The following is a 57671-nucleotide window of genomic DNA, read 5'->3' as shown; positions in this document are numbered from 1 at the left end:
GCAGTACGATCTGCGGCTCCACCGCGAGCGCCCGCGCGATCCCCACCCGCTGCCGCTGCCCGCCGGACATCTGGTGCGGGTACCGCTCGGCGAAGACGTCGCTCAGCCCCACCATGTCGAGCAGCTCCCGCACCCGCTGCCGCCGGTTGCGCGGCGTGCCGATGCGGTGCACCTCGAGCACCTCGGTGAGCGTCTGCCCCACCGTGCGCCGCGGGTTGAGCGAGGCGTTCGGGTCCTGGAAGACCATCTGGACCCGCCGCCGCTGCTCCCGGAGCGCCTTGCCGCGCAGCGCGGTGAGGTCGGTGCCGTCGAGCCGCACCTGCCCGGACGTCGGGTCCTCGAGGCGGACGAGCACCTTGGCGAGCGTCGACTTCCCGCACCCGGACTCGCCGACGATCCCCAGCGTGCGCCCCGGTCGCAGAGTGAGGGAGACGCCGTCGAGCGCGTGCACAACGGCGTCCGGGTCGCGGGAGCCGCGGACCGGGTAGTGCTTGACGAGGTCGACCGCTTCGAGCATCAGGTCCACTCCTCCGGGGGCACCCAGCACCGGGTGAGGCTCTCGCCGCGCCGGATGAGCGGCGGCTCCTCGAGGCAGACATCGCGCGCCTGCGGGCAGCGGGGCCGGAACGGGCAGCCCTCGATCTCATCGGTGGGCAGCGCCGGCCGGCCGGGGATCTGCGCGAGCGCGGGCCGCTCGTCGTCGACCGGGTTGGGCAGGGAGGCGAGGAGCCGCTCGGTGTAGGGGTGCTGCGGGGCGGCGAACAGCCGCTCCACCGGCGCGTCCTCCACCACCCGACCCGCGTACATGACGACGACGCGCTGGACGAGCCGCGCGACAACCCCGAGGTCGTGGGTCACCCAGATCGTCATCATCCCGAGCTCCGCCTGGAGCTCGGCGACGAGCGCGAGGATCTGCTGCTGGATGGTGACGTCCAGCGCCGTCGTCGGCTCGTCGGCGATGAGCAGGGTGGGCCGCAGCGCGAGCGCCATGGCGATGATGACCCGCTGGCGCATCCCGCCGGAGAACTCGTGCGGGTAGGCGCGCACCGTGCGCTCCGGGTCGGGGATGCCGACGCGGGCGAAGAGCTCGAGGCACCGCTCGCGCGCCTCGGCCTTGGGGACGCCGTGCGCGCGGAGCGCCTCGACCACCTGGTCCCCCACCCGCATGAGCGGGTTGAGGGAGGTCATCGGGTCCTGGTAGACCATGGCGATCTCGCGCCCGCGCAGGTCGCGGATCTCCTCCTCGCGCAGGCCGGCGAGGTCGCGGCCCTGGAAGGTCACGCTGCCGCCACTGATCTCCAGCGGCCGGGAGAGCAGCCGCATGAGCGCCAGCATGGTGAGCGACTTGCCCGAGCCGCTCTCCCCCACGACGCCGACGATCTCCCCCCGCCGCAGCTGGAGGTCGACACCGTGGACGATCTCGACGTCGTCCTTGCCGCGGGCGCTCACCCGCAGGTCGCGGACGTCGAGGAGCACGTCAGCGGTCACGGTCACCTCCCGCCCCGGCACCTCTCCCACCCGCGCCGACAGCTGGATCACGCCCGCCGTCAGTGTTCGCAATCCAGCTCTCGGCGATGGGGGTGGTGGCGACGGGTGCCGCCGGGCGGAGCCTGAGGGTGCGCGGCGCCGTCGTCGCCGGCTGAGGGAGCCGCAGCGGGGCGGCGCCGGGGGTGAGGGCGCCGAGGATCCGCGGGCCGCGGGCCCCGGTCGCGGAGGCGACCGTCGCGGGCAGGCCGTGGACGGTGCACCAGCCGAACAGGGCGAAGGCGATGGCCTCCTTCGCGTCCGCGGGCACGCCGAGCGCGTCCGTGGTGAGCACCTCGGTGCCCGGCACCTCCTCGGCGAGCATCCGCAGCATCGTCGGGTTCGCCGCACCGCCGCCCGAGGCGTACAGGCGGGTGACGCCGTGGACGCGCAGTTGGTCCGCCACGGTCCGCGCGGTCAGCGCGGTGAGGGTGGCGAGCAGGTCCGGCGTGCTCAGCTCCCGCCCGTGCTCCGCCAGTGCCGAACGCAGGTAGGCGGCGTGGAAGAGCTCCTTGCCGGTGCTCTTCGGCGCGGGCGCGGCGTAGTACTCCTCGCGCAGCATGAGCGCGAGCAGGTCCGGGTCCACGGTGCCGGTCGCGGCGATCGCGCCGCCGTCGTCGTAGCCGGCGGGGTGGGCGTCACGCTCGTGGACGACGACGTCGAGCAATGCGTTGGCGGGTCCGGTGTCGTAGGCGAGCACCCCGTCCGGGCCGACGACGGTGATGTTGGCGATCCCGCCCAGGTTGAGCAGCGCCGCGGTGCCCGCGCCGTCGCCCACCACGAGCGCGTCGAGGAAGGACACGAGCGGGGCGCCGTGCCCGCCGGCGGCGACATCGCGGGCGCGCACGTCCGCGACCACCGGCACGCCGGTGGCCTCGGCGATCCACGCCGGCTGCCCGAGCTGCAGCGTCCCGAGCGCCCGCCCGTCCTCCACCCAGTGGTAGACGGTCTGCCCGTGGGAGCAGATGAGGTCGACGGGGCCGGCCGCCTCGATCGCCGCGACAGCAGCGGAGGCGAACGCCTGCCCGATGAGCGTGTCGAGCTCGCACACCTCCGCGAGCGTCGTCCGTGCCGGCGGCAGCGCCGCGAGCAGCCGGGCGCGCAGCGCCGGGTCGTAGGGCGAGCTCCCCGTGTGGTGCACGGTGCCGGCCAGCGCCGTCGCGTCGTCGTCGTCCACGGCGTAGTCGACCACCGCCACGTCGATGCCGTCGTGCGAGGTGCCGGAGATCATGCCGAGGACTCTCATCGGTTTCCTTCATTCTTCGGGTCGAGGGCGTCGCGCAGACCGTCGCCGAGGAGGTTGAGCCCGACGACGAGGAGCACGATGACAGCGCCCGGCGCGGCCATCGTCCACCAGGCCGTCGTCACGAGGGACCGCGCCTCGAGCACCATCGAGCCGAGCGACGGCGTGGGTGGCGGGGTGCCGAGGCCGAGGAAGCTGAGCGAGGCCTCGGTGAGCACCGCCCAGGACAGGGACAGCGTCACCTGGACGATGACGATCGCGGTGACGCTCGGCAGCACGTGCCGCAGCAGGATCCGCCACGTGGGGAAGCCGAGCACGGTGCCGGCCTTGACGAACTCCGCCTCCCGCAGCGAGAGCACCGGCCCGCGGGTGACGCGGACGAAGATCGGGGTGTAGACGATGGCGATCGCCACCGCGATGGTAAGCCAGCTGCGCGAGACGGCGGCCGCCAGCGCGAGCGCGAGGAGCAGCGGCGGGAAGGCGAACAGGACGTTGGTCATCCCGAGGATCCCGCGGCCGGACCAGCCGCCGAAGTACCCGGCCACGAGCCCCGCCGTCGTGCCCACGAGGGTGGCGATCGCGACGGCGACGACGGCGATGCGCAGCGAGTTGGCGGCACCGGCGGCGGAGCGGGCGAAGACGTCCCGCCCGAACTGGTCGGTGCCGAACCAGTGCGCCGCGGACGGCCCCTGCATCCGCACGGCCGGGTCCTGCGCCACCGGGTCGCCGAGCAGGCCGAGGGTCGCGGCGAGCGCGATCCCGACGACGAGCACGGTGAGGAACGCCCCGACCAGCCCGTTGCGGCTGGCCAGCACGCGGCGGACCGCGCCGCCGAGGCGGCGGGTGCGGACGGGGACGTCGGCGGTGATCTCGGCGGTCATGTCTGCCTCACCCGGGGGTCGACCACGCGGTAGAGCACGTCGGTGAGCAGGTTGACGAGCACGAAGGACAGCGCGATGACCAGCACGGTGCTCTGGACGACGGCGAACTCCTGCTGGTGCATCCCGGTGAGCACCTGGCGCCCGATCCCCGGCACCGAGAACACCTCCTCGACGACGACGGCCCCGCCGAGCAGGTAGCCGAACTGGATCCCGGTCATCGTGAGGATCGGGACCGTGGCGTTGCGCAGCACGTGGCGGAGCTGGACCACGCGCGGGCGCACGCCCTTGCCACGCGCGGTGCGGACGAAGTCCTGGGTCTGGACCTCGAGGATCGCTGAGCGGGCGGTGCGCATGATCGGCGCCGCCAGCCCGAAGCCGAGCACGAGCGCCGGCATGAGCATCTGCTGGAGATTGAGCCACGGGTCGCTCGCCAGGGTGGCGAAGCGCTCGGCGTTCGGGTTGTACCCGAGGAAGCGCGCCGCCGTCGCGAGCAGCACCGAGGCGAGCAGGAACGCCGGGATCGACAACCCGGCGAGGCCGACCAGCTGGCCGCTCGCGTCCCGCACGGAGTTCGGCTTGGACGCGGACCAGATGGCCAGCGGCACGCCGATCGCGATCCCGAGGATCGTGGAGAGCACCGCGAGCTCGAGGGTGACCGGCAGGGACGCCGCGGTCATCTCGAGCACGCTCTGCCCGGTGCGGGTGGAGACGCCGAGGTTCCCGGTGAGCACGTTGCCGAGCCAGCTGAAGAACTGGACCACCATCGGCTGGTCGAGCCCGTAGTACGCCTCGAGGTCCGCGCGCTGCGCCGGGGTGAGCGCCGCGGCCTCGGTGCCCAGGGTCGCGGTGATCTGGTCCCCGGGCAGTGCCCGCATCATGATGAAGACGAGGACGGCGACGCCCAGCAGCGTGCCCAGGGCCTCGAGGACCCTGCGCACGAGCGGGTGACGGACGACGACGCGCACTGCTCTCCCGGGTCGCTGCTCAGCCGAGGGTGGTCTCGCGCAGGCCCTGCAGCGAGCCGTTGGCCATCGGGGTGAAGCCCTCGACGTCGGCCTGGGTGGCGGTGAAGCTGTAGGAGCTGAAGAGCCAGATCCACACGGCGTTGTCCTCGAGCTCGCGGGAGACCTCGTCGTAGATCGCGCGCCGCTCGTCCGGGTCGGCGGTCTGCCGGCCCTGGGCGAAGAGCTCGTCGAGGGTGTCGGAGCTGTACCCGGCCACCTGGTTGAGGTTGCCGGTCGAGGGGAAGTACCGGCCGTACATGCCCTCGGGGTCGGGGCGACCGCCGTTGAGGGCGACGGCGGCGGTGAAGTCGGCGGCGATCCACCGGTCCACGTAGGCGCCGATCTCCATGACCTCGAGGTTGACGGTGATGCCGGCCTCGGCGAGCTGGGCCTGGATGTTCTGCGCCTCGTTGACCGAGGTGGCGTACTCGCCCTGGGAGACGATGACGTCGAGCTCGAAGCCGTCCTCGAGGCCCGCCTCGGCGAGGTACTCGCGGGCCCGGTCGTAGTCCCGCTCCGGGCAGGGCCGGGCGCTCGGGTCGGACAGGTAGGCCGGGGAGGTGATCGGGCCGACGACCTCACCGGCGCCCTGCGCGGCGGTGTCGAGGACCTCCTGCCGGTCGATGGCGCACTGGATGGCGAGGCGGACGTTGACGTCGTCGAGCGGGGCCTGCCGGGCGTTGAGCTGCAGGGCGTGGTAGGCGAGCTGCGGTGTCTCGGTGATCTCGACGTCGGGGCTCTCGGCGCTCTGGGCGACGAGCGGGTCGTCGAAGACGGCGAGGTGGACGTTGCCGGACTGGAGCGCCGAGACGATGGACGTCTCGTCGGGGATGACGCGGAACTCCACGGCGTCCAGCTCCGGCGCCCCGCCCCAGTAGTCCGCGAAGGAGGTGACGGTGAGGGACTGGCTGGGGACGCGCTCGTCGAGCTCGAAGGGTCCGGTGCCGTTGGCCTCGGTGGTGAGGTCCTGCTCGGTGTCCTCCGAGGAGAGGATGGCGAGGTTGATGCTGGCGAGGCCGGCGAGGATCGAGGAGTCCGGGGCGGAGAGGTTGAGGACCACGGTGGACGCGTCGGGCGCCTCGACGGACTCGACCGAGCCGAGGGTGGCGGCGGCGACGGCGGCGGTCGCCTCGTCCATGATCGCCTCGAGGGAGTGGACGACGTCCTCGGAGTCGAGCTCCGATCCGTCGTGGAAGGTCACGCCCTCATGGAGGGTGAAGGTCATCGTCAGGCCGTCCTCGGAGACCTCCCAGTCCTCGGCGAGGCCGGGGACCACCTCGAGGTCGGCGTCGAGCTCGGTGAGGGTGCTGTAGAGGTTCGTGACGACGTCGATGGCCTGGAACTGGGTGGCCTTCCACGGGAAGAGCGTGTCCGGGTCGGAGGTGACGCCGACGACGAGGGTGCCGCCTCCGCCGTCGCCGTCCGTGGCACCGTCGTCGGCCCCGTCGTCGCTGCCGCCGCCGGAGCAGGCGGCGAGGACGAGGCTGGTGGCGGCGAGGGCCACCGTTGCCGCCCGGACGCGGGACCGTGTACTGCGAGACTCCCTCATGGCTGACCTCCCCGTCAGGCGGCACCGGCGCCGCATCGTCCACCCCGGCGCACGCCGGGAACAGGTGCCACTGTGCCGCCGTCGGACTAGCCGCGTCAAGCACTTCCATCAACGGCGTGCCGCTCGTAAATGTGTTGCCGCCGGCGGGGCGACGGCGATGACGCCTCGACATGGCGGGCGACTTCGCACACCCGCGCCGCGGCCCACGGGGCGTCGAGGTGACGCGAAGGTTCGGCGGCCGCCCGAGTCAGCCGCCGAACATCCCTCCTGCGCGTGGCCCCCGATGACCACGACCGTGAACGGCCGGTCCGTCGAGACCGGGAACGCGCAGCGGTCAGCGCAACTCGGAGGCGGTGGGTGGGTCGGCACCGGGGCGTGAGACCGTGATCGCCGCAGCGCGCGCCGCACGGCGAAGCGCCGACTCGAGAGCGTCGGTGTCGAGCTCGTCGAGCCGCGCCCGGGCGATGGCGCCGGTGCAGCCGAGGCCGACGAGGCCGTCGATCAGGCAGCCCTGGAACGTGTCGCCGGCGCCGATCGTGTCGACTACGCGCACCCGCGGTGCCGCGGCCAGCAGCCGCTCGCCACGCGCCGTGGCGGCGTGAGCGCCCTCGGCCCCATCGGTGAGGACGACGAGGCCCGGCCCCGTCTCCGCCCACCTGTCGAGGACCTCGCGGGGCGTCATGGCCGGGTAGAGCCAGGCCGCGTCCTCAGTACTGAGCTTCACGACATCGCTCGCGGCCACGAAGTGCTCGATGCTGCGGCGTGCCGCCTCCCGGTCGGGCGTGAGCTGCGGGCGGACGTTCGGGTCGAAGGCGACCAGCGCGCGACCGCGGTACCGGTCGACCGCCTCCCGGACGGCGCCGGCGCCCGGTTCCAGCAGGGCCCCCAACGAGCCGAACTGGAGCACGCCGGCCGACGGCACCACCTGAGACGGTGCCCAGTCGATCGAGAAGTCGTAGGTGGCGCCTCCCGACTCGTCGAGCGTTGCCTGAGCGACCGCCGTCCGGGGCACGGGGGTAATGCTCACTCGCACGCCGGACATTGCGAGCCACTCCGTGATCGCGACTCCGTCGGTATCGTCCCCGAGACAGGTGTGGAGCGTGACGGAGCGGCCCAACCGGGCGAGAGCGACCGCGACGTTCGCGGCGCTCCCGCCCGGCAGGCGCGACTCGGAGCCGTCCTGCGTCCGGATGACGTCCATGAGCGTCTCGCCCATGACCAGGACGTCGGTCATCCGATCGCCCTGTGCCGCGACAGCGACCTCATCCCCGGTCACCCGACGGCGCGGTACGAGCCCTGGCTGCCAGCACCGGCCCAGCGGTCACCAGCAGCATGGCCGCGATAACGAGCGCCGCGATGCCGGCCGTCCCGGTTGCGGGCAGTTCCTCAGAGGCGTCGTTCGACGTCTCGCCGTCGGCAGGCCCGGACGCCGGTCCGTCGGTCCCGTCAACCGGCCCGGCCGGGGTCTCCGGCTCGGGCTCGGGCGTCGGCACAGGCTCCGGCGCCGGCTCGGGCTCGGGCGTCGGCTCAGGCTCCGGCGTCGGCTCGGGCTCGGGCGTCGGCTCAGGCTCCGGCGTCGGCTCGGGTCCCGGCTCGGCCGGCGGCGCGATGAGCCGGACGTCGTCGACGAGCAGGGTGCCCTCCGGTGTGCCTCCCAGGTAGAGGGAGAACTCGCTGACAGCCGAGAGGTCCAGACGGCCCTCCCCTGCCCAGGCCGGCGGGGCGAAGTCCGCGAACGGGACCTCGACGCCGTTCCAGCCCGCGTCGTCGAGCACGACCGCCGTCTCCCAGAAGCTCCCTTCGGCGACGAACTGGAGCGTCAGCTCCGTCCCCTCGGGTGCCTCCGCCTCGAGGGCGACCCCCTCGTAGCCCCACCAGTTCTGAGTCTCGCCAAGGTCGCGCGTGACACCCGCGTACCCGGGTGAGCCGAGGTCGTAGGTGAACGCTCCGGCCTGGGAACCGGTCGCCGGGTTCGCGGCGAGAGCCGAGATGACCACGCCACCCCCCGGGTTCGGGGTGTACGCCGCGGTGAGAGCGGCGTCGTCGGTGTAGGACTCGAAGTCCTCGACGACGAGGTCCTGCTCGGGTAGTGCCGCGGTGGTGAAGCGATGCACGGCGGAGGCGGTCACGCCCATGCCGTTGACGGCCTCGACCTGCCAGTAGTAGGTCGAGGCCGGCTCGAGCTCGATGGTGGGCTGCACGGCCGCACTGGTGATCCCGGTATCCACGCGCACGGGCTCGGCCAGGTCCTCCGTCGTCGCCAGCGTGAATCGGTAGTACGCCGCGTTGGCGCTGGACTCCCACGAGAACTGCGGGGTGCCCTGCACGTCCCTCTGCCCGTCGGCCGGGGTCGCCAGGGCGAACGGCCCGGGTGCCTCCAGCTGGTCGGTGAGCGCGGAGTAGAGCCGCACCTCACCGATCTGCGGGGTCCAGGCGGCGTCCTCGCTCGTGATACCGGCCCAGCTCACGCGGAGCTGGTCCACGTCCGTGAGCTCGCGGACGCGGTAGTCGTAGCGACGCCAATTGCCGGTCCCACCGGTGATCTGCGGGGTGACAGCCTGCCAGTCGCTGCCTCCGGCCGAGACCTCCAGGGTCAGCGGGATGTCCTCGGGCGCGTCGGGCCAGTACCAGGCGACGAGGTCGACCCCGGTCAGCTCCGGCTGCTCCCAGGTCACCGACTCCACGCCGTTGTCCCAGTTGCGCTTCAGCCGAGAGGTGTCTCCTCCGAATGAGGCGGCGTTCTCGGTGTCGAACGCGAGGTCCCCGGCGCTGTCGAGCCACCTGGAGCGGTCCTCCATGGGGTCGACGACGGCAGGCACCTCCTCCGCCGCGGTGAGCGTGGCGCGCTCAAGGACGGTGCCCGAGGGCCACGTCACGCGCACGGCTTCCGCGGCCGCGAGCTCCGCGGTGAGGTGGGCGTCGTCGACGGCAACGTCGGCGTCCTGCCACGTGCCGCCGTACCGTCCCTCGACCCGGGCCCCGGCGGTGTCGGACAGTGCAAAGGTGGCCGAGACCACGCCCTCCAGCTCCCACGTCGCATTCGCCGTCGTCTCCTGTGCGAGTGCACCGGTGGGCGGGACCACCCGGGCACCGTCGAGCGCTGCCATCGAGTCATCCGCGAGCGGGTCGACGAGCACACGTCCGAGCGGTGCCGAGGCCACCGGGTCGGACGCGACGGTGTCGCCGTCAGCCGTGACCGCGAGGACCCGGTACTGCGCTCCCGACGGCGACTCGAGGTCGGTGACCGGCGACGCGGCGGCCGAGACGCCGTCGGCGAAGGTGGTCCAGGTGTCACCGTCCGTGCTGCGCTGCACCTGGTAGCCGGTCGCCCCGGCCGAGCCGCGCCATGCGACCTTGTTGATCCCGTACTCCTGCTCGATACCGACGACGAGCGGCGCGGCCACCTCGACGTCGCCGACCGGGAGGCCGAGCGCCCGGCTGTAGTTCTCGATCGCGGTGACGTTCTGGCGCATCCGGTCCGTCTCACCCGGGTAGTGCAGGGTGAAGCCGTCGTCGTGCGGGACGAGCCCGCCGCGGTCGTTGTTGCCGAACAGCGACCAGAAGAACATCCCCGAGACGTTCGGGTCGGCCGCGAGCGGTGCGAGGAGGGCCTCCGATGCCGCGGTCGACGCGTACTCGCCGGCGATGTAGACCTTGCCCGCGGACGTCACCGCTGCGGCGTCCTGCGCCACCTGCGCGGCCGTCGGCGGGTAGTAGTGGACGTCGACGATGTCGATCTCGGGTGAGCTCAAGGTCGCGTCGTTGAGCCCGAAGCGCCGTCCGGCCGAGACGAGATGCTCCGGCGCGAGCTCCTTGATGAAGGCCGCCTGCTCGTCGATCCACTCCGCCGTCATGCCCTCGAGCTCGTTGCCGAGCTGCCAGGCGAGGACGGTCGGGTCATCACCGAGGCGCCGTCCGGTGTACGGGTTCACGTGGTCGACGACGTTGCGCACGTAGTCCTGGAAGGCGGCGATCGCATCCGGATCGGTGTAGAACTCCGCGGACTCGAGGCCGAGGGGCTCGGTGAAGTCCCGGTGACCTCCGTGGTAGTAGCTCCACTCGTCGGTCAGCGGCAGGATGAGGCGGATGCCCAGGCGGCCGGCCTCGGCAATCGCGAAGTCGATGGTGTCGAACGCTGCGTCGTTGTACTCCCCCAGCGCCGGCATGAGGGCGAGGGGGTTCGCCCCGTCCTGGCCGGTGGAGGTCATCATGTGGGAGCGCACGACGTTGACGCCGAGCTGCTTGGCCGTCGTCAGGGCGTCGGTGATGCGGAAGTAGGTGGGGTAGTCGACTCCGCCGACGTTCTCGTCGAGGCCGAGCCAGTAGATGTTCGCTCCGCTGGCTCGGAAGCGTTCCCCGTCCAGGCGCAGCTCGCTGCCCTCGCGGGCGACGAACTCGGTGTTCATCGAGGTTCCTTCCGGGTCGGCAGCCGCGAACGGCGCGGCGATCACGCCGGTGCCGAGCAGGCCGACGGCCATGGCGGCTGCGCCGAGGCGCCGCCGCGAGCGGTTGGCGGGTCTGGGGGTCATGGACCAATCTCCTTCGGTTGGTGGGAGGGTTTCGGGACTCACGCCGGCGCGCGCCGTGCTCTGGGACGGCCGGTGGTGCCCCGGGGGATGAGTGACGGGACGGAGTCGAGCTCGTGGCGTGGAGGCTGCTCGTCGAGCACGCCGAACAGCAGCCGTGCCGCATGCGCGCCATAGCCCACGACGTCGTGCGACAGGGCCGAGAGCGCGGGGTACGTCGCCTGGCACAGGGGCGAGTCGTCCCAGGCGATGAGGGAGACGTCAGCCGGGACCTGCAGGCCCAGCTCGGCTGCGACCCCGAGGCCGGCCAGGCCCATCACGTCGTTGTCGTAGATGATGGCCGACGGCCGGTCGGCGTCGGTGAGCAGCCGACGAGTCGCCGATGCCCCCGCCTCGGGCAGGTAGTCGGCCCTGACGATGACGCCCTCGAGGCCGAGCGCACGGGTCTCCGCCAGGAACGCCCGGTCCCGGATGCCCGTGTGCCCCAGATCCTCCAGGCCCGCGACCCGCGCCACGCGGTGGTGGCCGAGTGCGCGCAGGTAGCGCAGGGACTCCGCGATGGCCGCGGCGTCATCGGTCCACACGTTCGTCAGTCCCCCGGCGAGCGAGGTGTCCCCGACGACGACCGCGGGCAGGGTGTCGGGCTGGCTCAGCCAGGCGACGCGGGGATCGTCGGGTCGGGGGTCGGTGACGATGACGCCGTCGACACGGCGCGCCGCGCGCCACCGCCGCAGCGCGGTCAGCTCCGCGGCGGGGTCGGGCACGACCTGCAGCAGGAGCGCGTAGCCACGCGGTGACAGGACAGACTCGATACCCGCCACGAACTGCATGTAGAAGGACTCGATGCCAAGCGTGCTGGGGTCTCGCGCCAAGGTGAGCCCGACGGTCTCGGTACGCGCTCCGGAGAGGGACCGTGCAGCGGAGCTCGGCTCCCACCCGAGGTCCGTCGCAACCGCCCGGATGCGCTCACGCGTGGCCGCGGACACACCGGGCCGGTCGTTGAGGGCATAGGACACGGCTCCCGTTGAGACGCCCGCGTGGCGGGCGATGTCCGCGATGGTTATCCGTCTCATGGCCGGCTCCCTTCTTCGTGAGCGACGTCCACCGTGCTCACACCCGCTCGACGTCGGCGGTACGCGGCTCGACGCCGGCGAGCACGGCACCGAGATGCGTCAGCACCCACGGAGAGTGCACCTCCGAGGCCCGGACGGGCTCCGGGCAGCGCACCCTGATCGTGGCCCGCTCGCCCGGCAGGAGCGTGAGGAAACCGCGATCGGCGGATGCATCGGGGTGGAGCCGGTCGGCCTGCAGCAGGACGTCACGGACGAGGACATCGGAGGAGAGGTGGACGTCCAGCCCGCCGTCGACCTCCTCGACATCGACCTGCAGCCGGGCCTCCGGAAAAGGGGTCTCCTTCGGCTCGAGGGGCAGGTGCACAGCCCGCGCACCGGCGGACTCCCGGACGACGAGCATCTCGTCCGCACCGAGAGCGGCCAGGGCCGCGGGGACGGTGAACCCCGCCACCGCCCGCGGAGCGACGGTCAACCGCTCCGACGACCAGTCGCGCACCTGACCCTCCAGCGTCATACGGGTGAGCTCGAGCTGCGCCTCCCAGGGCGCATCGGTGTCGTTGAGCACCGAGACACGCGGCGCCTCTCGCCCGGTGACGACCACCGATCGCGGCGCGAACATCTCCTGCAGGGCGAAGTAGAGCGGCTTGAGCCGCTCGTCGCCGTCGATGGCCGCCCACGACGTGACCGGCCACAGGTCGTTGAGCTGCCACACGATGACGCCAGCGGTGCGCGGCCAGTGGGAGAGCCAGTGGTGGACACCGGTCTCGACCGCCCGCACCTGGATCAGCTGCGTGAGGTAGTGCCACGCCTCCGTACTCGCCGGCTCACCCACGTGGGGGGCCATGCCGCGATCGAGCTTGCCGTTGCCGTCCTCGGCTTTCTGGTGGTGGAGCACACCCGGTGAGTCAGGCAGCAGCGGGTCGTCGCTGACCGAGCGTCGCAGGGTCGCCCACGCCGGAGGGGCCTGCCACCCGAACTCGGAGACGAACCTCGGCACGGAGTCGGTGTAGTGCGTGTAGTCCTGCCGGTTCCACACCTCCCACGAGTGGAACGTCTGGTGGTTCGGGTCGTTCGGGACGTGGTCCCACGAACCGGACCATGGGCTGCCTGCCGTGTAGGGGCGCGACGGGTCCAGCTCAGCGACGATCCGCGGCAGCAGCTCGAGGTAGTACCCCTCGCCCCAGCTGAGCTCGCCGGTGTTGGGGTTGTCCGGGTCGGCGGGGTCCCACAGCCACAGGTTCTCGTTGTTGCCGTTCCAGACCACGAGGCTGGGGTGCGGCGCGAGCCGCACGACGTTGTCCCGCGCCTCCGCGGCGATCTCCGAGACGAAGGGCTCGTCCTCGGGGTAGCCGGCGCAGGCGAAGAGGAAGTCCTGCCACACCAGCAGGCCGAGCTCGTCGCACAGCTCGTAGAAGTCGCGGCTCTCGTAGATGCCGCCGCCCCACACCCGCACGAGGTTGACACCCGCGGCGGCCGCCCGGCGCAGGGGACGCTCGTAGCGCTCACGGGTGAGGGTGCCGGGCATGACGTCCTGCGGGATCCAGTTGACGCCCTTGACCAGCACTTGGCGGTCGTTGACCTGGAGCACGAACCGGGTGCCGTACTCGTCCGGGCTCGTGTCGACGGCAGCCGTGCGGAAACCCGTCCGCCGCTGCCACACGTCGAGCACCTGGCCGGTGTCGCGGCGCACGAGCTCGAGCGTGAGGTCGTACAGCGGCTGGTCCCCGTAGCCTCGCGGCCACCACGGCCTGACACCTGGCACGGTGAGGTCGCCCGAGAGCTCGACGCCCGACGGCGGAGAGCTGAGGGTGCCGACGTGCTCTCCCTGCACCGAGACGCGGACGTCCAGAGGCACACCCGCGCCCGAGCCCGCCCGTTCGAGGTCGACCCTCAGACGCAGGCGGCCCGAGTCCGCCACCATCTCGGCCATCGGCATGACGCTCCGGAGCCGCGCCGTGCTCCACCCTTCGAGGCGGACGTCGCGCCACAGTCCGGCGCCCACGATGCTCGGCCCCCAGTCCCAGCCGAAGGAGCACGCCATCTTCCGGATGAACTGGAACGGGTCGGGGTAGGCGTTGGGGCGGTCACCGAGGGCGGCCTTCCAGTGCTCGCCCTCGGTGAAGGCTGAGGTGAAGTCGACCTCCAGCCGCGTGGGGGTGCCGGCGGAGAGGAGCTGGGTGACGTCGTAGCGGTAGCTGCGGTGCATGTTGCGGCTGCGGCCGACCTCGGTCCCACCGACGCGGATCGTCGCGACGGTGTCGACGCCGTCGAGCACGAGGTCGACACGCTCGGGCAGGTTTCCCTCCCAGGCGATGTCTCGGGACAGGCTCCAGTCCGTGCGACCGACCCACGCCACCTCGAGCTCGTTCCGGTCGATGAAGGGGTCGAGGATCAGGCCCGCTGCCCGAAGATCCGCGTGGACGGCGCCCGGAACGCGCGCGGCGATTCCGTCGGCGGGCACGACGGCCGCCGCGGCGGGCACCGACGTCGGACCGTCGTCCCAGCGGCGCAGCGTCCAGGTACCGCCGAGGTTACGGGAGTCGAGCAACGTGAGGTCCTTTCGGGAGAGTGGGGTCGCTTCAGGGGCGGTGACCGGGCGTGCGGGCCCGGTCACTTCGTCGCTCCTGCGGTGAGCCCGTTGTAGATCTGCCGCTGAAGCAGCAGGAAGGCGATGAGGGTGGGGACGATGACCAGCAGTGCGCCCGCGGCGATGACCTCCCAGGCCGAGCCGAACGGACCGGTGAAGCGGAACAGCGACGTGGAGATGACTCCGAGGTCGGCTGCCGGCATGTAGAGGAACGGGAGGTAGAACTCGTTGTATATCGCGATGCCCTTGATGATGATCACCGTGGCAATAGCCGGCTTGAGCAGCGGGAAAATCACGCGCGCATAGATGGTGAAGCGGTTCGCACCGTCAAGCATTGCTGCCTCGTCCAGCGAAACGGGAATGGAGCGCATGAACTGCATGAAAATGTAGATCGCAATGATGTCCGTGCCCATGAAGAGCAGGATCATCGCGAGCCTCGTGTTGAACAGTCCGAGGCCCACGACCACCTGATAGGTGGCGACCTGCGTCGTGACGGCCGGGACGAGCGTCGCGACGAGGAAGGCCCCGAGCAGCAGCGAACGGCCCCGGAAGGAGAACCGGTCGACGGCGTAGGCGGTCATCGTCCCGATGAGGATCGTGCCGACGAGGGCGACGCCGAGGATGATGGCCGTGTTGAGGAACCCGCGGAGCATGCCGCCCTGGGTGAACGCCGTGACGAAGTTGCCGAAGTTGGCCCAGTCCGTGGGCGGCTGGAGCGGCCCGGTAGCGCGGTACTCCGCGTTGGACTTGAAGGCGGCGAACACGATCGTGATGAGCGGGGTGAGCGCGGCGAGACTCGCGATCACGAGGCTGACGTACTTGCCCGTGGACGCCAGCGGCCCGAGCACGGGGGCAGCCGTCCTGAGTGCGCGGGCCGTGTGCAGCCGGACCCGGTCACCGAGGGTGAGTACGGTGTCGCGCTGCTCCAGCTGTTGCCCGGTCGAGGTGGTCATGTGAGCTCACTCCTGCTCTCGGGGAAGACCCGCCGCTGCACCCACGAGACGATGAGGACGATCACCAGCAGCACCACGGCCATCGCGGAGGCGAGACCCGTGTTCCGGAAGGTGAATGCGGTGTTGATCGTCTGGATGACGAAGGTCTCCGAGCCGTTGGCGCCACCGGTCATGACGAAGGGGATCTCGAAGGCAGAGAGCGCCCCCGACACGGACAGGATCGCGGTGAGGCCGATGATCTGCCGGATCCCCGGGAAGATGATGTAGCGGAACCGCTGCCAGGCGTTGGCCCCGTCGAGTTCGGCGGCCTCGTACTGCTCGTTGGGGATCGACGAGATCGCGCCCAGGAAGAGCACGAAGTTCAGGCCGAGGTAGCGCCAGACCGAGGTCCCGGCGAGAGACACGTTCACCCACTCGCGGTCACCGAGCCACATGGGCGTGTCCTCAACGCCGACGAGCCCGAGCAGGGCGTCGAGCGTGCCGTCGGGGCGGAAGAAGTAGAGGAAGATGAGGCCGATCGCGACACCGTTGATGAGGTAGGGGAAGAAGATGATCCCCTTGAACAGGTTCCGAGCCCTCGTCTTGAAGGACAGGATCGTGGCGAGGTACAGCGCGATTGCCATCTGCAGCAGTGCACCCACGAGGTAGAACGCACTCACGACGAAGACGCGGAAGTAGCGGGAGTCGGTGAGTATGCGTGTGTAGTTCTCGAGGCCGACCCACTCCTTGACCGGGTCGATCCCGTCCCAGGAGGTGAAGCTGTACCAGATCATCGACGCCACCGGGTAGTAGGTGAACGTCAGAAGCAGCACGACGGGCGCGATGAGGAAGAGCAGCGGGGTGACTCGCCATCCGCGGTTGACACCGCGGCGGCGCGCGCGCTGCGCGGGGCGCGCCGCCCCTGCCGCGGTCACGTCCTCGACCGGCGGCCGAGAGGTGATGGCCATACTCGTCTCCTTCGATGGAACGATCGACGATCGTCCGAGCTGGGCCCGGACCACACTCAGGCGTGTGGTCCGGGCCGCGGGCACTTAGCCCTCGTTCACCACGGTCCGGGCCTCTGCCCAGCGGCTGTTGAGGTCGGCGAAGACCGAGTCCATGTCACCGTCGACCGCACCGCGGGCAACGTCGATGAACTCGCGCCGGTACTGGTCACCATTGAGGTCGATCTCCGCCCGGTTGAAGATGTCCGAGAGGAGCGACTCCTCACCGGCGGGGACCGGTGCGAGCTCGACCAGCTCGACGCCGTACTCCTCGAAGTCGGCGAGGGTCGTCGGGAGCGGGCCGTCGATGATCGGGGACAGACCGCCCTGCGCCTCGGCGAAGTCGGTCTCGTTGACGAAGAAGTCGAGCCACGCGCGTGCGGTCGCCTTGTTCTCGGAGTGCCGGCTGACGCCGATGGAGTAGTCACGGTTGACGCTCGCCCTCAGCTGACCGTCGACCTCCCAGGGCATCGGCCAGAAGCCGATGACATCGCGGGAGTTGCCGTTCGCCTCGGCCGCGTCCTGCATCTGCGGCACGGCCCACGAGCCCAGCACCATCGCACCGATCTGCCCGGTGCCGATCAGATCCTTGGACTCCTCCCAGTTGGTCGTCGTCGGGTCCTGCTCGGAGAACCCGCGCTCGACGATCTGGTACAGCAGGGAGTCGATCTCGTACTGCTCGTTGCCCGGGGTCCAGGGTGCGTCCTGCTCGGTGCGCATGTTGACGGCCTCGGGACCGTCGATCGTGCCCTGGGTCGACTGCCACGAGGACAGGGGCCACCCGTCGGCGTAGTTCGTGTAGTAGGGCACCGCGTCCGTCTCGTCGGCAACGGCCTGGAGTGCGTCGAGGAACTCCTCGGACGTCCGCGGCGGCTCCGTCACCCCGGCCGCGGCGAAGACCTCGGTGTTGTAGACGTAGCCCATCGCACTGCCGAAGGTGGCGAGCCCGTAGACCTGGTCCTCGTAGACGCGGTCACTGAGGAAGCGGTACGTCTCCCCCATCTCGGCGACCGTCCCGAGAGGCTCGAAGAAGGTCGGCAGCTGGTCGGGGGTCACCGTGTTCGGCACGAGCAGGACGTCGCCGTAGTTCTGCGAGCTCAGTCGCGTCGTCACGTCGCCCTCGTAGTCGGTGAGGGCCTCGAACTGAACCTCGGTGCCGGGGTGCTGCGCCTCGAACTCGTCGGCGTAGTCCTGGAGCACGGTGTCCACGATGTCCGTGCGGTTCGTCAGCACGGTGATCGTCCCCGAGATCTCTCCGCCGTTCTCGTCGCCCGGGCTCGAGCCCGTGTCCGAGGATCCACACGCGGCCAGGAGGGCAGTCGCGGCGACCGTGGCACTGGCGACCCATACCTTGCGTCTCATCGAGTTCCTTCTCTCATCGTCATCGATACGCGGCCGGACCGGCCGTCAGATCTGCAGAACCGCTCCCCCGCGCCCTGCCTGCTCCTGCGACGTTAAACGCTTAAGTTTTTTAAGTCAACGAGGTCATTTCGGACTTTTGCGGGCCTCCCCGCGCGCTCCGGTAGCGTGCGGCGCGTGCCTGAATTCGATGCCGTTCCTTCCGATGTCCGTCACGCCCTTGCGACACCGCCCACCTGGCTCGGGTCACCGGCCCACTCCCGCTGGTTGGAGCAGCACGCGGACGACCTCCTGGCCTTCGCCTCCGGCGCCGCTGTGCCCGAGGGCTTCGGCTACCTCGACGACGCCGGCGCCGTCCTTCCCGCCAGAGGTACCGAGCTCTGGCTCACGTGCCGCATGACTTACGCGTTCGCGCTCGGGACGCTGCTCGGTCGCCCCGGGTGCGGGCCTCTCGTCGACCATGGCATCGAGGCCCTGCGCACGCGCTTCGAGGACGAGGAGTACGGAGGATGGTTCTCGGCCGTCGGCCCCGACGGGCCGACGAACACCGCCAAGGAGGCCTACGCGCACGCCTTCGTCATGCTCGCCGCCGCGACCGCCACACTCGCGGGCCGACCGGGCGCCAAGGATCTGCTCGACCGCGCGTTGGCCGTCAGCGAGGGCCGGTTCTGGTCCGAAACCGAAGGAATGGTCCTGGAGTCCTGGGACAGGGCGTTCACCACGCCCGAGCCCTACCGCGGCATCAACGCCAACATGCACACGGTGGAGGCCTACCTCACGGTTGCCGACGTCACCGGGGAGAGCATGTGGCGCGACCGCGCCCTGCGCATTCTCGAACGCACCCTGACGTTCGCGCGGGCGCACGAGTGGCGCCTGCCGGAGCACTTCACGCCCGAGTGGCACCCTCTTCTCGACTACAACAGCGAGGATCGTGCGCACCCGTTCCGTCCGTACGGAGCGACCGTGGGCCACTGGTTCGAGTGGGCGCGCCTGGCCCTGCACGCGCGGGCAGCGGTCCTGGCGCACGGCGGGCCGGCCGTTCGCCCCGTCTCAGGGCCACCCGGGCAGGTCCCGCCGGCCGAAGAGCAGACGGCCTGGCTCCTGGAGGGAGCCGTGGCACTGTTCGAGGCCGGCGTGCGTGAGGGCTGGGCCGTCGACGGTGCGGACGGTTTCGTCTACACGGTCGACTTCGCCGGCGAGCCGGTGGTGCGCGAGCGCATGCACTGGGTGGTCACCGAGGCCGTCGGCGCGGCCGCTACCCTCGCCACCACCACTGGTCAGGCGCACTACGCCGACTGGTACGCACGGTGGTGGGACTACGCGCACACCCACATGATCGATGGCACCGGGTCATGGATCCACGAGCTCGACGCACAGAACTCTCCGAGCGCCACGGTCTGGGCCGGCAAGCCGGACGTGTACCACGCCCTGCAAGCCACGCTGCTGCCCCGACTGCCGGTATGGCCCACCATCGGGACCGCACTGCGCGCGGGACAGCTCGACCAACCCGCACGCGAGAGGGCAGCGGAGTCCCGCAGACGGTAGCCGACGGCACCGGTCGCGGAGGTTGGTAGACACCCGGCCTCGACTGGACGATCGTCGCCCCCGGCGCCCTCACCCTCGACGACCCGAGCGGCCGCATCGACCTCGTGACGAAGGACGACGGTGGCGAGCACAAGACCTCCCGCGCGAACGTCGCGCGGGTGATCGCCGCGGCGCTCGCGGAGCCGGCGTCCGTCGGCCGCATGGTCGAGTTCGCCGACGGCGACACCCCGATCGCGGACGTGCTCGCGGCGCAGGGATGACGACCGGTGGACGACGACGGCGCCCCACGGGTGCGCCGTCGTCGTCCACCGCTGCCGGGCTGCTGGACACCCTGTCCGGAGTCACCTGTCGACGTGATACGTTCACGGCGCACGCACTCCCGGGAAGGACGAGGACCATGACGAACACCTGTTGTCGGTCCACGCGCTTCGTTCCCGGGGCCGCGCTGTGACGCACCGCTGACACGACCGGAACCGAACGAGGCACGAGCACCGTGCCTCGTTTTTTTGTGCCTCTAGCCCGAAAGACCCGCAATTGACGAACACCCGCACGGCGGTCGCGCAGTGATCACCCTCGACCGCATCTCAAAGCGCTACGTCACCAAGAGCGGCACGGTCGACGCCCTGGTCGACGCGTCGCTCCAGGTGGAGCAGGGCGACATCTACGGCATCATCGGCTTCTCCGGGGCCGGCAAGTCCACGCTCATCCGGATGGTCAACCAGCTCGAGTCGCCGGACAGCGGCACGGTGACCGTCAACGGCGTCGACCTCACCGGGCTGTCCTCCCGCCGGCTGCGCCGCACCCGGCGGGACATCGGCATGGTCTTCCAGCAGTTCAACCTGCTCGAGACGAAGACCGTCTACCGCAACGTCGCGATGCCGCTCCTCATCCAGGGCGTGCCCAAGGCCGAGATCGACGAACGCGTCACCGAGGTGCTGCGGTTCGTCGAGCTCGAGGACAAGCGCAACGCCAGCATCCGCCAGCTCTCCGGCGGGCAGAAGCAGCGCGTGGGCATCGCCCGCGCGCTTGCCACCCGGCCCTCGATCCTCCTGTGCGACGAGGCCACCAGCGCGCTCGACCCCACGACCACCGAGTCGATCCTCGCTCTGCTGAAGCGGATCAACCGCGAGATGGGTGTGACGATCCTGCTCATCACCCACCAGATGCACGTGATCCAGCGGATCTGCAACAAGGTCGCGGTCATGGAGGCGGGCCGGATCGTCGAGCGCGGCAGCGTGATCGACGTGTTCACCGAGCCGCAGCAGCAGATCACCCGGCAGTTCGTCCGCACGGTCGTCAACGACCAGATCCCCCAGCCCATGCTCGAGATGGTGCGCGCCGAGACGCGGCCGCAGGAGCTGCTCCGGCTGCAGTTCGTCGGGGACAGCGTGCGCCAGCCGCTGCTGTCCTCCCTCAGCCGGGTCGACGGCCTGGAGGTGAACATCCTCGGCGCGACCGTCGAGGAGCTCCAGGAGTCGGTCATCTGCCTGTTCCTCCTCCAGCTCATCGGCGCCGACGACGTCCTGCGCCGAGCGGAACGGCTCATCGACGACGCGGGAATCCTGCGGGAAAGGATCGAGGTCTGATGGACCAGGAGATCTTCGGCATCACCGTCGACCGGCTGGTGCTGGCCGGCGTCCAGACCGTCTACATGCTCGGCTGGGGAATGCTCATCGGCACGGTCATCGGCATCGGGCTGGCGCTGGCGCTGGTGCTCAGCCGCCGCGGCGGGCTCATGGAGAACCGCTTCACCTACGCCGCGGTCAACGTCTCGATCAACATCGTGCGCAGCATCCCGTTCATCATCCTGCTCGTCGCGATGATGCCGATCACCCGGGCCATCGTGGGCACGAGCGTGGGCAGCCGCGCCGCGCTCGTCCCGCTGATCGTCTACATCGCCCCGTTCATCGCGCGGATGGTCGAGCAGAGCCTGCTCGAGGTGTCCCCCGGCGTGCTCGAGGCCGCCAAGGCCATGGGGGCGAGCAACCCGCAGATCGTCCGGCGCTTCCTCCTGCCCGAGGCGTACGGCTCCATCGTCCTGGCGCTGACCACGAGCGTCGTCGGCCTCCTCGGCGCCACCGCCATGGCCGGCTACGGCGGGGGCGGCGGCGTCGGCGACCTCGCCCTCACCTACGGCCGGGAACGCTTCAACACCCCGCTCATGATCTTCACCGTCGTCATCCTCGTCATTTTCGTCCAGCTCATGCAGGCGGCGGGCAACTACCTGTCCCGCCGGCTGCGCGAACCCCGCTGACTCCTCGAAAGGGAAAACCCAGCATGAAGAACATCCGTACCCTCGCCGTCGCCGGTGCCGCCCTCGCCCTCACCCTGGCGGCCTGCGCCGAGCCGGGCGCCGTGGAGTCCGAGGACACCGACCCCGCCTCGGGCGACAAGACCACGCTGACCTACAGCAAGTCCCAGGGCCCGTACACCGAGCTGTTCGAGGACGCCGTCGCGCCCATCCTCGAGGAGCAGGGGTACACCCTGCAGGCGCAGGACGTGTCCGACCTCCTCACCGCCGACATCGCCCTCAACGACGGCGACGTCGACTTCAACGTCGAGCAGCACACCGCCTACCTCGAGGCGTTCAACGCCGAGAACGACGGCGACCTCGTCCCGATCACCCCGATCCCCACGGTCCCGGCGGGCATCTACTCCGACCACCACGACAGCCTCGAGGACGTGCCCGACGGCGCGACGGTCGCCGTCCCCAACGACGCCTCGAACATGGCCCGCGCCTACCTCCTGCTGGAGAAGATCGGGTGGATCGAGGTCGACGAGTCGGCCGACCCGGCGATGCTCACGCAGGCGGACATCGTGGAGAACCCGCACAACCTGCAGATCACCGAGATGCGGTCGCTGACCATCCCCCCGGCGAGCACCGACTTCGACTACATCGTCATCACCGGCTCGATCGTCTACAACGCCGGCATCGACCCGTCGACCGCGCTGGCCACCGAGGACATCCTCGACCACCTCGTCCTCCAGGTCGTCGTCAAGGAGGAGAACGCCGACGCCGAGTGGGCCCAGGCCATCATCGACGCCTACCACTCCGAGGAGTTCGCCACCTACATGGAGGAGAACAACGACGGCCTGTGGTGGATCCCGGAGGAGCTACAGTCCTGAGCTTGCTCTAGAACCACACGACGACGACGGCGCACCCACCCGGGCAGGGAGGGTGCGCCGTCATCGTCGACCCCCGCTGCTTACTCCCGCAGGCTCTTGGCCACCTCGGTGAGCACTGCCATCCGCGCGGCCTGGGCTCGCGAGTCCCGGCGGACGATGAGCGCCTCCACGAGCAGCTCCCCCACGAGCGCCATCGCGGCCCGCGAGGTCTGCAGGAGCTCGTCGCGGAAGGACTCGGCGGACGGCGGGACGACGAGCGTGTGCGTGGCACGCTCTACCAACGCGGAGCGGGAGAAGCGGGTGACCGCCAGCACCGTCGCGCCCGCCTCGCACCCCGCGTCGACGACGTCTAGCGTGGCCCGGCTCGCCCCCGAGCCGGAGACCGCCAGCAGCACGTCTCCCGGCCGCAGCTGCCGGGCCGCGATCGCCTGTGCCAAGCCGTCGGGCAGCCACGCCGCGGAGCGCCCCGCCGTCGCCAGCCGCAGCGCGATGTCGTAACCGAGCGGGGCCGAGAGCCCGTTCGCGGCGATCACCACCTGACCCGCCTCGTCCAGCGCGGCGACGAAGGTCTCGACCACCTCCTCGGTGAGCGCCCCGGCGATGTTCGGCAGGCCACTGCCGAACCGGGCGATGGCCGCCCGCATGACACCGAGGGCTCCGTCGTCGGACTCCCCCGTCGGCTGCTCCACCACCCGCTCCCGCGCCAGCGCCACGCGCAGCTGGGGGTAGCCGTCGTACCCGAGCGTCTGGGCGGTGCGGACCACGGAGGCGCGGCCGACGCCCACGGTGTCGGCGAGCTCCTGGGCGGTGCTGTCCACCGCCCGGTCCGGATCGGCGAGCACCGCCTCGGCCACGCGCCGCTCGCTGCGCTGCAGGGAGGGGAGCAGGGCCGCGATCCGTGCCGACGGGGAGGTATCGGCCGAGCCGTTCCACATCACGCGCCCCTCCCCTCGACGATCCGCCGCCGCACGGCACCGGACACGGCGTCGATCACCATCGTCACGACGACGACCACGATGATGAGCACACCCACCGTGTCCCACTGCCTGTCCTGCGTGTAGATCGTCAGCATGTCACCGATCCCGCCCACCCCGATGAGCCCGAGGATCGCGGAGGTGCGGACGTTGATCTCGAAGCGGTACAGCGCGAGGGACATGAGCTCCGGCGCGGCCACCGGCCACAGCCCCCAGCGCACCACCTCGGCGACGGACCCGCCGCTCGCCCGCACCGCCTCCGCCGTCCCCGGTGGCACAGCCTCGATGGTCTCGTAGGTCCACTTGGCGTGCGTGCCGATCCCGCCGATCGCCAGGGCGAGCGCTCCGGTGAACGGCGTCAGCCCGGTGACGGTGAGGATGACGATCGCGATGATCACCTCGGGCACCGCCCGGACGAGGGCGAAGACCCCGCGCAGCGGCAGCCGCAGCCACGCCGGCCCCACGCCCTGAGCGGCCGGGACGCCCAGGAGCGTGGAGAGCAGCACGCCCAGCAGCGCGCCGAACCACGCCATCGACACCGAGCGCCACGTCTGGAACAGCGCCTCGGGCACCATCGTCCAGTTCGGCTCGGTGAACATGAGGCCGAGGTAGCGCAGCACGTCGGCCGGCAGCCGGGCGACCTTGTCCCACTCCAGTCCCAGCCCCCAGAAGGACACGACAACCACGGCGACGGCGAGGCCGCCTACCAGCCGCACCGCGAGACGTCGGGGTCGCGCGGGTGCGACGGGAGGGGCCCCGACGGGCCGGTCAAGGACCGTCGTCGTCATCGCAGCCTCTTCCGCAGCAGGTTCGAGACCACCTCGATGAGCAGGACGACCACGAGGATCTGCAGGATGATCGTCGCGAGCGCGTCGTACCGGTAGAAGCCGCGGACCTCGTCGATGAGCCGCCCGATGCCGCCGGCACCGACGAGCCCGAGGATCGCCGAGATCCGCACGTTGAGCTCGAGGGAGTAGAGCACCTGCGAGGCGATCACGGGCCAGGACTGCGGCAGTGCCATGAGCCGGTTCACCTGTGTCTGGGTCCCGCCCGCGGCGTGTCCGGCCTCGAGGTAGCCCGCGTCGGCCGAGTCGATGGCCTCCGAGACCAGCTTGACGACGATGCCGACGTCGAACATCACGAGGGTGATCACGCCGGGCAGTGCCCCCACGCCCACCATCGCGACGAGGATCGTCGCGTAGACGAGGTCGGGGACCGCTCGCACGACGTTGACGACGAACCGCACCGCCCGCCGAGCCGGCGTGCGCGGGTTGGTGGGCCGCGCGGCCCACAGCGAGAGCGGGACGGCCAGCAGCGCCGAGATCGCCGCCCCGACGACGGCCATCTGCAGGGTCTCCAGCAGCGGCTGCCAGGTGCGCGGGAGGATCGACCAGTCGGGCCGGAACATGTCGGTGATGCGCTCGGCGCCGTTGCGCCAGTTGCGCACGATCGCCATGAGGTCGATCTCGACCCCGCCGATCGCCGGGATGGTCGTCGCCACGGTCAGCGCGACGAGGACGACGGCGATCATCAGCCGGCGGGACCACGTACGCGGGCGGGCCGGGAGCGTGAGGTTGTGCGTCGTCATGTCACTGTCCCAGCCGGTCGCGGGGCTGCACCGGCCTCCCGTAGATCGCGGCGAAGTCCGCCTCGGTGGCGCTGGCCGCGGGTCCGTCGTAGACCACCTCTCCCCCGCGCAGGCCGATCATCCTGGTGGTGTACTCGCGGGCGAGGTCCATCAGGTGGAGGTTGACGAGCACGGTGAGCCCACGTTCGGCGTTGATCGCCGTCAGGTCCGACATCACCGCGTGCGCGGTGGGCGGGTCGAGGCTTGCGACGGGCTCGTCCGCGAGCATGACGGCCGGCTGCTGGCTCAGTGCCCGCGCGATCGCGACGCGCTGCTTCTGCCCGCCGGACAGGGCACCGGCCCGGTGCCAGACCCGCTCGAGCATGCCGACCGACTGCAGCGACCGGGCGACGACCTCGCGGTCCTCCGCCGTCGCCGCCCCCAGCAGGGTGCGCCAGGTGGCGTGGTGGGACAGCCGGCCGACGAGCACGTTCTGGTAGACGCTGGCCCGCTCGGCGAGGTTGAAGCCCTGGAAGATCATCCCGATCTGACCGCGCGCCTCGCGCAGCCGACGCCCGGACAGCGCCGTCATCGTGTGCGGACCCACCGTCACCGTTCCCGCCGTCGGGGTGACGAGGCGGTTGATCGTGCGGATCATCGTCGACTTGCCCGAACCGGACAGCCCGACGACCGACACCATCTCCCCGGCCGCGATGGACAGCGAGACGTCCTTGAGCGCGACGACGCCGTTCGGGTAGCGGACCGTGACGCCGTCGAGCTCGATGGGCCACGACCCGGGGGCCGGGACCGCGGTGGTCCCGGCCCCGGGGGCCGGGACCGCGGTGGTCCCGGCCCCGGGCCGCGCGAGGTGCGCCGTCATGGGGTGGTCACTCACTGAACCGGGCGTTGACCTCACGGGCGAGGTCGATCGCCGCGGGGTCGGCCGGCACCCAGTCGGTCTGGTCGAAGAGGTTCTGCAGCGTCTCCGGGTCCACCTCGGAGTAGTTGTCGAGCAGGTCGGTGATCTCCCCGCGCAGGTCCTCCGGGAGCTCGTCGGACAGGACGACGCCGCCGTTGGGGTACATCTCGGACAGGCCGAAGACGACGACCTTCTCCCCGAGGTCGGGCACCTCGGACTCGTCGATCGAGCTGCGCGCGTCCCAGAACGCGAAGCCCACCTCGGCGTCCCCGTTGTAGACGGCCATGATGAGGGTGTCGTTGCCGGTGACGGGCACCTGGTCGAGCTCGTCGATGTCCACGCCCTGCTCCTCCAGCGCCAGGACGGGCAGCTGGTAGCCGGCCGGGGAGGTGGTGTTGCCGAAGGCGACGGGGGTGCCGGGCTCGATCCGGCTGAGCATCTCCACGCCGATCGGCCCGACGCCGGTGTTCTCCTCCCCCTCGGCGACCCCGTTGCAGTAGAGGAAGCTCTGGCCGGTGGCGGCGTAGGTCGCGGCGACCGGCTCGTCGTCGCAGTACTTGTCGGGGTTGTTGGTGAAGAACTGCGCGGCGTACTGGGAGGCGCCGAAACGCACGTCCTGCAGGACGGCGTGGGCGCCGTAGCGGTCCTCCGCGGCGGCGAGGGACCCGGCGTCGGCGATGGCGATGTGCGCCTGGCCGGAGCCGATCGCCTCGACGGCGGCCTGGTAGTCACGGGTGACGACCCCCTCGACGGTGACGCCGAGCTCCTCGGAGAGGTAGTCGGTGAGCGGGGCGACGGAGGTGACGAGGTCGGTGACGTTCTCGTTGGGGATGAGCGCGAGGGTGATCTCTGAGGGCCAGTCGTCCGACCCGCCGGTGGCGGCGGAGGCGTCCGCGTCGTCCGAGGTCCCGCACGCGGCGAGCGCGAGGAGCACGACGGCGGCGCCGGCGGTGGAGGCGATGTGGCGCATGTCTGGGTCTGCCTTTCGTGAGGGTGTCACGCCCGGGCGGGCGTGTCGGTGGTGGGTGCGGGAACGGGGGCGGCGGCCCACGCGGCGATGTCCGCGTAGAGCAGGTCGAGCCGCTCGGCGGCGAAGGTGGAGCGGCCGGCGTCGACCCGAGCGGCCGGGCCGACGAGGGCGGTGTCGGCCCCGAGCAGGCGAGCCGGCGCGAGGTCGAACTCGTCGATGTCGCCGACGGACAGGACCGGGCCGATGGCTAGCGCCTGCTCGATGACCGCCGCGAGGCCGGCGGGCTTGCCCGCCGCGCACACGACGTCGTCGAACGCGCCGTCGGCACCGAGCGCCTCGAGCGCCTCGGGGATCCGGATGGCGGGCGCATTGGTCACGAGCACGAGCCGGGCGTCCTGGGCGAGCCGGCGGAGGAAGGCACCGAGCCCGCGGGGCGCGGTGACCGGCGCCGCGTCGGTACCGAGCAGCTCACGGCTGCGCAGGTAGCCCGCGGAGAGGGTCGCGTCGTCGATCCCGACGGCGTGCGCCGCCGCGGCCACCGCGTGGTACCCGTCGCGGTAGGTGCCGGGCCGCTCGGCGTCGAGGGCGCGCGCAGCCGCCACCTCGCCGAGCAGCGCCTCGGAGCCGGCCAGCCGGGCGACGCACCGGGCGTAGGCGTCGAGCGGGCCGTCGCCGAGCGAGATCGTCCCGTCGAAGTCGAAGATCACCGTGCGCCCCACCGAGGCTCCTTCTCACTCACCCGCCCGCTCTGGACGTTGCGTCCGACAGTGGCAGGTCGAGTGGACGGTGCGGCCAACGCCAGGTGAACAGTGCGTGACCAGATCCGAGGTCGGACGCCCTGGCGCGTCCGTCGGCTCGTCCCGGCCGCCGGACGGCGGCCCGGTGACGCGCCGCTCGTGGGCGGGGTGGCTACCCGCGCTCGGCGAACAGCTCCTTCTCCCGCCACCTGCCGAAGCGGTAGTACAGGTACGCGAACGCGCTGCTGAGGACGAAGCTCGCCCCCATCCCCAGCGCGATCCCCTGCTCCCCGAACCAGCCGGCGAACAGCGAGGCGAGCGGGAAGCGCAGCACCCAGAAGGAGATGATGTTGAGCGCGAGCACCTGGTACATCGCCCCTGCCGCGCGCACGACGCCGTTGAGGACGAAGTTGATCCCGAGGAACGGGTAGAACAGCGCGACGATCCGCAGGTAGGTGACGCCTAACTCGACGGTCTCCGGCTCGCGGACGAACAGCGTCACCGCCGGGCGCGCCAGCAGCACGACGAGCAGCGCGACCGTCGTCATGATCGCGAGGTTGTACAGCACCCCCACCCGGGAGATGCGGCCCACGCGCTCCCAGCTGCCCGAGCCGATGTTCTGCCCGGCCATGCTCGACACCGCGATCCCCAGCGCCTGCGCCGGCAGGATGATGAGCGAGTCGATCCGCTGCGCCGCCCCGTACCCGCCGACAGCGGCGGTCCCGAACCCGGTGACGACGCTGATGATCGCCGCGGACCCGGCCGAGATGACCGCCATCTGCAGGCCCGAGGGGATGCCGAGGTTGAGGATCGTGCGGACCTCGGTCCACGCGGGCCGGGTCGGCCGCCGGAAGGGCGCGAGCCGCCGTCGGCTCACGTAGACCGCCCCGTAGAGGAACGCGACGCCCTGCGACACCACCGTCGCGACGGCGGCGCCCCGCACCCCCAGGCCCAGCACGTGGATGAACAGCGGGTCGAGGACGAGGTTGAGCAGCACCGCCACGACGACGAAGCGCAGCGGCGTGCGGCTGTCCCCCATAGCCCGCAGCACCGTGCTGATGAAGTTGTAGCCGAAGAGGAACGGGATGCCCAGGAAGGTGGTCTGCAGGTACGCCTGCGCCGGCGCGACGATCTCCGAGGGCGTGCCGAGCACCTCGAGCAGCGTCCCGGAGAGCAGGAACCCGGCGGCGCCGAGCACGAGCGCGAGCAGGAACTGGATGACGACAAAGGCGTTGAGGTAACGAGCCAGCCCGTCCTCGTCCCGCCGCCCGCGGTGCTGGGACAGGATCGTCAGCGCGGCGTTGTTCATCCCGATGACGAAGGACAGCCCCGTGAAGACGATGACGGCGGAGACGGCGACGGCGGCCAGCGCGTCCGCGCCGAGCAGGTTGCCGATCCACAGGCTGTCGACGAACTGGAAGGACGTCTGCAGCAGGTTCGCCAGCATGATCGGCGCCGAGAACGTGACGAGCTGGCGGAAGGTGCTGCCCTGCGTGAAGTCGTGTCCCTGACTCGTCCGGGACATGCCCTCACTCCCCCTCCACCGCGCGCGGCGCGGTGCCGGGCCGGCGTCACTATAGGCACAGCTCCAGCCCGCCCGCCGCGCGACGACGACGGCGCACCCGCCCTGGCACGAGCCCCTCCGTCGCCGACGTGCACGTTGGCACGCTGCGCGGCCGCGGAGGAGCCTGGGAAGGACCCGAGAGGACAGCGATGACGACACCGACCGACCACGACGCCTACATCGCCGCCGCGCCCGAGGCCTTCCGGGCCGTGCTCGAACACCTCTGCCAGATCCTCACTCGCACGCTGCCGGACGATCGTCGCGTACAACATGCCGGCGTTCAGCATCGGCGGGACGGTGGTCGCGAGCTACGCGGCGTTCAGCAAGCAAGCGACCAAGACGGGCATCACCTTCTCGCCGCGCAAGCCGATCCCGGACGAGCTCGTCGAGCGGCTGGTCAGGGCCTCACGGGAGGACGTCGGCGCCTGACGTCTCGGCTCACGGGCGCGGGTCCACCCGCTTCCACCGCTTCTCCCCGCGCCGCGCACCCATCCCGGCCGCGCACCGGGGGCACAGGGCGGTGACGGCGTCGGCGTGGGTGCCGGTGGCGGGCTGGACCTCCGCCCACGGCACGTGCGGGAAGCGCAGCAGCCGCTCGCGGCTCAGCGCGAGCCCGCACACGGTCTGGTTGGTCGCCGGCACCCAGGCGTGGACCTCCCCGGCGGGCGAGCGCGCGCCGTCGAGGTCCGTCGTCTCGTCGGTCGCGACGACCGACGCCGTCCTCGGCCTGCTCGGACCTCGTCCCACCCTGCACCTCCCGGACCGTCGTGGTGCTCCCAGCATCGGGCACGGCCCGCCTGGCGGCATCAGCAGCCCGGTGTGGCAGGGTGTCGCCGTGTCCCTCAGCCCCTCGCGGAGAGAGCGCCTCACACTGCGGCAGTGCGCCGGCCTCATGCTCCTGTGCGCTGCGGTGTCCTGCGTCCTCCTGGCGCTCGACGACCTCACCCCGCGCGTGCCGTCCCTGCTCGCCGCCGTCGTCCTCGGCGTCGCTGCCGACCGGCTGCTCCAGCTGCCGCGCGGGGTCGCGCCCCTGTACCGCCACGCGCCCACCGCCCCCACTGAGGCGCGCGAGCGCGGCACCCTCGCCACCGCCGTCATCGACCTCGCTCTCACGGCGCGGATCCGGCTGCGGCGGCCGGTCGTCGGCCTGCAGCTTTTCGTCGCGGGCCCGGACGGCCCGTACCTGACGACGACGGCGGCTCGCGTGCGTCGTCGCGCCGTCCCCTCCTACACGCGCGGCGACGTCGTCGCGGTCCGGGTGCACCCTGAGCAGCCGGGCGTGGTGGTCGTCGTCGACGAGGTTCCGCCGTCGCCCGCGCCGCGGCGGCCTGAGTCGGGCCGGGTGCGTGAGTACTCGGGAGAGCCACGGCCCACCATCGGCCGGCCCTTCACGGAGCTCGGAGGCGGACTCGTCCTTCTCGTGCCGATCGCTATCGGCGCGCTCGCGCCGCTCGTCGTCGCCGCTCTGCTGAGCCGCTGACGTGCTCAGCCGCGGCGGGCGGCGTACTCGGTGAGTGGGACGCGCTCCCCCGGCTCGATGCCGAGGAGGGCGGCGAGCTCGGGGTCGCGGATCGGTGCGGTCTTGGTGCCGGTCTCGAAGAGAAAGGAGACCTCGCGGATCTCGTAGCGGGGCTCGCCGTCGGGCAGGCTCTCCTGGAAGCGCGAGGCGCCGGGCGCGAACTCGCACTCGGCGTAGGCGAAGGTCCGCGCCCGCTCCTCGCTGCGGTCCCAGGCGCGGACGGAGGCGATGGTCTGCGCCGGCATCTGGCCGTCGACCTCGGGGTTGTCCCGCACAACGTCCGCGACCGAGCCGCGCAGACCACCCAGGCGCTCGACGCCCGGCCAGCCAGACGTCACCGCGCGGTCCGCGAGTTCGCCCCAGCGGACGTCGCCGGCCACCTTGACGTCCACGCCGCCGCAGGGGGCGAGGTCGTCCAGGTCGCAGGCCGATGCGTCGACGCTGATGCCGGGGCTCCGGTCGATGAACGGCGGGATGACGTGCATGCCCCCATGACACGCCGGCACCGCCGCTCCTGCAACCGTGGGGCCGCCCGTGACGTCCTGGGCACCGCGGGCAGTCGTGCGAACAGCCGTCGCGCGATGGTTCCTCGCCGACCTACAACCCGAACGACTCCATACCCGTCGCTGCCTCAGCAGCACCGGGGGTGGGTGGCGGCAAGGCCACCACCTCCGCCAAGGTCGGCGGATTCGCCCCGGCGCGGCTCACCGTGACGGCGGCAACCCGCGCCGCGAAGACGAGGACCTCCGTGACCTCGTCGGTGGAGATCGAACGCAGGCGGCCACGCCTGTGGGCGCCGGTCAGTCCACGTCTGTCGAGGTCGTGGATGAGCGCACCCATGAAGGAGTCGCCGGCTCCCACCGTGTCGGTGACGACGACCTGCGGCGCGGGCACCTCGACGCGCTGGCCGCCGGGAAGCAGAGCTATAGGTCCCGCCTTGCCGCGGGTCACGATCCCGAGGGCCACTCCGTGCTCGGCCACCCAGCCTGCGACGATCTCAGCCGGGTCCTCACCTGGGCACAGCCACGCGAGATCCTCATCGGACACCTTGACGACGTCGGACACGCCGATGAGAGCTTCGACTTCCGCGCGAACCTCCCGGGCCGCTCCCATCACCGCGGGCCGGAGGTTCGGGTCGTAGGTGATCGTCGCCACCGCGCGCGCCTTGGTGAGCAGCTCGCGAAGTGCTCCCGGGGGCTCCGTTGGTGCCACGGCCGCGATCGACCCCGTATGGACCACGGCGACATGCTCGTCCACACCGACCGGCGGGAGGGTCCAGTCGAGGTCGAACTCGTACGTGGCCACGCCGCCCTCGTCCACCCGGGCGAGCGCGGTCGACGTACGTGCCGCGCCGAAAGACAGCGGGTGGACGACGACGCCCGAGTCGGCCAGGTGGTCGGTGACGGTACGGCCGAGCTCGTCGTCGCCGAGCCACGTGAGTAGGCCGACGCCGTCACCCAGGCGCGCAGCGGTCAACGCCACGTTTGCCGGACTACCCCCAGGGTGCAAAGCACGCCCACCGTTCGGGCTCTCGACGATGTCGACGAGCGCCTCGCCGATCACCAAGAACTTGGCCACAACCGTCCCGTCCCTATCCGAGGTGGTCAAAGCGGCCGTCAGTGACGTGCAGACGCCCGTTCCCGTCCCAGCCCACGGGCATGGGGTCGGACAGCGAGCCGATGAACCTGCCGTGCTCGTCGACGTGGTGGAACGCGAAGAGCCACCAGACACCGCCACGGTCCTGAAGCAGTCGGCCGGCGTACAGCGACTCGTCCGTCAGGCGCGTAGCCTTGGTGATGTCGTACGGCCCTGTGGGCGAGTCGACGGGGACCGACCACACGCCCCCGTGCTCACCGGCGTCGCGCCTCGCCGCGGTGAGCTCACCGCGCAGCGACGAGAAGATGAGGACGTGCCGACCGTCGATCGTTGCGATCTGCGGTACCTCGAGGTGGCCGAACCCGGCACCCGGCTCCGATCGCGGCGGCCGGACGGTCCACGTGTCGAGGTCGGGCGACGTGGCATGCCCGATGACGCCGCGGTCGTCGGGGGCCCCGTGGTTGGCGCGGGCGGTGACGAGCATGTGCCACTCCCCTTCGTGGGCGAACACCCAGGGGTCACGCCACGCTTCGTCGGGCCAGCTGACGCCGTCGAACTTCTCGTACCAGCGGGAGTCGGCCTCACACAGCGCCTCGCTGCCCGCCTTGGTCCACGTGAAGAGGTCGGGCGACGTCGCGACGCCGACGCGCTGGGTGATGGCGTTGTCGGCCCGGGACGTCCCGGTGTAGAACATGCGCCACAGCCCCTCGGGGTCCCTGACGACAGAACCGGTCCACGTGGTGTAGTCGTCGAACGCGGGCTGGTCCGACGCGATGAGCGCGTCGGCGACCTCGTGCCAGGTGCGCAGGTCCTCGGAGACCGCGTGGCCGACGGTCACGTAGAAGTGGCGGCGGTCGGGGTCCCCCAACGCGCGGGACGCCTTGAGGTAGAAGGCGTGATAGCGGTCGCCGTCATCGGCGAACCACATGTCCCAGGTCCAGGCATCGGACAGGACGTTCGACATGAGATCTCGGCCTTTCGGTCGGTGCTAGGAAGCGGTGGGAGGGACGTCGGCCGGTGCTGCAACGGACTCGCGGTGGACCACGGGCCCGCGGAGTCGCGCCGTCGGAGCGTCACCGCTCGCGCCGTCGATCTGGTTGAAGAGCTGTTCGGCAGCCCACACGCCCATGTCGTAGTGCGGGAGCTCGATCGTCGTGAGGCCGGGGAAGATACCGTCGGCGACGTACTCCTGGTTGTCGAAGCCGACGACGGAGACGTCCGCGGGAATGTTGAGCCCCAGCTCGCCGGCGGCCCGGTAGGCGCCCATCGCGAGGCGGTCGTTGAAGCAGAAGATCGCCGTGGGCCGTGGATCGCGGGTGAGGAGGTCCTTGGCGGCCATGTAGCCTCCGGCCGGGTCTGTCTCGGCAACCACGACGGCCACATCCCTCGGATCGACCCCCTCCTCGGCCAGGCGGGCGCGGAATCCCTCCAGCCGGCCCGACGAGGCGGGGATGTCGTCGACGTTGTTGATGAACGCCACCCGTCGGTGGCCGGCCCGCAGGAGCACCTCCGCCGCGTCGCGCCCGCCGGCCACCTCGTCGGGCGCAACCCACGGCACGCCCGGCGTGGCGCACTCCGCGTTCAGCAGCACCGTCGGGACCGAGGCGAGCTGCGGCGGCAGCTCCACCTCACGGTGGAACATCGAGGCGTAGAGCACTCCGTCGACCTGACGGCGGAGAAGCTCCTCGATCTCCCGTGTCTCCACGGCTCGCTCGTACCCCGTCGACACCACGAACACCACCGAGTCTCGCGACAGGGCGACGTCCTGAGCGCCGAGGATCAGCTTGCCGGCGAAGGGCGTGGTGACGATCTCGTCTCCGATGAGACCGATCGTGTTCGTCCGCTGGGTGCGCAGCGACTGCGCGAGCTGGTTGGGAACGTATCCCAGCCGCGCGGAGACATCCTGGATGCGCTGACGTGTGACGGGGTTCACGCGCACCCCCGGGACGTCGTTGAGGACGTGGGAGACCGTCGTGATGGACACGCCCGCTTCCGCGGCCACCTGCTTGATCGTCACTCGTTGCTTCTTCATGTTCCAGTCTCTTCGGGTGTGTGACCGTGAGCGTGCTCCTCAGCCGAGGACGGACGTGCCAACTAGCCGCCCACCATGGGCGTCGGCCGCACGGCGTTCACGGACCTGTCCGCGACAACCTCGTTGTCCGTCCCAGAGTCGAGAATCGTATTGGAGTGCGATTCCGGGTCGACCATGACGGCCGTGACAGCCAGACTCTCCGTTGCCGCGGTCGTCAGCAGCGCGTCCACCTGGGCGGAGAAGCAGGAGTCGCTCGACTGAGCATGGACATCCATCGCCACGACGTGGTTGGTGGAGACGTAGTTCCCGCTGCCCGCTGCGAGCCGGATGACGACGGGTGTCGCGCCGGGCGGCCGGATGTGCTGGGAGTCGATGACCTCCGAGATGTGGTTGCCGATGACCGAGTTGTTGCTGCCACTGACGCAGATCAGCCCCTCGAGGTCGGAGACCCCGTTGTCGACACCGACGAAAGGCGTCCACGGTTCGTGGTCACGCAGGAGGTGGTTGGTGGCGACGAGGTTCTCGGAGCTGTTCCCGGCGAGGACCACCATCGCGGGGTAGAACGAGTGCAGGCGGTTGTTCGTGACGCTCGACCGGGTCACCCCGTCGAGATGGATGCTGCTCGCGCCGCGCGGGAAGATGTTGTTCGCAGTGACCAGCAGCCCGCCGTGGTTCTCGGCGTAGACCGAGTACCCCTTGGGGCCTGCCCCGACCAGGTTGTCGGTGATCTTCGACGCCTGCCCCCAGCCACGCAGCTCGATGCAGCTCCCGCACTCCGCGACGAAGTTGTCATGGATCGAGAGAGCGTCCGCGTGGTAGATCGTCAGGGCGTGCTCGAGGTAGACGAAGCCCATGCCGTTGATGCGGAAGGAGTCGTTGGCACTAGCGACGTGGATGCCCGTCTTCCCGTTGACGTACGTGTTCTCGGGGTGCATGTCGGACCCGTCAGGTGCGAAGTGCAGACCGTCGATGCAGAAGTCGGAGAACTCGACCGAGCTGATCCGCGGGCTGCCGTCCCGCTCGACGTGGAAGGCGGCACCCGCGGCTGCGTCGTCCCCCTCGACCGGGGGGATGTCGACGAGGACCCGGCTGCCTCCGGGCCACAGCTCGTGCAGGCCGGGCCACTCGTCCTCGGGGACGTTGAACCGGATGCTCGACGAGGTGAAGCCGTGGCCCGCACCCTGGATCTTGAGGAAGCTGACGTCGATCCGCACCTGTGTGCGCAGGCGGTAGTCGCCCGGCGGGAGGTAGATCACTGCGCCGGGCTTGCCGCCCTCGTCCACGTCGGCGACGGACTGCCGGTCCTTGAGGTCGGCGATCATGGAGTTGATCACCTCCCCGATGTCCTCGTGCGGGTCACCGACGGGCCAGGTCGTCACGTCGTAGTAGTTCTTGCTGGACATAGGTCGTCCCGTTCCTCTCGTGGTTCCTCAGCCCTTGACGGCACCGAGGGTCAGGCCGGCCACGATGTGGCGCTGCAGGATCATGGTGAGGATGATGACCGGCACCGAGTAGAGGGTTGCCAGCGCCGTCATCGGCCCCCAGTCGAGCCCGAACTGGGTCTGGAAGTTCGCGATCATGATCGGCGTCGTCTGTGCCCGCACGGAGGTGAGGAGCGTCGACAGGAGGAACTCGTTCCACGACGCGAGGAACGCGAAGATCGCGGTGACGGCGACTCCGCCGGACACGATGGGGATGATGACGGACCACAGTGCGCGCAGGCGACCGCAGCCGTCCATCCGCGCGGCCTCCTCGATCTCGACCGGCACGGCCTCGAAGAAGCTCGCCATGAGCAGGATGGACAGTGGCAGGGAGATCGTCGTGTGGGCGATCGCCAGTCCGGTCGGTGTGTCCGTGAGGCGCATCGAGGCGATCATCGACATCATCGGCACGCCGATGGCCACCGGCGGCACCATCCGGGTGATCAGCGCCGTCATGGTGAGGAGCTGTCCGCCGCGGGTCCGGAACCGGGTGATGGCATAGGCCGCAGGGGTCGCCAGCAGGAGCGACAGCCCGGTGGAGATGACCGCCGTCGTCGTGCTGTTGATGAACGAGGGGATGACGCCGGTGCGCTCCAGCGCGGAGGTGTAGTTCTCGGTTGTCCACGTGCTCGGCAGGATCCGCGGCGGGACGGCCAGGGTCTCGAAGGGCGTCTTGAAGCTCGTCAGCAGCAGGTAGAGGAACGGTGCCGCGTACAGCACGACGGCGACAACCAGCAGGACCCACAGCAGGGTCTTGGTCGCAGGGCGGCGGACGGTGAGGCCGTTCATGACTTAGCTCCGGGTCGCCAGATGAACCAGACGGCCAGGCCCGCGACGACCATCATCGCAAGGAGGTAGACCGTGCCCATGGCCGATGCCTGGCCAGGGTCTCCGAAGCGGACCATCGTCTGGTGGATGAGGAGGGACAGTGTCTGGGAGGCGTTCTGGGGACCACCTCCGGTCTGGATGAGGATGATGTCGAAGGCCTTGGCCGCGTCGATTCCACGCACGATCAGGGCGACGGCGATGACCGGCCGCAGCAGGGGGATGATGATCCGCCCGAGCAGGGTCGGGAACGATGCACCGTCGAGGCGCGCCGCCTCCAGCACGTCGCCGGGGACGTTCTGCAGACCGGCGAAGATGACGAGGGTCATGAACGACGTCGTCAGCCAGATGTCGGGGATCGCGACCGCCCACAGGACGATGCTCGGGTCGGACAGCCAGCCGATGTCCCCGGGTGAGCCGATGAGCCCCGCGCGGTGGAGGAGGCTGTTGACGATGCCGAGGTTGTCGATGAGCAGGAAGCGCCAGAGCAGGCCGGCCACCACCGGGGCGATCATCAGCGGGTAGAGGAAGATCGTGCGGAACACCGCCGACTTGCTGCCCAGCGCGCTGAAGAGCAGCGCAACAGCGAAACCGAGGATGAACTCGAAGGTGATGACGATGGCCGTGTAGGCCAAGGTTCGCCCTGCCGCGCCCTGGAACGTCGGGCTCGCGAGGATCTGCGAGTAGTTGTCGAGGCCGATGAACTCGCGCGCCCCGCCGATGGGCGAGATGTCGAAGAAGCTGTCGTAGACGAGCCGGACGAGGGGCCAGGCGACGAAGACGACGAGGAAGAGAGCCGCGGGCGCGATGAGCGCCATCGCATAGCGGCGATCCGTGAGTCGCACAGTGGGACCTTTCCGTGATGGCCGTCGAGGCCGGGAGCCTGCTGGAGACCGGGGGTTACCACCCGCACCCTCCAGCAGGCGAGCCCTCAGCCGACGATGGCCTCGATCTGCTCCGCGGCGCGGTCGAGCAGCGCCTGGGTGTCGGCGTTCCCCGCCGTTGCTTCCTGGAGCATCGGGATGAGGACGGCGTCGACGATCTCCTGCCAACGGTCCGTGGCCGGCCGCGGGGTGGTTCCGGGCGCGTCGAGCGCGGCGACCAGCGCATCGAGGTTCGGACGGTCGCTGGACTCGAGCGCGGAGACGGTGGCGGCCAGGCCGAGGTCGGTGTCCAGGCCGAGTTCGTTGTGGTCGTACACGAACTGGACGAACTCCATGGCCTGCTCGATGTTCGCCGTTGCCTCCGGCACGGACAGGTACCACGCACCCGGGATCGCCGCTTCGCCTCCCGGCCCGGCTGGCATGGTGGTCACACCGACGTTGCCGGCCACGGGCGAGTCCTCCGGGATCTGTGCGTATGCGTGCGCCCAGAACCGGGTCATGGCGAGCTGGCCCTGGTTGAAGTAGTTCTGTGCCGCCGCCCAGTCGACCTGCGAGGCACCGCCCGGCGCGACGCCTGCCTCGATCGGGGCGATGTAGGCGTCGAGCGCAGCCTTGTGGTCGGCATCGTTGACGATGACGTTGCCGTCCTCGTCGAGCACCATGTTCTCGGCACCTGCCTGGAGGACGAGGGCCAGCCAGTCGGTCTCCACCGCACCCTTGACGTCGGCACCGTACAGGTCGATGGTGCCATCACCGTCGGTGTCCTGCGTGAAGAACTCGGCGACCTCCAGGTACTCCTCCCAGGTGGTGGGCGGTGCCAGCTCACGGCCGTACTCGGCGTTGAAGGCCGCCTGCTGGTCCGGGTCGTCGAAGAGGTCGGTGCGGTAGTAGAGGATCTCGGCGTTCGTCCACGCCGGCATGCCGACGAAGTGGTCGTCTACCTGTGCCTCTTCCACCAGGGAGGGGAAGAGGTCGTCGGTCACCGCATCCGTGAACATGTCGTCGAGCGGTTCCATGCCTGGACCGAACGCACTGAGCCAGATGGCGTCCAGCGCAGCGACGTCAAAGCTGACGTTGCCGCCCGAGAGCTCCGTGTTGAGTCGGTCGAAGACCGAGTCGTAGGGCAGCTCCACGAACGTCACGGCGGTACCGGTCTCGGCCTCGAACTCCTCCGCTATCGGAGTGAGGACGGCTCGCCCACCACCTTCGACAAGGACGGTCAGTCCCTCACCGGAAGAGGCGGAGGGGTCACCCGCGCCGCACCCGCTCACGCCGAGCGCGAGCGTGACGGCCGCCGCCGGGAGTACAACGTGGATGTTCCTTCGCTGCCTTGGCATCATCGCCGGTTCTCCTTCTAGTGTCACTGAGTGGAGGTGCCAAAACGTTCGGGCTGAACGTTTTGGCAAGAATGCCGTCGGATCGCGACGAAGTCAAGCGAGTTCAACGCACGATGCCCCGCACCGTGGTGGTGCGGGGCATCGTGCCGTTCAGCCGATCAGTTCGGCTCTGCCGTCGTCACGGCGTGCGGCGCACTCCGAGGGTGTCGGTGCCGTCACCGTCCCAGTCGCCGACGAAGACCTCGTCGCCCGCCCGTCCGTAGGCGACGGAGAAGTCCGCCTGCCCACCGGCGAGGGAGTTCTTGACGAAGTACTGGTTCCCGCGACGGACCGCGAAGGTGTCGGTGCCGTTGCCGTCCCAGTCACCGGCCAGCGTGATGTCCGCCGGGCGGCCGTAGGCGAAGGTGCGGTCAGCGTTCCCACCACTGATCGTGTTCTTCACGTAGTAGGTGGAACCGCGGCGCACCGCCAGGGTGTCGGTGCCGTTGCCGTCCCAGTCACCGACCATGACGGCGTCGTCCGCACGCCCGTAGGCGATGACGCGGTCCGCCCGGCCACCGGCCAGGGAGTTCTTCACGTGGTACGCCGAGCCGCGGCGCACCGCGAGGGTGTCCGTGCCGTCGCCGTCCCAGTCGCCCACGAGGACGACGTCGCCGGGGCGCCCGTAGGTGAAGACGCGCTCCGCCTGCCCGCCCCGCGGGGCGTTGCTGACGAAGAACTGGTTCCCGCGGCGCACCGTGATCGAGTCGGTGCCGTCGCCGTTCCAGTCACCGATGAGGACCTCGTCGGTGAAGCGGCCGTAGGCGAAGACGTGGTCCGCCTGCGCGTCCCAGCCGTCGTTGAGGAAGAAGCCGTACTGCTGGGCCGGCGGCTGCGGCTGCGGCCCCGGTCCCGGCTCCGCGGGCTCCTCCGGCTCCAGCGGCGGGACGCCGTCGCCGTCGCGGTCGATGACGAACGCCTGCGTGGACCACGTCTCCACGTGGGCCTCGTTGTCCGGGTCGCCGAGCGCGCTGAGCGCCTCGACCTGGAGGATGTAGTGCCCGTCCGGCACGGCGGTGCGGCCGCCGCCCTGCGTGGAGCGCATCCCGTCCCAGGTCCACGCGGTGAAAGCGCTCGAGTCGCGACCGATGTGCTGTTCGTAACGCGCGACGGCCTGGCCCTCGATCGCCTGCGCACTCGCCCCCTCGGGCATCGGGCGGTAGATCGAGAAGGTCAGCGACTCTGCCGGGTGCTCCATGTGGATGAGCACCGTGGGCACGTCGCCGCCTTCCATGCTGAAGCTCGTCTGGCCGGCGGGGAGGCTCCAGGACCCACCCGCGGCGCAGTCGATGCCGATGAACCGGTCGCACCCGGCGATCTTGCCGAGAGCGGGCAGGTCGAGGAGCGTGTCGCCGTCGGCGTTGGTCAGGTTCTCCAGCAGCGGCAGCGCCTGGTAGTCGCCCGCGAAGCCGGCGAAGGGCACGCTCAGCGGCTCGCCGTCCTCCGGGGTCAGCACGATGTAGCCGCCGTACTGCGCCTGCTCCAGATCGCCGCTCGGGCTGATCGCCACCTCGAACTGGGCCTGCCCGCCTGCCGGGACGACGAGCTGGTCGGGCATGACGACGTCAGCGGTCGCGTCCTTGATGACCGTCGGCGCGTCCGGGTTCCCGGCCGTCGCGGCAGCGTCGAGCGAAGACAACGTGTAGGTGACGTCCGCATCGGTGCTGTTGGTGACCGTGAGGGTCGTGGTGGACACACCCTGCTCGGACTCACCGAGCGAGAGCTTGCCCGGGGTCACCGTGGCGGTCGACTCGATCGTGTCGTCGATGTCGAGCATGCCCGCGCCCTGACGGTGGACCGGCTCGAGGAGCGCCGTCGTCGGGTCGGTGTTCAGGGCGGCCGGGTCGGCCGAGTTGAGCAGCAGGTCGCGCACGTCGTGCGCCTCCGTGTCGGGACGCGCCTCCAGCAGGAGCGCCACGGCCCCCGCGACGTGCGGGGCGGACATCGAGGTGCCCGAGAGCGTCGCGTACTCCCCCGCCTCCAGCGGGTAGGTGGAGTAGATGCTGCCACCCGGTGCGCCGAGGTCCGGCTTGAGGGTCAGGTCCGCGGTGAGTCCGTACGAGCTGAAGCTCGAGATGATCCCGCCCGTCGGGTTGGGCACGGTGCCGACGACGTCGGTCCAGGTGAGCGTCGCCCCACCGTCGAGGACGGCGGCGTCGGCCGCCATCCCGGACTGCATCGAGATGCCGACGACCGGGATGGTGATGGCCTCCGCGCCCGCAACGGACGGGTTGAGCACACCGGGGACGTTGTTGTAGATGACGACGGCTGCCGCACCGGCCTTCTGCGCCTTCAACGCCTTCGCGTAGAAGCTCGCGTCACAACCGGCGTCGTTCGGGTCGGCCCCGCGCTCGATGAGCACGGCCTGACCGGTGAGGTCGGTGGTGATCTCCGGGCAGGCGCGTGCCGCCGGTGTGCCCGGGTCACCGAGCCGCGCGAGTGGCAGGGAGCCCTCGGTGGGCGGCTCCACGGACCCGCCGGCCGGCATGTACGAGTGCTCCTCGCCGTCGATCTCGAGGACGGAGGCGGTCACCGCGACGTTGTCGAAGGAGGCGACGCCGATGACGTCCTCCCCCACGCCCGGTGCGCCGGCGGACCAGGTGCCCGAGGCGCCGCTGTTGCCGATGGACGCGACCATGACGACGCCGGCGTCGACGAGGTTGTCGCTCGCCACCGCCGTCGGGTACTGCGGCCACGTGGCGAAGGCCGAGCCGATGCTCTGGTTGACGACGTCCATGTCGTCCGCCAGCGCCATCTCCATGGCGGCGACCATGATGTCCGCCTCGGTGGAGCCGTCGCAGCCGAAGACGCGGTAGGCGCCGAGCTCGACGCCCGGGGCCACGCCGCGCACGCCGCCGTTGGCGACGTCGCCGTCGGCGCCGACGATGCCGGCCACGTGCGTGCCGTGGCCCTGGCAGTCGTCAGGGTCGTCGTCGGGCATGGGGACGGGCTGATAGTTCGGGCTCTCGGGGTCGGAGTTGTAGTCGTCGCCGACGAAGTCGAAGCCGGCGACGACCTTGTCGTTCGGGAACGTGGTCTCGCCGTCGACGCCGGTCCCGCCGAAGTCGGGGTGGTCGTAGTCGACGCCCGTGTCGATGATGCCGATGCGGATGCCCTCGCCGTCGAAGCCGAGCTCGCTCTGGGCGATGTCGGCGCCCGTCATCGACAGGGCGCTGAGGAGGTCAGGCTCGGACCCTGGCTGCACCGGCGCCTGCACCTGGAGGACCGGGTAGATCGCCTCGACCTGCGGCAGGTCGGCGACGAGCTCGGCGGCGTCGTCGTCCAGGTCGGCCGAGATGCCGTTCCACAGCGTGCTGAACTCGTGGCGCACCTCAAGGTCGACGCCCGCAGACTCCGCCTCGGCGACGAAGCTGCGCTGGGCGCGCTGGATGCTCGCGGTGCTGCCGCCCTGGGTGGTGGGCTCCGGGGCGAACTCAATGAAATAGGCGCCCGTGGGCGAGGAGAGCTCCTCGGTGCCCTGCGCGGCAGCGGCCGTGGTTGCGTCGGCGTCGTCCGCCGAGGCCGCCGGGACGAGAGTGACCAGCAGCGCGGCGGCGGCACCGATGCTGAGGCCGGAACGGATGCGACGGTGCGATCCGCTGGTGGTACTGACAGGTGGTGTCACAGGTATCCCCCGTTGGAGTGGACGTGGGGGTGTCGGTGTGACCCCCCACAGAGCACCGTAAGTGACCTGTGTTACATCCGCGCTTCCCCGAGCCAACGCTCGGTTACAGAACGGTAACGATCCGACAGGTGTCGCCCGTGTGCCTCACAGCGCGAGCGGCTCGCGCACCGAGGTCCTCACGGCCGCGTCTGCCAACCGGTGGACCTGCTCGAGCAGTGCGCGAGGCGGCACCGAGAGGTCGAGCGCGTACTCCACCACACTGACGTCGGTGTTCCTGATCCTCCGGACCGCCGGCTCGGTGGAGCCCTGCGCGTACACCAGCCAGGCCACCGGCACCCGCAGGGCCGTGCAGTAGGCGAGCATCTGGTAGTGGTCGGCGTTGGGGTACTGACCGCTTCCTCCTGCGGCCTTGTACTTGGCGTCGAAGACGATTCGTGGTGTGCCGGTGGCGTCCAGGTGGACGATGTCGACGTCCATCCGCACTGCACCGCGCCAGTGGCCGGGAGCCGGCTCATCAAGCCAATCCGGGTACTGCGCGACCGTGCGTCCCGGATGTGCCAATAGGGCTTCCTGCAGGGCGGTGGTGACGAAGTCCTCGAAGACCTTCCACATCGGCACGACGAAGGACGCGACGACCATCCCGCCCGCTCCCGGCTCCGTCGAGGCGTTGCGCAGGACGAGCTCGGCGAGCCGGAGCGCCGGCTGGTAGTGCCGGTTCAGCCGTGTCGGGGTCCACCGTGGGAGCTGACCGCCTCGCGGGAGTACCCGGACGCCCTCGAGCCGCGCATCGAGATGTCGAAGACGCGCGGCCAGCGCCCGCGGGACACGAGGCACGGCGGACATGCGCCGCAGCGCGGACCGCAGGATGCTGTTCTCAGGGGTGTCCACCGTGAACTCGTCGTAGCTGACCTCGAGCGGCAGCATGTGTCCCGGGCGGACGCGCAGCTGGTCCCCGATACGGATACGCCCGCGGACGGTGCGGAGCGCGTCGTCGACGGTGCGGTACCCCTGGAGCACTCCCCCCGCGAGGGCCCGTTCGACCACCCGCACGAGCGACTCCGCGAGCGCCGCCCACAGGTCGGCGCGCTCCACGGCCTCCACGTCCTGAGGCCGGAAGCCGGGGTCCCGGGCGTACCCCAGCATGAACAGGAGACGAGAGAGCCCCACCCGTTCCTTGGGATTGACCTGGACCTGGAGGTCACCCGTACGGACGGCTCCGACGAAGCCGCGTGGCACGAGGGCCCAGCGGCCGTGGCCCTGTGGCCTCACCTCCACCAGACCGGTGGCAGACAGAGCCGCCGCGCGCTCGTCATCGAGATGGACGACGACGCCGTCACGCTCCAGCTCGTCGAGCGTGACCTCAGCCGTCATGAGCTCTCCGGGTGCACGGTTCCCTCGCCGTCAGCGCCTTCGGAACCGGCTCCGACGTGGTCCGTGTACCGGCTCGGCGACGTCCGACGGCGGAGCGCATCGAGTCCGAAGCGTTCGTGCACCTCCGCGCGCTCCAACCGTCCGTAGTAGTGCTCCTCGAGCAGCGGCAGGAGGTCGTACTTCCAGACGCGTTCGAGCCCGCCGGGCATGGAGACGTCCCTGCGCATCAGGTAGGAGGGCCCGATCTGCAGGTCACGGTCCTCCGCTCCGATGGCAGCGTTGAGCTCGTTCAGGAGCACAGCGCGTTCGTCGTCGAGATCGTTTGCGGTGATGTAGCGGTCGAGCACGCCGCGTACGGGAGGCTCACCGGGGTGCATCTCGACGAACGCGAACCGTCGTCGAATGGCCGCGTCGACCATGGCGATGGATCTGTCGGCGGTGTTCATCGTCCCGATGATGAAGAGGTTCGGCGGGAGGCTGAAGGCCTCGGTCGGGTTGTACTGCAGCCTGATCGACTCGTTGCGGTACTCGAGCAGGAAGTACAGCTCGCCGAAGACCTTGGCCAGGTTCGCCCGATTCATCTCGTCGATGATGAGCACGAACGGGACACCCTGGTTCTCCGGACGCGACGCTTCGCTCGCCAGCTGTCGCAGCGGTCCAGGTCGCAGCGCGAAGGTCGCCACACCGGCGGGCGTGACGTCAGGGCGGTAGCCCTCGAAGAAGTCCTCGTAGGCGTAGGAGGGGTGGAACTGGACGATCCGCGCCCGGCTCGGGTCGTCGGGACCGACGAGGTGACGAGCCAGCTGCTGGGCGACGTAGGTCTTCCCGGTGCCGGGAGGACCGTAGAAGACGATCTGCTGGCGAGCCTGCAGGAGATCGACGATCTCCTGCAACTTGTCGCGCTCCATGTGCAACCCACCCGCGACATCGTCGGTCACGGCCGGCAGGTCAGGGACGGAGGCGCGGACGTCCGGAGTGACCTTCGAGTGCTCGGTCCCACCGGCCGCCAGGTAGTCCTCGAGGACACCGAGAGCCGAGGTGATGTCGACGACCGAACCGTCCTTGTCGAGGAGACTCGACAGTGGCGGCGAGAGCTCGTCAGTGTCAACCAGGGCGCCGGCCCACTCCACCTCCCGTCGGAGGCGGCTCGTCGGGTCGTCGACGAAGGTCGGCTCACCGGCAACGACGCCGGCATACAGGTGTCCGTCCGCGACGGTGGCGACGATGTCCTCGGGCCGCATCTTGCTGAGGAATGCCAGGTACTCCGCGACGAGCGTCTCGCGCTGGGCGTAGTCGAGGTGCTGGTAGCCCTCCTCGACGGCGACCTGCACGGCCTGCCGTGATGCCCTCGCCTCGACGCCGCGGAGATGCTCCGCCTTGACGGACACGAAGCCGTTCGTGAGCCACTGCGTCACGAGTGCGGTCTGCCCGGAGCTGGGACGCACGAGCCAGGCGCGCGGCCCGGTGGCGCGCCACGCCTCGACATACGGCGTGTTGTACCACTCGGGGTAACCGGGCGCGGCCTTCTCGTGGGCCTGGCGGATCCGGCGCAGGTCGACGGTGATGTCGAGCGGACGGTTACCCGAGGGCCCGCCGATCTCACCGGCGAACGTGTCGCGGATCAACCGACGATGGGAAGCGGCGACCACTGGGGAGAAGTGGCCCGGCCAGGCAAGGTAGTTGATTGCGTGCTCGACCGAGACGACCGAGTCAGATGCCACGCGAGCGGCGATCGCTGCGAATGCGTCCGGGGTTCGTAGCGCAGCAAGCCGCTCCGTGGGCTCAGCGTCCGTCCACTCGAGGATGAACTTGGTGAGCCAGTCGATGTGCTTTGCGATCTGTGCGTTGTACCCCTGTCCCCCGCCGAACGCGCCCCTCGCCTCAAGGCCTACGCAGAGCTCGTCCGGTAGTGCGTAGGTGGTACCGGCAGCGGCGAGCACCCGCTCGACGCGGGCGATCTTGGTGTCCGCCCGCAGGTCGGCCTGAGGGGCGCACTGGAGGTAGACGAGCTCAGCCGCGAGCAGCACAGTGTCGTCCGAGGCGCCGTCGAGCTGGACCATGAGCTTGTCGAAGAAGCCTCCGGTGCCGGGGTCGTGAGAGATGCGCTCGCGCAGATCTGCTGCAGTGGCTGCCGTCCACACCGATGCACTGCCACTGACCGGGGACGGCTCGCGGCGCAGGCCCGCACCCAGGACCTTCCAGGCCGCGGCTTCCATGGCCGGTGCCGGACCTTCGCCCCGCGGCACCACACCCGCCGGCTCTGCGTCGCCCCTCCATCGTGCGAAGGCGTGCTTGTCCTCCTCCGGGATGGGCAGTTCCGCCACCGGCCACTTGACGACGCTCCAGCCGAGACCCTGAGCCTCCAGTCGGCTGCTCAGCGCGATACCCGCCCCGGGCGCCCGCTGGAGCAGCTCGTCGGTCAGCTCAAGGAGCTCCCGGTACCGCTCGACGGGACTGGTGCCCAGCGACTCGCGGCCGACGAGCTTGCGCCACTTCTCGACGGGGGTCGTCCGGTAGGGCGGGAAGGCCTCCGGGTCACGCGCCATGAGAAGCAGAGCACCGAGAGCGACGATGTTGCCCGGGGTGATCGAGTCGACTGCCTCACGAATCGGCTCCTCAAACGCAGCGAGATCGTCGGCGCCGGCGTCGACGTCGCCCCACAGCACGCCGATCGCCGCGGCGAGAGCCTCGGGCCGCTCGCTCGCTGCCTCCCTGAAGCGGCTGACGGTTCGCCAGTGCAGGAGGTTCGTGCTCTGGAGCGCGCTGAGCAGCGACTCGTACCATCCCTCATCGTTCTCGAGGAAGAGCCTCCGCGCGGCTCCGAGCCTGGCCGCCATCGCTCGCTTGTAGCCGTGCTCCTCCCGATCCAGATCGACAGCATCGGCGACCGTGCGCGCCCAACGCACGAAGTCGTCCCAGTCGTGATCAGTCAACGTGAGCCCCTTCTCCGTGGCAGCCATACGGCTTTCGACTACGAGCCGTCTGAGCCGCCGAACCGTGATCTCGGCGATGTCAGACCCGGGTGCCAGCCTATGGACAAGTGCCACGAGAGGAGGTGAGACCCATGGCGAAGCCTTCGAAGAAGGCCCTCTCCAAGGCGGGGCGGACGTTGGCATCCGACAGCTCGAGCAAGTCGGCCAAGTCGAAGGCGGGCTCGACGCTCGGCAAGGGCTAGCTACCCATCGGCCGGTGCCCTGTTGGCAGGCTGATCGACCGGGCACCGGCGCCCGCCCGTGTGCGAAGCGCTCGCACGGCGCCTAGCGTCGAGGAGGACCTCAACCCCACCCCGCGAGGAGAACGAGATGTCGAACGTTGCAGTCATCGGTGGCCACGGCAAGGTCGCGCTCCTGCTGGCGCCCCTGCTCACGGAGGCCGGCCACACCGTCACCAGCGTCTTCCGCAACCCCGACCACCGCGAGGACGTCGAGCAGACCGGCGCGAACGCCGTCGTCGCCGACGTGGAGAACCTGTCCACCGAGGAGATCACCGAGCTGCTGCAGGGTCAGGACACGGTCGTGTGGAGCGCGGGCGCCGGCGGCGGCAACCCGCAGCGCACCTGGGCCGTGGACCGCGACGCCGCCATCCGCACGATCGACGCCGCCAAGCTCGCCGGGGCGCGCCGCTTCGTCATGGTCTCCTTCGTCGGCGCGCGCCAGGACCACGGTGTGCCGGAGGGCAACTCCTTCTACGCCTACGCCCAGGCCAAGGCCGACGCCGACGACCACCTGCGCGACTCCGGCCTCGACTGGACCATCGTCGCCCCCGGCGCCCTCACCCTCGACGAGCCCACCGGCTCGATCGACCTCGTGACCGCGGACGACGGCGGTGAGCACAAGACCTCGCGCGCGAACGTCGCCCGCGTCATCGCAGCCTCCCTCGAGGAGCCTGCCACCATCGGCAAGATGATCGAGTTCGCCGACGGCGCCACCCCCATCGCCGAGGCGATCGCCAAGTAGCCCGGCCGCCCGGGCGGCACCCCTCCCGCGTGCCGCCCGGGCGGACTACGGTGGGCGCAGCCGAGCCGAAGGAGGCAGCCGTGCAGCCCACCGACGTCGACCCGCGCGACTTCATCGCCGCGGTCGAGAACCCGACCCGCCGGGCGGACGCCGAGCGCCTCGTCGACATCATGCGCGACATCACCGGCGAGGAGCCGGTCATGTGGGGGCCCAGCATCATCGGCTTCGGCAGCTACCACTACGTCTACGAGTCCGGCCGCGAGGGCGACGCCCCGCTGGCAGCCTTCAGCCCCCGAAAGGCGAACCTCGTCGTCTACCTCGTCGGCGGCTACCAGGAGCGCTACCCCGAGCAGCTGGCCCGGCTCGGGCCGTACAAGCCGGGCAACGCCTGCCTCTACCTCAAGCGGCTCGACGACGTCGACGAGGACGTCCTGCGCTTCCTCATCACCGACTCGTGCGAGGTCACCCGCGCCGAGTACCCGTCCTGAGAGTGACCTCGGCGGGGCCTCAAACATTGGCGTCTGGGAACAGTCGTAACGCCGCCCGGGTTGCTGCCGCGATCACACGAGGAGAGTCGGGGCTTCAGGCGGTGACCAGAGACGCCTCCTCGCCTTCCTCATCCGGTCGCCTGTTCCCCATCCACACCACGACATCGAGCACGCGAAGCGCGGAGACCGCCTCAGGCAGCCCGGCATCAGCACGGACGTTCAGCAACTCGGTGTGAAGTCGCCGTCCATCCGCGTTGAGGAGGTCGTGCCAGTACTCCCAATGACCGCTCGAGTTCTCGAAGTGGAAGGCTCGTTCGATCACGGAGTCGTACACGGGGATCAGGCGCGGGCGCTTTCGTGCCATGAGCTTGCTCGTGGTGGTGGGTCCAACTCCGTCGAGCTGCCGAAAGTGTCGCCACAATGACGCCGCTGGCCCGTCCACCAGTACTTCGCGGTCGATGTCGACCAAATCGACATCGGTCGGAAGCTTGCTCAGGTACTCACCCGTGACCGCGACAAACTCGTCATCCTCGAGCAGCCGCAGTGCAGCCGTACCCGGGACTGCTATGGACAGCATCGACAGCGCCACGATATCGACAGCCGTGATCTTGTCCGCCACGTCCGCCGCATCACCTCCCCCGCCGAGTGCCTCAAACCGCGATCCGGAGTACGCGGGCTTGCCGTCGAGTCCGAAGTATCGCCGGAGCAGCGCGAGGGCATTCTCGCGGTTATCACGCTTGAGAATTTCGGGCACCACGGGCATAGGAATGTCCATTCGGAAGGGACGACAGGGAACGTCACCTTATCGGTGCGGTTATCTCAAGGACAGGCGTCCTGCACAGCGCGGCGCGCCCCGGGGAACGGGTCCCCGGGGCGCGCCCTACGCGACTGTCAGTCGCTCGTGTAGCTGAGCTCCGCCGTCGTCGGCGTACGACGCGACGGCGGCTCGCTCACCTTGCCGCACGCGCTGTCGGGCAGCGTGACGCGGTGGTTCGCGGGGCCGTAGAGGCGCTGGGCGCTGGTCCACGGCTCGGCGGCCTGACCGTCGAGCAGGAGCGGGATGAGCCCGCGCTGCTCCTGGGTCAGCGGCACCATGTAGCCGCGCGCCCGCTCCTGGACACGCCAGCCGTGCGCCTCGATGCGGTCCGCGAGCGTCGTCGGGAAGCCCTCGGGGCTGTCCTCCCGCACGCCGTGGTACTGCTCCTCGGTGAGGAGGTAGCCGCACACCGGCGCCTCGAGGATCTGCTCCGGGCCGGGGATCTCCGGGTCCGGCGGCGCCTCACCGGGGTGCGGCGCCGGGAACGGGTCCACGGTGTAGGAGCCGCGGAAGACGATGTCCCCGCGGTTGAGGACCTGCTGCGCGCGGCCCGCCTCGCCGGCCGCGACGATGTCCTCCTTGTTCTCGTGGAAGTAGTCGAAGTACTGCTCGAAGGTGTACATCGCCGAGTAGGTCTTGCGCTTGCGGCTCTCCGGGGTCTGCGAGCCGCCGTCCGCGGGCCGCGTCTCCCCGCCGGAGCTGCGTGCCTCGAGCAGCACGCCGACGATGTTCTTCAGCCCCAGCGTGTTGCGCAGGATCGTCTCCTGGCTCATACCGACCGTGTTGCCACCCTCGCAGCCGTAGGGGCAGAACCACCAGCCGTCCTCCGAGCCGCGCTCGTAGAGCCAGTTCTCGACGAGGTCCTTGCTCTGCAGGTGGACGACCTCGGGCACGTTGAGGTGCCGCGGGAACATGACGGGCAGGTCCCCGGCCCGGGTGTTGCCGTACTCGTGGCCGTCGAAGGCGGCGTCGGGCCGGTAGTCGCGCAGCATCTCGGTGAAGCCGAAGGTCTCCGGCTGCCGGATGAGCGAGAAGTCGCGGTTGAGGTCCTGCCCGGTGGCGTTGCCGCGCTGGTTGAGCGCGCGACCGTCGGCGTTGATCGACGGCACGAGCATGATCGTCGACTCCGAGAGGATGTCGAGCGTCCGCTCGTCCTCACCGAAGGCCAGCTGCCGCGCGAGGATGAAGCAGGCCTCCCGGGAGGAGGGCTCGTTGCCGTGGACGTTGCAGTTGACCAGGGCGGTGTCGCCCTCGGCGATCTCCTCCGGCGTCGCCGGCGGGTTGGGGTAGCCGATGATGAACATGTTGATCGGCCGGTCCTGCAGGGTGCGTCCGATCTCGACGACGCGCACCCGATCGCTCAGCGCGTCCAGCTCCGCGGTGTACTCCGCCTCCTCGACGTCGGTCGTGTAGCGCTCCCCGAAGGTCTGCTCCCAGCCGGTGCGCAGGCTCTCGCCGGGCACGTCCGGGTCGCCCCACTGCGGCAGGGTGGTGTCGTAGACGGGCTCGGAGAACGCCTCCCCCTCGATGCCCACCCGCCAGCGGAACCTGTCACCGGGGTCGAAGTTCGCGTCCGCGAAGGCCGGCTCGGACTGGTCCACCTGGCGGTTGGGCCGCCAGATACCGGTGATGACCGGTTCCCCGACCGGCTCGTCGTTCTCGTCCACCGGGGTGCGCTCGATCTGGTACTCCTCCACCCCTGCCACGGGCTCCCACGTGAGCGTGGCGAAGCCCATCTGCTGCTCGACCTCGAGCCCCGTCACCCCTGGCTCGGCGACCTGCGCCAGCGTGGGCGGTGTGGCCACGAGGGAGGCGAGGAGTGCGACGCCGGCCGCACCGACCACCGCCACCCTGCGTCTGTCGCGTCGTGCTGTACGTCCGTGCATGTCATTCCCCATCTGCTCGGAGCGGGGACGGGACGACGTCAGCAACGCCAGGTCCACACCCCCATGCGGACATCCGGGGTGCACCAGCTACGCGATCCGTCGCGACATCACGACCGTCTTTGGCCACATGTGGCCCCCCGTTGAGACGGACATTAACGACGCCGTCCGGGAGCGTCAAGGAATCAGCTGCGCTCCGCCGTCGTCCCGGCGGCGTCGGCGGGCGAGCCGGCCGGGTACTCCCCCAGCTGCACCCGCCCCTCGCACCAGGCGGCGAGAACCGGCTCGACGACGCGCCAGCACTCCTCGGCGACGTCGCCACGCACGGACAGCAGCGGGTCGGCCTCCAGGACGCCGGCGAGCACCTCGCCGTAGGCCGGGAGCTCGCCCTCGCCGAAGCTCGTCGTCATGACGACGCGGTCCAGCGACCACGGGTCGCCCGTGCCGTTGACGTCGAGCTCGAGCTCGATGCACTCCGGGCCCAGGCCGATGCGCAGCCGCGTGGGCTGGGAGGTGCCGGTGAGCCCGACGGGCAGATGCGGCACCTTCTTGAAGGTCACGATGACCTCCTTGCGCGTGGGCGTGATGGCCTTGGCGCTGCGCAGGGTGAAGGGCACGCCCTTCCAGCGCCAGTTGTCGATGAAGACGGTCATCTCGGCGAGCGTCTCGGTCTCCCGGGTGGGGTCGACGCCCGGCTCCTCGGCGTAGCCGGGCACCTCGCGCAGGCCGATCCGGCCGGCGCCGTAGCGTGCGCGGCGGCTGTGCTGCTCGGGCTCGCCGGCGCGCGCAGCCCGGAGGACCTCGGCGATGCGGTCGCGCACGTCGCGGTCACCCAGGGTGGTGGGCGGGTCCATGGCGATGAGCGCGAGGACGTGGAGCAGGTGGCTCTGGATCATGTCGCGCAGCGCGCCGGAGCCGTCGTAGTAGCGGGCGCGTCCCTCGAGCGCGAGGTCCTCGTCGTAGACGATCTCGACGCTCTCCACGTGCGTGGCCCGCCACACCGGCTCGAAGATCCGGTTGGCGAAGCGGAAGCCGAGGATGTTGAGGACGGTGCTCTTGCCCAGGAAGTGGTCCACCCGGTGCACCTGCTCCTCGGGCACCATGCGCCCGACGACGGCGTTGAGCCGCCGCGCCGACTCGCCGTCGTTGCCGAAGGGCTTCTCGATGATGAGCCGTGTCCCCTCGGGCACCCCGATCTCCTCCAGCGCGAGGCAGGCCTGCTCGGTGACGGCGGGCGGCAGCGCGAAGTAGATGCCGAGCGGGGCACCGCACCGGTCGAGGACGCGGCGCAGCTCCTCGGGCCGAGTGACGTCGGCGCGCACGTAGACCGACTCGCGCTCCAGTCGCTCGAGGGTCTGCGCGCCGGGCTCGTTCTCGTGGGCGGGGAAGCTCTCCCAGGGCGCCATCTCGATGCTCGGCTCGGCCGCGAAGGTCTCGCGCAGGCGCGCGCGCCACTGCTCGTCGTCCCAGTCGTCGACGCCCGAGCCGACGAGCTCGAGCTCCGGCGCGCGCCCGGTGGCGAGCAGCCGCCCGAGCCCGGGGAGAAGGAGCCGGCCGGCGAGGTCGCCGCTGGCACCGAGCACGAGCAGCGTGCGGATCTCCGGGCCGCCTGCCTCGACCGTCTCAGCCATGTCTCCCCTTCGTCCGTCGGTGTCCCGCCCCATCATGGAAGAGTTGGCGCATGAGCGCACTGGTGTGTCACGAGCAGCTGCGGTCCGAGCTCGGTTCGGTCCTTCTCCTCGACGTGCGGTGGACGCTCGCCGGCCCCGACCGTGCCGGGTACCGGGCCGGGCACCTGCCGGGCGCCGTCTTCTGCGACCTCGACGCCGACCTCGCCGCCCCGCCCGGCGCGGGTGGGCGGCACCCGCTCCCCTCCCGCTCGGCGCTGGCGGAGTCGCTGGGCCGGCTCGGGGTGCGCCCCGGGCGGCGCGTCGTCGTGTACGACGGCGGGGTCGCGGCAGCCGCCGCGCGCGCCTGGTGGTGTCTGCGCTGGTTCGGTCACGACGACGTGCGCGTGCTCGACGGCGGTCTGCCGGCCTGGGTGGCCGCGGGTGGCGAGCTCGAGACGGGCGAGGTGACGCCGTCGTCGACGGACAGCCCTGCGGTCGGCGACGTGCCGGGCCAGGCCTCGACGCCGTCGTCGGTTGTGAGCGACGCGGACGGTGACGTGCCGTCCCAGGGCACGGCGCCGTCGTCGTCCATGGCGACGGTGACAGCCGAGGAGCTGCTCGACGGCTACGACGGCGTCCTGCTCGACGCGCGCGCCCCCGAGCGCTTCCGCGGCGAGGTGGAGCCGGTCGACCCGGTGGCCGGGCACATCCCCGGCGCCCGCTCGTTGCCCACGGCCCGGCTGCTCGACGCGGACGGCCGCTACCTCCCCGCCCCCGCGCTGCGCGAGCTCTTCGCGGAGGCAGGTGCCGGCGCCGAGCCGGTGGCCGCGTACTGCGGCTCGGGCGTGACCGCGGCCCAGCTCGTGCTCGCCGCCCACGAGGCGGGGCTGGACGCGGCGCTGTACCCGGGGTCGTGGTCGCACTGGATCACCGACCCTGCCCGCCCGGTGGCGACGGGTGCGGACTGACTGTTCGATGAGGTCGTGCCCAAGACCATCGTGCTCACCGGTGCCAGCGACGGGATCGGTGCGGCCGCCGCTCGCGAGCTGACCTCGCGCGGGCACACCGTCGTCGTCGTCGGCCGGTCGGCGGAGAAGACGCGGGCGGTCGCCGAGGAGATCGGGGCGGACCACTTCCTCGCGGACTTCGCCGAGCTCGCCCAGGTACGGTCCCTCGCGTCGGCGCTCGTCGACGCGTACCCGCGGATCGACGTGCTGGTGAACAACGCCGGCGGCATCTTCGGGGACCGGACCCGGACCGTCGACGGCTTCGAGAAGACGCTCCAGGTCAACCACCTCGCGCCCTTCCTGCTCACCACCCTCCTCCTGGACACGCTGACGGGGAGCGGCGCGTCGGTCGTCAACACCGCGAGCGTCGCGGCGCGGGCGTTCGCGAGGATCGACCTCGACGACCTCGGCAACGAGGCCCGGTACTCCGCGCGCAAGGCCTACGGCGACGCGAAGCTCGCCAGCATCCTCTTCACCAGGGAGCTGCACCGCCGCTACTCGCCCCGCGGCCTCTCCGCGGTCGCCTTCCACCCCGGGGTGGTGCGCACGAACTTCGCCTCGGACACCACCAGTCTCATGCGCGTCGTGTACCGGACGCCGCTGCGCCACCTGGCCGGCCTCATCGGCCCGGAGAAGGGCGCGCGGCCGCTCGTCGAGCTCGCCGAGGGCACCCCGGGACGCGACTGGGTGTCGGGCGAGTACTACGAGAAGGGCAGGGTCACGCGGACGAACCCGCAGGCCTCCGACCCCGCTGTCGCGGTTGCGCTCTGGGACCGGAGCGCGGAGCTGGTGGGGGCGCCGTCGTCGTCGGCTACTTGATGGCGCCGCGCGTCACCCCCGAGATGACCCACCGCTGGGCGACGACGTAGACGACGAGCAGCGGCGCCATCGCCATGAGGTAGGACGCGAAGGCGAGGGTGTAGTCGGCGGAGAACTGCCCTTGGAAGACGTACTGGGCGAGCTGGATGGTCGCGGCGTCGGGGTCGGAGAGGATGACGAGCGGGAGCAGGAAGTCGTTCCACGCCCACACGCAGGTGAGGATGCCGACGGTCGCGTTGATCGGCGCCAGCAGCGGAAACACCACCCGCCAGAACACGCCCCACGTGCTCGAGCCGTCGATGCGCGCCGCCTCCTCGAGCTCGGCCGGGATGGAGCGGACGTAGGCGGTGTAGAGGAAGACGTTGAAGGACAGGCCATAGACCGTGTAGAGCAGGATGAGCCCGGCCTGGTTGTCGAGGCCGAGGATCGCCGCCTGCTTCGCCGCCGGGAGCATGAGCACCGGGAACGGGATGAACAGCGCGGCGATGAAGTAGTAGAACAGCGCTTTGAACAGGCGCCGGTGCATCTGGCGGGCGATCGCGTAGGCGACCATCGAGTTCGTCAGCAGCGTGAGGACGACGGCGCCCACCGTGATGAGCGCGGTGTTGAGCGCCCGCGCCGGGTAGTCGATCGTCCGCCAGGCCTCGGCGAAGTTGCCCCAGGCCCACTCGGTGGGTGGGGCGAAGCCGGAGCCTCCGAGCTGGTCCGGGGTCTTGAGGGCCGTGACCACGGTGAAGTAGAGCGGGACCAGCACGGTGAGCGAGAGGACGACGAGCAGGGCGGTGAGCCACCAGTTGACGCCGCCCGGGTGACGCCGTCGTCGTCGGTTCTTGCCTGGCGGGGGCATGGTGACGGCGTTGGCGGACATCAGGCCGACACCTCCTCGCGTCGCAGGACCCGCAGCTGGAAGAAGGCGAAGGCGACGATGACGATCATGAAGACGACGGCGTTGGCGGTCTGGTACCCGAACTCGCCGCCCTCGAAGCCGCCGCGGTAGATGAGCACGCCGATGGACTCGGTGGACGTGCCCGGGCCGCCGCCGGTCATCGCGATGATCTGGTCGAAGACCTGGAGGAAGTTCTTCAGCGCGAGGACGACGTTGATCGTGAAGAAACCCCAGATCATCGGCAGCGTGATGGACCAGAACTGGCGCCAACGGGTGGCGCCGTCGAGCGCGGCCGCCTCGTAGAGCTGCTCGGGGACGGTCTGCAGTCCGGCGAGGTAGATGATGATCGTGAAGGCCGCGCCCTGCCAGACCGTCATGACGACGATGCCGATCCACGCGCGCTCCGGGTCGGAGAGCAGCGAGGTGCTCAGCGCCTCGATGCCGAGTGCCTGCCCGATGGAGGGCAGGGAGAAGTTGAAGAGGTAGGAGAACACGTACCCGACGACGAGCAGCGCGAGCACGTACGGGATGAAGAAGATCCCGCGCAGCGTGTTCTTCAGCTTGATGCGGGAGTTGAGGCCGATCGCGATGGCCAGGCCGATGACGTTGACGAGGATGGTCGTGACGATCGCGAACTTGAAGGTGAAGAGGTAGGCGTCCACCACGCGCGGGTCCTGGAAGAGCGCCGCGTAGTTCGACAGGCCGACGAAGCTCCACGTCCCGTAGCCGGGTGAATCGGTGAAGCTGTAGAAGATGCCCTGGAGCACCGGGATCGTGTGGAGGACGAAGAAGAGCACGAAGGCCGGGAGCACCATCCAGTAGTAGGCGCGGTCGATCGTGCGGCCGTTCATGACTCCTCCACCGCTCCGAGGCCCCAGGTGCGGCGCTCGGCCACCCGGTCCCAGTTGTCGTCGAGCTGGGTGAGGAAGGCGTCGAGGTCGCCGTCGAGGAGGAACTGCTGGAGGAGCGGTCCGAGCGGGATCGCCTGGATGAACTGGTGGTCGGTGAAGCCGACGATGCGGCCCTCGTCGATGTACGGCTGGATACCGGCGAGGGCGGGGTCGTCGTTCTCCAGCCCCTCGAGGGTGGGGATCGCGACCTGCTGCTCGGCGTACTCCTGGACCCGGTCCGGCTCGAGGAGGTAGGCGAGGAAGCGCTCGACCTCCTCCTGGTGCGGTCCGTCCTCGCGGGCCGCGAGGACGACGTCGACGCCGGACACGAGCGTGGTCCGTTCCGGATCGTCCGTGGCGGGCAGGGCGAAGGAACCGACCGTGAAGTCCGGCTCGAAGCTGCGGATCTGTGGGACCGCGTAGCTGCCGATGAGGAGCATCGCGGCCTCCCCCTCGGCGAAGGCGCGGGTGCCCTGCTCGTAGCCGGAGGCGGCGGGGTCGGGCTGGGTGAGCTCGAACAGGGCACCCTGCTTCTCGAAGGCCTCGCGCCAGCCCTCGCTGAAGGTGGCGTTACCGGCGAAGCGGTCCACGAAGAAGTCCTCGGGCTGCGTCTGCGCGGTGAGCGGGGCCATGGGGGCCTGGGCGGTCCAGGCGTCGGCGAGCATCGCGTAGTGCGGGACGATGCCCTGCTGCTCGAAGTACTCGGCGGTCTCGAGGAGCTCGGTCCACGTGGTGGGGACCTCGCGGCCGTGCTCCTCGAAGAGCTCGACGTTGTAGAGGGCGCCGGAGGCGTTGGCCGCGAAGGGAATGCCGTTGACGGCGCCAGGCTCGCCCGCGCCGAGCTCCTCGATGACCTCGACGTACGCCTCCTGGACGCGGTCGAGGAGCGGGCTGCCGGCGAAGTCGTGGAAGACGCCCGCGGAGGCGAACTCCCCGAAGGTGCCGTTGCCGTTGAAGGTGAGGACGTCGGGCGGGTCCTCCTTCACCAGGCGGATGCGCATCGCCGTCTCCGCGCTCGGCACGTTGTCGACCGTCACCCGGATGTCCGGGTTCTCCTCCTCGAAGCGGGCGGCGACGTCGGAGAAGAACGCGGTGGCCTCGGGCTTGAACTGGAAGAAGACGATCTCGACCGGCTCGTCCGCCGACGCCGCGCAGCCGGCGAGGCCGGCCGCCGCGCTCAGGGCAGCGGCGAGTCCGGCGGCTCTCGCCAGCTTCGTCCGGCCCATCGCGGCTCCCCTCGGCAACGGTGCACTTCGAGGTGGGACACATGGTGGCACTGGGGTCTGACAGCGCAACCTGGCCCCGCCGTCGCCGCCCGCACGCCGCCCGCCGACGCCATTCGTGCCGTCGTCTCGTCCACCAGCCGCCGCCGGCTCGTTTACCCGGCCACCCGCCGTCGCCGGCACGTCCGCGCCAAGCCACCACCCGCCGTCGCCGCCCCACCGCGCCACTCGTCCTCGCAGGCTCGGCCGCCCTGCCTACCACCCGCCGTCGACATTCCACCCGCCGCCGTCGGCACGGG

Annotated in this window: 48 protein-coding genes and 1 pseudogene (1 of these 49 running past the window's edge); 11 read left to right on the top strand and 38 right to left on the bottom strand. The window is 70.5% G+C overall.

The genetic code is table 11. From position 1 onward, the window contains the following. The 13 genes from AA0005_RS08230 to AA0005_RS08170 all read right to left on the bottom strand — a co-directional run. Positions 1-517: the 5' portion of an ABC transporter ATP-binding protein gene (locus AA0005_RS08230; protein WP_413452928.1), read on the bottom strand. It extends 491 nt beyond the left edge of the window; 517 of the gene's 1008 nt are visible here — the first part of the coding sequence; the start codon lies at positions 515-517; its stop codon lies beyond the left edge, outside the window. Next, a complete protein-coding gene (locus AA0005_RS08225) occupies positions 517-1488 on the bottom strand; it encodes an ABC transporter ATP-binding protein (RefSeq protein ID WP_413452927.1) in 972 nt (323 codons plus the stop codon). Before AA0005_RS08225 ends, AA0005_RS08230 begins: the two co-directional genes overlap by 1 nt. Continuing rightward, positions 1478-2770 (bottom strand): anhydro-N-acetylmuramic acid kinase, encoded by a 1293-nt coding sequence (locus AA0005_RS08220; protein ID WP_413452926.1) that lies wholly within the window; start codon positions 2768-2770, stop codon positions 1478-1480. Before AA0005_RS08220 ends, AA0005_RS08225 begins: the two co-directional genes overlap by 11 nt. Further along, positions 2767-3648, bottom strand: a complete 882-nt coding sequence (locus AA0005_RS08215) for an ABC transporter permease (RefSeq protein WP_413452925.1) — start codon at positions 3646-3648, stop codon at positions 2767-2769. Before AA0005_RS08215 ends, AA0005_RS08220 begins: the two co-directional genes overlap by 4 nt. Beyond that, complete coding sequence (locus tag AA0005_RS08210; protein ID WP_413452924.1) at positions 3645-4613, bottom strand: ABC transporter permease; 969 nt, start codon at positions 4611-4613, stop codon at positions 3645-3647. The genes AA0005_RS08215 and AA0005_RS08210 overlap by 4 nt, the downstream gene beginning before the upstream one ends. Positions 4614-4632: 19 nt before the next feature. Continuing rightward, on the bottom strand, positions 4633-6201 hold the full coding sequence (locus AA0005_RS08205; protein WP_413452923.1) for an ABC transporter substrate-binding protein: 1569 nt from the start codon (positions 6199-6201) through the stop codon (positions 4633-4635). Between the two features lie 334 nt (positions 6202-6535). After that, on the bottom strand, positions 6536-7435 hold the full coding sequence (locus AA0005_RS08200; RefSeq protein ID WP_413452922.1) for a carbohydrate kinase family protein: 900 nt from the start codon (positions 7433-7435) through the stop codon (positions 6536-6538). Positions 7436-7463: 28 nt separating this feature from the next. Then, complete coding sequence (locus tag AA0005_RS08195) at positions 7464-10730, bottom strand: carbohydrate binding domain-containing protein (RefSeq protein WP_413452921.1); 3267 nt, start codon at positions 10728-10730, stop codon at positions 7464-7466. A 38-nt stretch (positions 10731-10768) separates the two neighbouring features. Further along, on the bottom strand, positions 10769-11800 hold the full coding sequence (locus tag AA0005_RS08190; RefSeq protein WP_413452920.1) for a LacI family DNA-binding transcriptional regulator: 1032 nt from the start codon (positions 11798-11800) through the stop codon (positions 10769-10771). A 37-nt stretch (positions 11801-11837) separates the two neighbouring features. After that, positions 11838-14348, bottom strand: a complete 2511-nt coding sequence (locus AA0005_RS08185) for a glycoside hydrolase family 2 protein (RefSeq protein ID WP_413452919.1) — start codon at positions 14346-14348, stop codon at positions 11838-11840. Between the two features lie 62 nt (positions 14349-14410). Then, positions 14411-15340 carry a carbohydrate ABC transporter permease gene (locus AA0005_RS08180; RefSeq protein ID WP_413452918.1) on the bottom strand — a complete coding sequence of 310 codons (930 nt, stop codon included), beginning with the start codon at positions 15338-15340 and terminating at the stop codon, positions 14411-14413. Beyond that, positions 15337-16287, bottom strand: a complete 951-nt coding sequence (locus tag AA0005_RS08175; protein WP_413452917.1) for a carbohydrate ABC transporter permease — start codon at positions 16285-16287, stop codon at positions 15337-15339. The genes AA0005_RS08180 and AA0005_RS08175 overlap by 4 nt, the downstream gene beginning before the upstream one ends. Before the next feature lie 84 nt (positions 16288-16371). Next, positions 16372-17685, bottom strand: coding sequence for an ABC transporter substrate-binding protein (locus tag AA0005_RS08170; RefSeq protein WP_413452916.1), 1314 nt, complete (start codon positions 17683-17685; stop codon positions 16372-16374). A gap of 264 nt (positions 17686-17949) precedes the next feature. On the opposite strand from AA0005_RS08170, the gene AA0005_RS08165 reads away from it, so the two are divergent. The 5 genes and pseudogenes from AA0005_RS08165 (at position 17950) to AA0005_RS08145 (ending at position 22353) form a co-directional block, all read left to right on the top strand. Beyond that, positions 17950-19227 carry an AGE family epimerase/isomerase gene (locus AA0005_RS08165; RefSeq protein ID WP_413452915.1) on the top strand — a complete coding sequence of 426 codons (1278 nt, stop codon included), beginning with the start codon at positions 17950-17952 and terminating at the stop codon, positions 19225-19227. A 47-nt stretch (positions 19228-19274) separates the two neighbouring features. Continuing rightward, positions 19275-19487 (top strand): annotated as a pseudogene (locus AA0005_RS08160) (NAD(P)H-binding protein); the annotation flags it as partial. A 303-nt stretch (positions 19488-19790) separates the two neighbouring features. Further along, positions 19791-20813 carry a methionine ABC transporter ATP-binding protein gene (locus AA0005_RS08155; RefSeq protein ID WP_413452914.1) on the top strand — a complete coding sequence of 341 codons (1023 nt, stop codon included), beginning with the start codon at positions 19791-19793 and terminating at the stop codon, positions 20811-20813. Beyond that, a complete protein-coding gene (locus AA0005_RS08150; RefSeq protein ID WP_413452913.1) occupies positions 20813-21481 on the top strand; it encodes a methionine ABC transporter permease in 669 nt (222 codons plus the stop codon). The genes AA0005_RS08155 and AA0005_RS08150 overlap by 1 nt, the downstream gene beginning before the upstream one ends. Positions 21482-21504: 23 nt before the next feature. Further along, positions 21505-22353 (top strand): MetQ/NlpA family ABC transporter substrate-binding protein, encoded by an 849-nt coding sequence (locus tag AA0005_RS08145; RefSeq protein WP_413452912.1) that lies wholly within the window; start codon positions 21505-21507, stop codon positions 22351-22353. An 80-nt stretch (positions 22354-22433) separates the two neighbouring features. On the opposite strand, the gene AA0005_RS08140 is transcribed toward AA0005_RS08145, so the two are convergent. From AA0005_RS08140 to AA0005_RS08110, 7 genes are all read right to left on the bottom strand, one after another. Then, positions 22434-23288 (bottom strand): MurR/RpiR family transcriptional regulator, encoded by an 855-nt coding sequence (locus AA0005_RS08140; RefSeq protein ID WP_413453073.1) that lies wholly within the window; start codon positions 23286-23288, stop codon positions 22434-22436. Continuing rightward, positions 23288-24115, bottom strand: coding sequence for a phosphonate ABC transporter, permease protein PhnE (phnE, locus tag AA0005_RS08135; protein ID WP_413452911.1), 828 nt, complete (start codon positions 24113-24115; stop codon positions 23288-23290). Before phnE (AA0005_RS08135) ends, AA0005_RS08140 begins: the two co-directional genes overlap by 1 nt. Next, positions 24112-24915 carry a phosphonate ABC transporter, permease protein PhnE gene (gene phnE, locus AA0005_RS08130; RefSeq protein WP_413452910.1) on the bottom strand — a complete coding sequence of 268 codons (804 nt, stop codon included), beginning with the start codon at positions 24913-24915 and terminating at the stop codon, positions 24112-24114. The genes phnE (AA0005_RS08135) and phnE (AA0005_RS08130) overlap by 4 nt, the downstream gene beginning before the upstream one ends. A 1-nt stretch (position 24916) precedes the next feature. Beyond that, positions 24917-25774, bottom strand: coding sequence for a phosphonate ABC transporter ATP-binding protein (gene phnC / locus AA0005_RS08125; protein WP_413452909.1), 858 nt, complete (start codon positions 25772-25774; stop codon positions 24917-24919). A 7-nt stretch (positions 25775-25781) separates the two neighbouring features. Beyond that, a complete protein-coding gene (gene phnD, locus AA0005_RS08120) occupies positions 25782-26783 on the bottom strand; it encodes a phosphate/phosphite/phosphonate ABC transporter substrate-binding protein (protein ID WP_413452908.1) in 1002 nt (333 codons plus the stop codon). Between the two features lie 26 nt (positions 26784-26809). Continuing rightward, positions 26810-27502, bottom strand: coding sequence for an HAD family hydrolase (locus tag AA0005_RS08115; protein WP_413452907.1), 693 nt, complete (start codon positions 27500-27502; stop codon positions 26810-26812). A 190-nt stretch (positions 27503-27692) separates the two neighbouring features. Next, positions 27693-29045: an MATE family efflux transporter gene (locus AA0005_RS08110; protein WP_413452906.1), complete on the bottom strand. Its 1353-nt coding sequence runs from the start codon at positions 29043-29045 to the stop codon at positions 27693-27695. A 309-nt stretch (positions 29046-29354) separates the two neighbouring features. On the opposite strand from AA0005_RS08110, the gene AA0005_RS08105 reads away from it, so the two are divergent. Continuing rightward, positions 29355-29513, top strand: coding sequence for a hypothetical protein (locus AA0005_RS08105; protein ID WP_413452905.1), 159 nt, complete (start codon positions 29355-29357; stop codon positions 29511-29513). A 9-nt stretch (positions 29514-29522) separates the two neighbouring features. Here AA0005_RS08105 and AA0005_RS08100 read toward each other — a convergent pair whose 3' ends face one another. Continuing rightward, the gene (locus AA0005_RS08100; RefSeq protein ID WP_413452904.1) at positions 29523-29831 is read right to left on the bottom strand and encodes a hypothetical protein; all 309 of its coding nucleotides are present in this window, start codon (positions 29829-29831) and stop codon (positions 29523-29525) included. A gap of 88 nt (positions 29832-29919) precedes the next feature. On the opposite strand from AA0005_RS08100, the gene AA0005_RS08095 reads away from it, so the two are divergent. Then, on the top strand, positions 29920-30564 hold the full coding sequence (locus AA0005_RS08095; protein ID WP_413452903.1) for a hypothetical protein: 645 nt from the start codon (positions 29920-29922) through the stop codon (positions 30562-30564). 5 nt (positions 30565-30569) lie between these two features. On the opposite strand, the gene AA0005_RS08090 is transcribed toward AA0005_RS08095, so the two are convergent. From AA0005_RS08090 to AA0005_RS08040, 11 genes are all read right to left on the bottom strand, one after another. Beyond that, positions 30570-31088, bottom strand: coding sequence for a hypothetical protein (locus tag AA0005_RS08090; protein ID WP_413452902.1), 519 nt, complete (start codon positions 31086-31088; stop codon positions 30570-30572). A 112-nt stretch (positions 31089-31200) separates the two neighbouring features. Next, entirely contained in the window at positions 31201-32181 is a 981-nt protein-coding gene (locus AA0005_RS08085; protein WP_413452901.1) for a carbohydrate kinase family protein, read from the bottom strand. Positions 32182-32194: 13 nt separating this feature from the next. Continuing rightward, positions 32195-33163 carry a glycosyl hydrolase family 32 gene (locus AA0005_RS08080; RefSeq protein ID WP_413452900.1) on the bottom strand — a complete coding sequence of 323 codons (969 nt, stop codon included), beginning with the start codon at positions 33161-33163 and terminating at the stop codon, positions 32195-32197. Positions 33164-33187: 24 nt separating this feature from the next. Continuing rightward, positions 33188-34231, bottom strand: a complete 1044-nt coding sequence (locus AA0005_RS08075; RefSeq protein ID WP_413452899.1) for a LacI family DNA-binding transcriptional regulator — start codon at positions 34229-34231, stop codon at positions 33188-33190. 62 nt (positions 34232-34293) lie between these two features. After that, complete coding sequence (locus AA0005_RS08070) at positions 34294-35634, bottom strand: NosD domain-containing protein (protein WP_413452898.1); 1341 nt, start codon at positions 35632-35634, stop codon at positions 34294-34296. A gap of 27 nt (positions 35635-35661) precedes the next feature. Then, entirely contained in the window at positions 35662-36501 is an 840-nt protein-coding gene (locus tag AA0005_RS08065) for a carbohydrate ABC transporter permease (protein WP_413452897.1), read from the bottom strand. Further along, entirely contained in the window at positions 36498-37382 is an 885-nt protein-coding gene (locus AA0005_RS08060) for a carbohydrate ABC transporter permease (RefSeq protein ID WP_413452896.1), read from the bottom strand. Before AA0005_RS08060 ends, AA0005_RS08065 begins: the two co-directional genes overlap by 4 nt. Positions 37383-37468: 86 nt before the next feature. Continuing rightward, positions 37469-38761 (bottom strand): ABC transporter substrate-binding protein, encoded by a 1293-nt coding sequence (locus AA0005_RS08055; RefSeq protein ID WP_413452895.1) that lies wholly within the window; start codon positions 38759-38761, stop codon positions 37469-37471. 175 nt (positions 38762-38936) lie between these two features. After that, positions 38937-42422 carry a S8 family serine peptidase gene (locus AA0005_RS08050; RefSeq protein WP_413452894.1) on the bottom strand — a complete coding sequence of 1162 codons (3486 nt, stop codon included), beginning with the start codon at positions 42420-42422 and terminating at the stop codon, positions 38937-38939. 144 nt (positions 42423-42566) lie between these two features. Beyond that, positions 42567-43793, bottom strand: coding sequence for an McrC family protein (locus tag AA0005_RS08045; protein ID WP_413452893.1), 1227 nt, complete (start codon positions 43791-43793; stop codon positions 42567-42569). Then, positions 43790-46840: an McrB family protein gene (locus AA0005_RS08040; protein WP_413452892.1), complete on the bottom strand. Its 3051-nt coding sequence runs from the start codon at positions 46838-46840 to the stop codon at positions 43790-43792. The genes AA0005_RS08045 and AA0005_RS08040 overlap by 4 nt, the downstream gene beginning before the upstream one ends. A 255-nt stretch (positions 46841-47095) precedes the next feature. On the opposite strand from AA0005_RS08040, the gene AA0005_RS08035 reads away from it, so the two are divergent. Together AA0005_RS08035 and AA0005_RS08030 are read left to right on the top strand one after the other, a co-directional pair. Continuing rightward, positions 47096-47749, top strand: coding sequence for an SDR family oxidoreductase (locus tag AA0005_RS08035; RefSeq protein WP_413452891.1), 654 nt, complete (start codon positions 47096-47098; stop codon positions 47747-47749). A gap of 80 nt (positions 47750-47829) precedes the next feature. Beyond that, complete coding sequence (locus AA0005_RS08030) at positions 47830-48237, top strand: DUF1801 domain-containing protein (protein ID WP_413452890.1); 408 nt, start codon at positions 47830-47832, stop codon at positions 48235-48237. A gap of 94 nt (positions 48238-48331) precedes the next feature. Here the strand turns inward: AA0005_RS08030 and AA0005_RS08025 are convergent, their stop codons facing one another. The 3 genes from AA0005_RS08025 to AA0005_RS08015 form a co-directional block, all read right to left on the bottom strand. Next, the gene (locus tag AA0005_RS08025; protein WP_413452889.1) at positions 48332-49000 is read right to left on the bottom strand and encodes a DUF6308 family protein; all 669 of its coding nucleotides are present in this window, start codon (positions 48998-49000) and stop codon (positions 48332-48334) included. Positions 49001-49128: 128 nt separating this feature from the next. Further along, a complete protein-coding gene (locus AA0005_RS08020; protein ID WP_413452888.1) occupies positions 49129-50904 on the bottom strand; it encodes a M14 family zinc carboxypeptidase in 1776 nt (591 codons plus the stop codon). Positions 50905-51122: 218 nt separating this feature from the next. Continuing rightward, entirely contained in the window at positions 51123-52568 is a 1446-nt protein-coding gene (locus tag AA0005_RS08015) for a glucose-6-phosphate dehydrogenase (protein ID WP_413452887.1), read from the bottom strand. Between the two features lie 50 nt (positions 52569-52618). Here AA0005_RS08015 and AA0005_RS08010 point away from each other — a divergent pair, with 50 nt between their 5' ends. Beyond that, on the top strand, positions 52619-53515 hold the full coding sequence (locus AA0005_RS08010) for a sulfurtransferase (protein WP_413452886.1): 897 nt from the start codon (positions 52619-52621) through the stop codon (positions 53513-53515). Between the two features lie 15 nt (positions 53516-53530). Beyond that, positions 53531-54373 carry an SDR family NAD(P)-dependent oxidoreductase gene (locus tag AA0005_RS08005; RefSeq protein WP_413452885.1) on the top strand — a complete coding sequence of 281 codons (843 nt, stop codon included), beginning with the start codon at positions 53531-53533 and terminating at the stop codon, positions 54371-54373. Here the strand turns inward: AA0005_RS08005 and AA0005_RS08000 are convergent. The 3 genes from AA0005_RS08000 to AA0005_RS07990 are packed head-to-tail and all read right to left on the bottom strand — an operon-like array spanning position 54366 to position 57375. Next, positions 54366-55241, bottom strand: a complete 876-nt coding sequence (locus AA0005_RS08000) for a carbohydrate ABC transporter permease (RefSeq protein WP_413452884.1) — start codon at positions 55239-55241, stop codon at positions 54366-54368. The genes AA0005_RS08005 and AA0005_RS08000 overlap by 8 nt on opposite strands. Then, positions 55241-56110, bottom strand: coding sequence for a carbohydrate ABC transporter permease (locus AA0005_RS07995; protein WP_413452883.1), 870 nt, complete (start codon positions 56108-56110; stop codon positions 55241-55243). Before AA0005_RS07995 ends, AA0005_RS08000 begins: the two co-directional genes overlap by 1 nt. After that, a complete protein-coding gene (locus AA0005_RS07990) occupies positions 56107-57375 on the bottom strand; it encodes an ABC transporter substrate-binding protein (protein ID WP_413452882.1) in 1269 nt (422 codons plus the stop codon). The genes AA0005_RS07995 and AA0005_RS07990 overlap by 4 nt, the downstream gene beginning before the upstream one ends. Between the last annotated feature and the right edge of the window lie 296 nt (positions 57376-57671).

This window comes from Georgenia phoenicis, assembly GCF_047302425.1.
Classification (GTDB): domain Bacteria; phylum Actinomycetota; class Actinomycetes; order Actinomycetales; family Actinomycetaceae; genus Oceanitalea.
Note: the sequence above shows the minus strand (reverse complement) of the source record. Positions and strands in the feature narration are given on the sequence as shown.

What these genes read in the sequence shown, in the direction of transcription:
- AA0005_RS08220 (WP_413452926.1), bottom strand. Translation starts at nt 2,770, where the DNA reads ATGAGAGTCCTCGGCATGATCTCCGGCACCTCGCACGACGGCATCGAC.
- AA0005_RS08215 (WP_413452925.1), bottom strand. Translation starts at nt 3,648, where the DNA reads ATGACCGCCGAGATCACCGCCGACGTCCCCGTCCGCACCCGCCGCCTC.
- AA0005_RS08205 (WP_413452923.1), bottom strand. Translation starts at nt 6,201, where the DNA reads ATGAGGGAGTCTCGCAGTACACGGTCCCGCGTCCGGGCGGCAACGGTG.
- AA0005_RS08200 (WP_413452922.1), bottom strand. Translation starts at nt 7,435, where the DNA reads ATGACCGACGTCCTGGTCATGGGCGAGACGCTCATGGACGTCATCCGG.
- AA0005_RS08195 (WP_413452921.1), bottom strand. Translation starts at nt 10,730, where the DNA reads ATGACCCCCAGACCCGCCAACCGCTCGCGGCGGCGCCTCGGCGCAGCC.
- AA0005_RS08190 (WP_413452920.1), bottom strand. Translation starts at nt 11,800, where the DNA reads ATGAGACGGATAACCATCGCGGACATCGCCCGCCACGCGGGCGTCTCA.
- AA0005_RS08180 (WP_413452918.1), bottom strand. Translation starts at nt 15,340, where the DNA reads ATGACCACCTCGACCGGGCAACAGCTGGAGCAGCGCGACACCGTACTC.
- AA0005_RS08175 (WP_413452917.1), bottom strand. Translation starts at nt 16,287, where the DNA reads ATGGCCATCACCTCTCGGCCGCCGGTCGAGGACGTGACCGCGGCAGGG.
- AA0005_RS08170 (WP_413452916.1), bottom strand. Translation starts at nt 17,685, where the DNA reads ATGAGACGCAAGGTATGGGTCGCCAGTGCCACGGTCGCCGCGACTGCC.
- AA0005_RS08150 (WP_413452913.1), top strand. Translation starts at nt 20,813, where the DNA reads ATGGACCAGGAGATCTTCGGCATCACCGTCGACCGGCTGGTGCTGGCC.
- AA0005_RS08145 (WP_413452912.1), top strand. Translation starts at nt 21,505, where the DNA reads ATGAAGAACATCCGTACCCTCGCCGTCGCCGGTGCCGCCCTCGCCCTC.
- AA0005_RS08140 (WP_413453073.1), bottom strand. Translation starts at nt 23,288, where the DNA reads ATGTGGAACGGCTCGGCCGATACCTCCCCGTCGGCACGGATCGCGGCC.
- phnE (WP_413452911.1), bottom strand. Translation starts at nt 24,115, where the DNA reads ATGACGACGACGGTCCTTGACCGGCCCGTCGGGGCCCCTCCCGTCGCA.
- phnE (WP_413452910.1), bottom strand. Translation starts at nt 24,915, where the DNA reads ATGACGACGCACAACCTCACGCTCCCGGCCCGCCCGCGTACGTGGTCC.
- phnC (WP_413452909.1), bottom strand. Translation starts at nt 25,774, where the DNA reads ATGACGGCGCACCTCGCGCGGCCCGGGGCCGGGACCACCGCGGTCCCG.
- phnD (WP_413452908.1), bottom strand. Translation starts at nt 26,783, where the DNA reads ATGCGCCACATCGCCTCCACCGCCGGCGCCGCCGTCGTGCTCCTCGCG.
- AA0005_RS08110 (WP_413452906.1), bottom strand. Translation starts at nt 29,045, where the DNA reads ATGTCCCGGACGAGTCAGGGACACGACTTCACGCAGGGCAGCACCTTC.
- AA0005_RS08105 (WP_413452905.1), top strand. Translation starts at nt 29,355, where the DNA reads ATGCCGGCGTTCAGCATCGGCGGGACGGTGGTCGCGAGCTACGCGGCG.
- AA0005_RS08090 (WP_413452902.1), bottom strand. Translation starts at nt 31,088, where the DNA reads ATGCACGTCATCCCGCCGTTCATCGACCGGAGCCCCGGCATCAGCGTC.
- AA0005_RS08080 (WP_413452900.1), bottom strand. Translation starts at nt 33,163, where the DNA reads ATGTCGAACGTCCTGTCCGATGCCTGGACCTGGGACATGTGGTTCGCC.
- AA0005_RS08075 (WP_413452899.1), bottom strand. Translation starts at nt 34,231, where the DNA reads ATGAAGAAGCAACGAGTGACGATCAAGCAGGTGGCCGCGGAAGCGGGC.
- AA0005_RS08070 (WP_413452898.1), bottom strand. Translation starts at nt 35,634, where the DNA reads ATGTCCAGCAAGAACTACTACGACGTGACGACCTGGCCCGTCGGTGAC.
- AA0005_RS08065 (WP_413452897.1), bottom strand. Translation starts at nt 36,501, where the DNA reads ATGAACGGCCTCACCGTCCGCCGCCCTGCGACCAAGACCCTGCTGTGG.
- AA0005_RS08055 (WP_413452895.1), bottom strand. Translation starts at nt 38,761, where the DNA reads ATGATGCCAAGGCAGCGAAGGAACATCCACGTTGTACTCCCGGCGGCG.
- AA0005_RS08045 (WP_413452893.1), bottom strand. Translation starts at nt 43,793, where the DNA reads ATGACGGCTGAGGTCACGCTCGACGAGCTGGAGCGTGACGGCGTCGTC.
- AA0005_RS08035 (WP_413452891.1), top strand. Translation starts at nt 47,096, where the DNA reads ATGTCGAACGTTGCAGTCATCGGTGGCCACGGCAAGGTCGCGCTCCTG.
- AA0005_RS08025 (WP_413452889.1), bottom strand. Translation starts at nt 49,000, where the DNA reads ATGCCCGTGGTGCCCGAAATTCTCAAGCGTGATAACCGCGAGAATGCC.
- AA0005_RS08015 (WP_413452887.1), bottom strand. Translation starts at nt 52,568, where the DNA reads ATGGCTGAGACGGTCGAGGCAGGCGGCCCGGAGATCCGCACGCTGCTC.
- AA0005_RS08010 (WP_413452886.1), top strand. Translation starts at nt 52,619, where the DNA reads ATGAGCGCACTGGTGTGTCACGAGCAGCTGCGGTCCGAGCTCGGTTCG.
- AA0005_RS08000 (WP_413452884.1), bottom strand. Translation starts at nt 55,241, where the DNA reads ATGTCCGCCAACGCCGTCACCATGCCCCCGCCAGGCAAGAACCGACGA.
- AA0005_RS07995 (WP_413452883.1), bottom strand. Translation starts at nt 56,110, where the DNA reads ATGAACGGCCGCACGATCGACCGCGCCTACTACTGGATGGTGCTCCCG.
- AA0005_RS07990 (WP_413452882.1), bottom strand. Translation starts at nt 57,375, where the DNA reads ATGGGCCGGACGAAGCTGGCGAGAGCCGCCGGACTCGCCGCTGCCCTG.